This is a genomic window from Tahibacter soli, assembly GCF_025717065.2.
Lineage (GTDB): Bacteria > Pseudomonadota > Gammaproteobacteria > Xanthomonadales > Rhodanobacteraceae > Tahibacter > Tahibacter soli.
Genome location: NZ_JAOVZO020000020.1, coordinates 855194 through 911326, shown reverse-complemented (window position 1 = coordinate 911326; position 56133 = coordinate 855194). Strand labels below are relative to the sequence as shown.

Below are 56133 nucleotides of genomic sequence, written 5' to 3'. Positions count from 1 at the left end.
CGCGCGGGATCGGCGGTGAGTTCCTCATGTACGAGCGTGCGGCAGCGCGCCGGATCGCGCGCCTGCCACCACGCCCACAGCCGGCGGCTGTCGTGCGCGTACGCGGCGAGGTCGTCGAGCGCGTAGCTCCACGCGACGCGGTTCGGCGCGAACAGCTGCTTGAAGCACGACCAGCACGTTTCGACGAGATCGCGCTCGCAGCCGACGACGCGCGCGCCCGGCAGCATCGCCAGCGCCGCGCCGACGTACGGCCAGTTCTCCGGCAGCTTGTCGGTGAAGCGGCGCGCGGTCTGCCAGCGCGCGGTGCGCTCGAGATAGCGGTGGCCCAGGCGCTCCCAGTCGTTCGCGGTCGCGTTGCCGACCCAGTGGGGAAAGGCCCTGCCGCGCCGCGTCGATTCCTCGTGCAGCACGGCTTCCAGATGCGGCAGTTCGCTCGCCGCGACGATGTCCGGGTGCGCGCCGAGCATCTGCTCGACGAGCGTCGTGCCCGAGCGCGGCATGCCGACGATGAAGATCACTTCGGCGCCGAGCGCGCCCGGCGCCGACGCGACCGGCGCGGCGAACGCGTCGCGGATCGCGTCGATCGTGCGGCGATGCGCGGCGGCATCCCAGCGTGTGTGCCGGCGGCGCGCGGCGTTCGCGCGTTCGACGCTCGCGTACGCCTCGGCCGCGCGACCGCGCTTTTCGTACGCGGTGCCGAGTGCGAAATCGACGAGCATGCGCGCCTCGTCGCCGATGCGCGCATCCGCCAAGATCGAGGCCATCGTCGCAAGCTCGGCGTCGGAGAAGTCGACGGTCTTCAGGTCGGCGAGCGCGAACCATGCCTTCGGCGCCTGAGCGCCGATCGCGGTCAGCGCCCGGTACGTCGTGATCGCGTCGTCGATACGGCCAAGCCCGGTCAGGCTGCGGCCGATCAAAAAGCGTGCGGCGGCGTTCGTCGGGTCGAGTTCGAGCGCGCGCTCGGCGGCGGCGAGCGCGTCGGCGCAATCGCCGTTGCGGTCGAGTGCGAGGCCGAGTTCGAACCAGGCCGCGGCGTCGCCGCGCAGCGCGACGATGCGTCTCGTCGCGTCGACGGCGCCGGCGAAATCGGCGAACGCGGTCTGCGCGGCGGCGAGGTCGCGCAGCGCGTCGAGATCGTTCGGGTGTTGCGCGAGCACGCGCTGCAGATCGCCGATCGCCTGATCGGGACGGCCCCGGGCGATCTGGACGCGCGCAGCGATGCGCAGCAGCGCGGCGTCGTCCGGCGCCAGCGCGAGCGCACACAGCACGGCGTTTTCGGCGCCGGCAAAATCTCCGGCGGCATAGCGGCGCCCGGCGTCCTGCGCATAGCGGCGCACGGTGCCGGCTTTGCCGGGCGGGGCGGAGCGAGATTTCATGCGACAGCCGGCGCGCTCAAGCGAATGAGCGCGCCAGCGTGGTGCCGGGACGAGCGACTGTCAATCAGTCGATCGAGAAGTTCTGCAGCGAGACCGGCGTGGTGCCGGCGTTGATCGCGGCGCCCGTGTTCTCGTAGCAGTACGCCGTGACGTTCGCCGGAAAACCGTTCGGGCCGGTGGTCGTGATCTGCAGCCAGCCGAAGTTGATCGCGCCCGTGGCTTCGTTGTCGAAGCGGATGCCGAGATAGCCGCCGGCGACGCCCGTGTTCCAGTTCGTCATCGCGCCGGACTCGGACGTCCAGCTGACCGAACCGTCGATCGGCTGGCCGTTCGTCATCACGAAATACAGATCGTTGTTGCTGCCGGCGACGACAGTGCCCGCGAGCGCGTTGTTTTCGCTGACGTCGGCGCCCGAGTAGGCCTGCAGCCGGGTGGTGCCGTACAGGTTGAGGTCGAAGCCGTCGACGGCGCCGCCCGTCGTACCGGACGCGCCGGTGACGAGATTGAAGTAGATGCCGTCGCCGGTCTGCGGAATCGCAAAGCCGGTGTTGTTGCACACCACGGCCGCGACGGCCGACGACGAGGCGAGCGAAAGCGCCGAGGCGGCGAGGACGGCGGCAAGCGGGGATGCGTACTTCTTGTTGCGGAACATGCGAAGGAACTCCGGACGATGGCACGCATGACCGCTCTCGCGGGCGGCAGGCGTTGCGAGGTAATGAAGGGGGCGTTACGAAGACGTTAGTGCGAGGTGACGCTAGGTTTACCGTCATTTGCGTACGAGCAGGTAGGTACGGATAGCCTCGTTTGTACCAACGCGTCGCGAAAACACCGCAGCCGGCGCCTCGAATCGTGCGGTCGCGATTGGGAACCGGGCGCGACTCTGCTAGCATCGCGCGCCCCGAAAACACCGTGTTGTCGAGCCATGGCCGGACATTCCAAATGGGCGAACATCCAGCACCGCAAGGGCGCGCAGGACGCCAAGCGCGGCAAGATCTTCACCAAGGTCATCCGTGAAATCGGCATCGCGGCGCGCGCGAGCGGCGGCGATCCGAACAGCAATCCGCGCCTGCGGCTGGCGATCGACCGCGGCCTCGCCGCGAACATGTCCAAGGACGTGATCGATCGCGCGATCAAGAAGGCGACGGGCGAACTCGAAGGCGTCAGCTACGAGGAAATCCGTTACGAAGGCTATGCGCCGGGCGGCGTCGCGGTGATCGTCGACTGCACGACCGACAACCGCAACCGCACCGTCGCGGACGTGCGTCTGGCGTTCAACAAGTTCGGCGGCAACCTCGGCACCGAAGGCTCGGTCGCCTTCATGTTCAAGAAGGTCGGCGTGCTCTCGTACGCGCCCGGCGCGAACGAGGACCGCATCATGGAAGCGGCGCTCGACGCCGGCGCCGACGACGTGGTCGTGTATCCCGAAGACGGCTCGATCGACGTCGTGACGTCGCCGGACGCGTTCGAAGCGGTCCGCGCGGCGATGGACAAGGCCGGCCTCAAGCCGGACCGGACCGAAGTCACGCTGCGCGCCGACAACGACGTGGCGGTCAGCGGCGACGCGGCCAAGGCCGTCGCGAAGATCATCGACTGGCTCGAAGACATCGACGACGTGCAGCATGTTTACACGAACGCCGATCTGTCCGCGGACGCCTACGAGTAAGATGTCGCCGTTCGACTACGGCAGCACGCAGTGACCACCCGCATTCTCGGCATCGACCCCGGTTCGCAGCGTACCGGCATCGGCATCGTCGACGCCGACGCGACGGGCAGGTCGGTGTACGTGTTCCACACCGCGATCAAGCTGACCGACAACGAGAACTTCGCGTTGCGGCTCAAGCAGATCTTCGACGATATCGGTGCCATCGTCGACGAACACCGGCCCGACGAGGTTGCGATCGAGCGCGTGTTCATGGCCAAGAACGCCGATTCGGCGCTCAAGCTCGGCCAGGCGCGCGGCGCGGCGATTTGCGCGGTTGTGCACAAAGGCCTGTCGATGCAGGAGTACGCGCCGAAGGAAATCAAGCAGGCCGTCGTCGGCGGCGGTGCGGCGGACAAGACGCAGATCCAGCACATGGTGGGCGTACTGCTGCAATTGCCGGGTAAACTACAGGCCGATGCCGCCGACGCGCTGGCGATTGCGCTGACCCACGCGCACACGCGCTCGACGATGCAGCGTATCGGCATACCGCGCACCGCATGGAGGCGCAGGCGATGATCGGAAGATTGAAAGGCGTACTGGTGTCGAAGCAGCCGCCGTGGCTGATGCTCGACGTCAACGGCGTCGGCTACGAACTCGAAGCGCCGATGTCGACCGTATTCGACCTGCCCGAGCTCGGCCGCGAAGTCACGCTGTGCGTGCACTACGCGGTGAAGGAAGACACCGTCGCGCTGTACGGCTTCTTGCGCGAGGCCGAGCGCAGTCTGTTTCGCACCGTGCAGAAAGTGTCGGGCATCGGCGCGCGCATTGCGCTGGCGATCCTGTCCGGCGCGTCGACCGACGAATTCGCGCGGCTGGTGCAGACCGGCGACGTCGCCGCGCTGACGCGCATTCCCGGCATCGGCAAGAAAACCGCAGAACGCATCATTGTGGAATTGCGCGATCGCGTCGACGGTATCGCCGGCGCGGTGCCGGGCCTTGGCGCGAACGGCGCGGTGCCGGCCGATCCGGTCGCGGAGGCGAGCGTCGCGCTGCAGCAGCTCGGCTACAAGCCGGCCGAGGTCGCGCGGCTCGTCAAGGACGCTTCGGCGCCGGGCGACGACGCCGAAGCGATCATCCGCAAAGCGTTGCGCGCCGCGTTGCGCTGACGGATTGCTCCAACTCGCGCGCGTACGCTGCGCCGCTTCCCTTGCAGGTCGACAGTCGATGACGGCTCACGCGGAAAACCCCAACAAACTCTATGCGCTGGCGCTCGGCGCGGTGGGTGTCGTCTACGGCGACATCGGCACGAGCCCGCTGTACACGCTCAAAGAAGCGTTCGGCGTGCACGGCGTGCCGCCGACGCCGGACAACGTGCTCGGCGTGCTGTCGCTGATCTTCTGGGCGCTGATCCTCGTCGTGTCGATCAAGTACGCGACGTTCATCATGGCCGCGGACAACAAGGGCGAGGGCGGCATCATGGCGCTGACCTCGCTCGCGCACCGCGGCGTGCGCTCGAGCGCGCGCGCGCGCTGGGCGATCATGGTGTTCGGTCTGTTCGGCGCGGCGCTGTTCTTCGGCGACAGCGTGATCACGCCGGCCATTTCGGTGCTCGGCGCGGTCGAGGGCCTCAAGATCGCCGCGCCCGGCCTCGAACGCTACGTCGTGCCGATCGCGGTCGTCGTGCTCCTGATCCTGTTCTCGTTCCAGAGCCGAGGCACCGCGAAGGTCGGCAACGTGTTCGGCCCGATCATGGTGTTGTGGTTCGTCGCGCTCGCCACGCTCGGCGTCATGGAAATCATGGTGGCGCCGCAGGTGCTCAAGGCGTTGAGCCCGCACTACGCGATCGCGTTCTTCGCCGAAAACGGCCGCGCCGGATTCTTCACGCTGTCGTCGGTGATTCTCGCGTTGACGGGTGCCGAGGCGCTGTACGCCGACATGGGCCATTTCGGCAAGAAGCCGATCCGCCGCGCCTGGTTCGCCTTCGTGCTGCCGGCGCTGATGCTCAACTATCTCGGGCAGGGCGCGCTGCTCCTGACGAGTCCCGAGGCGGCCGCCAATCCGTTCTATCTGCTCGTGCCGCAGCCGCTGCTGTATCCGATGATCGCGCTCGCGACGCTCGCCGCGGTGATCGCGTCACAGGCCGTGATTTCCGGCGCGTTCTCGGTCACGCGCCAGGCGATCCAGCTCGGCTACCTGCCGCGCATGCAGGTCAAGCACACGTCGCGCGAAACGATCGGACAGATCTACCTGCCGTGGATCAACCGGCTGCTGCTCGTGCTGACGCTCGCGGTCGTCGTGGGCTTCCGCTCGTCGACCAATCTCGCCGCGGCCTACGGCATCGCGGTGATCGGCACGATGGCGATCGACTCGGTGCTCGTGATGATCGTCGCGCGCCGCATCTGGGGCTGGCAGCGCCACAACGTCGCGCTGCTCGGCGCGCTGTTCTGCACCGTCGACGCGGCGTTCCTCATCGCCAATCTCGACAAGGTCGAGCACGGCGGCTGGTTCCCGCTCGTGCTGGGCCTGATCGTGTTCACCGTGATGACCACCTGGCGGCGCGGTCGCGAACTCGTGATGCGCGAGCTCAAGCAGGCCGGTCTCGCGCTCAAGCCCTTCATCGAATCGATCGCGGAGCACCCGCCGCTGCGCGTGCCGGGTACGGCCGTGTTTCTCACCGCGCAGATCGACTCGGTGCCGCACGCGCTGCTGCACAATCTCAAGCACAACAAGGTGCTGCACGAGCAGAACGTGATGCTCACGGTCGAATGGCTCGAAACGCCGACGGCCGAACCCGAGGAACGCATCGAGGTCGTCTCGCTCGGCCACGAGTTCCACAAGCTGATCCTGCGCTACGGTTTCGCCGAAGACCCCGACGTGCCGGACATGCTCGGCCGCTGCGAAAAGGCCGGTCTCACGTTCGACATGATGGACACGACGTTCTTCCTGAGCCGCGAGAGCATCGTGCCGACCGACCGCCAGGGCATGCCGCTGTGGCGCGACCGCCTGTTCGCGTTCATGGCGCGCAACGCGCTGCCGGCGACGGCGTTCTTCCAGATTCCGGGCAATCGCCTGATCGAACTCGGCACGCAGGTCGAGATATGAGCGACCTGCGCGTCACTTCGACCGCGTCGACGCGCGAGGACGAACTGCTCGAAGCGTCGATCCGTCCGCAGCGGCTCAACGAATACCTCGGCCAGCAGGCCGCGCGCGAGCAGCTCGGCATCTACATCGAAGCGGCCAAGCGCCGCGGCGAGGCGCTCGATCACGTGCTGATCTTCGGCCCGCCCGGCCTCGGCAAGACGACGCTGTCGCACGTCATCGCGAACGAACTGGGCGTGAACCTGCGCACGACGTCGGGACCGGTGATCGAGCGCGCCGGCGATCTCGCCGCGCTCCTGACGAACCTGCAGCCGCGCGACGTGTTGTTCGTCGACGAAATCCACCGCCTGTCGCCGGTCGTCGAGGAAGTGCTGTATCCGGCGATGGAAGATTTCCAGATCGACATCATGATCGGCGAAGGCCCGGCCGCGCGTTCGATCAAGCTCGACCTGCCGCCGTTCACGCTGATCGGCGCGACGACGCGCGCGGGACTCCTCACCGGTCCCTTGCGCGACCGCTTCGGCATCGTGCAGCGGCTGGAGTTCTACACGCCCGAAGAACTCACGGCGATCGTGCGGCGCTCGGCGAAGATTCTCGACATCGCCTGCGACCCGGCCGGCGCGGCCGAGATCGCTCGGCGCTCGCGCGGCACGCCGCGCATCGCCAACCGGCTGCTGCGCCGCGCGCGCGACTACGCGCAGGTGCGCGCCGACGGCGTCATCACGGTCGACGTCGCGCGCGCGGCGATGGAAATGCTCAAAGTGGACGCGGAAGGCTTCGATGCGCTCGACCGGCGCCTCCTGCGCACGATCATGGACAACTTCGACGGCGGGCCGGTCGGTGCCGAGTCGCTCGCCGCGGCGCTGTCGGAAGAGCGCGGCACGATCGAGGACGTGCTCGAGCCGTACCTGATCCAGCAGGGCTACCTCGTGCGCACGGCGCGCGGCCGCATGGTCACGTCGAAAGCCTACGGCCATTTCGGGCTCAAGCCGCCGCGGCGCGAGACGCCGCAGGCCGGGCTGCCGTTCGACGACGGCGAGGCGTCCGGAAGCTGAACGAACGCGCAAGGTCGTTAAAACCGAGTCGCATTCGCACGGTATGATCCGCGCGTTCAGTTCGGACCAGAGGAAACCACGAATGCAGGGCGGGCCACAGCCGGACTCCGCACGACCGCCCATGACGCAAGGACTCGACAGCGCGTTCTCCTGGACCGTCCGGGTCTATTGGGAGGACACCGACGCCGGCGGTGTCGTCTACCACGCCAGCTACCTGCGGTTTCTCGAACGCGCGCGCAGCGAACAATTGCGTGCGATGGGGATTGAGCAGGAGCGCCTGCGCACGGAAAATAGCGTCGCTTTCGTCGTGCGCGACATGACGATCGGCTTCGTCAAGCCGGCCCGGCTCGACGACGTGCTGGCGGTGACCGTGGCCCTGGTCGAACGTCGCAACGCCAGCCTCGTGTTCGAACAGCAAATTCTGCACGCGGCCGACCGCTCCGTGCTGGTGCAGGCGCGCGTGCGCGCGGCCTGCATCGACGCGGCGAGCTTCCGGCCGCGCCCCATTCCCGAAGGATTGTTCGCAAAGAGCCCATGAACGCCGATCTCAACCTCATCCACCTCGTGCTCGGCGCGAGCTTGTTCGTCAAGCTCGTGATGGCCGTGCTGCTCCTGTTCTCGTTCCTGTCGTGGATGATCATTTTCCGCAAGCACGCGATGCTCAAGGGCGCGCTCGGCAGCGCCAACGAGTTCGAGGAGCGCTTCTGGTCCGGCGCCGACCTCGCCGCGCTGTTCCGCGAAGTCAGCGGACGCGGCGACCAGATCAGCGGCATCGAAGGCATCTTCGAAGCGGGCTTTCGCGAGTTCGCCCGGCTGCGCCAGCGCCGCGGCGTCGACCAGCGCACGATGCTCGAAGGCGCGCAGCGCGCGATGCGCGTGGCGCAGACGCGCGAGATCGACCGGCTCGAAGGGAATCTCGAATTTCTCGCCAACGTCGGCTCGATCAGCCCGTACGTGGGCCTGCTCGGCACGGTGTGGGGCATCATGTCGGCGTTCCAGGGCCTGGCCACCGTCAAGGAGGCCACGATCGCGATGGTCGCGCCCGGCATCTCCGAAGCGCTGGTGGCCACCGCGATGGGCCTGATCGCCGCGATTCCCGCGTCGTGGGCGTACAACCGCTACTCGAACAAGGTCGAGCGCGTCGCATCGCGCTACGAGACCTTCACCGAGGAGTTCTCCTCGATCCTGCAACGCCAGGCGCACGTCGACGAATAAGCGCGACCCTGCGCCCATTCGTCCCGCGTTGGAGGCCCCATGCATCACCCCACATACCGCCGCAAGCGCAAGAAGCTCAAGGCCGACATCAACGTTGTGCCGTACATCGACGTGATGCTCGTGCTGCTGATCATCTTCATGGTGACCGCGCCGCTCCTGAATCTCGGCGTCGACATCGAGCTGCCGGCGTCGCAGGCCAAGTCGATCCAGGTCGACAAGGACCCGGCCGTGGTCAGCGTCGACCGCGACGGCAAGCTGTACCTGACCCTGCCCAAGGCGCCGCGCGAAGCGATCGACGAGACGAAGCTCAAGGCGATGGTGACGGCGTTCGTCAACCAGAACCCGAAGGTGCCGGTGTACGTCGCCGGCGACGGCAAAGTGGAATACCAGAAAATTTACGACGCGATGGTGCTGCTGCAGCAGGCCGGCGTGCCCAAGGTCGGGCTGATGAGCCAGCCGCCGCCGGAACCCGCGCGCTGAGACGATGGAAACGACATCCGACAAACTGCGCGCCTTCGGCTTCTCGATCGCGGTTCACCTCGCGGTGATCGCCGTCGCGACGCTCGGCATGTTCTGGAGCCAGTCGACGGTCGTGGTGACGCTGCCCGGCCCCGTGATCGAGGCGACGCTCGTCGGTCCGCCGAGGACAGTGAAGCCGCAGAACACGAAGCCGAGGAAGCCCGAGCCGCCCAAGCCTCAGGAACAGGCCAAGCCCGAGCCGCCCGCGCCCGAGCCGCCGAAAGAAGACAAGAAAGACCAGGAACGCGTGACCGAGATGATGGCCGCGCAGGCCGCCGAGGAAAAACGCGTCCAGGAAGAACAGCGCAAGAAGGAACAGCAACTGCTCGAAGAAGAGCAGAAAAAGGCGGCCGACGCCGAGAAGAAGAAAAAACTGGAAGAAGAGAAAAAACAGCAGGAACGCGACCGCAAGCTCAAGGAGATCGCGGCGCAGCAGAAGAAGCTCGAGGAGCAGTACAACAAGGATCTGATGGAAGGCGACGAAGCCGTCACCGGCCAGGAAGGCAAGGACGACAGCCTCGAAGCGCAGTATTTCGCGGCGATCCAGAACGCGGTCGAAAACGCGTGGCTGCGCCCGGAAACGACGCAGCCGGGTCTGCAGTGCGTGCTCGACATCGTGCAGCTGCCGAGCGGCGACGTCATGACCGCGAACGTTTCGACGCCGTGCAACGCCGATCCGCTGACGCGCCAGTCGCTCGAACAGGCGGTCATGCGGGCGGCGCCGTTGCCGGTGAAAGGCTTCGAATCGGTATTCCGGCGCCGGATTAAGCTGAACTTCAAGTTCGACGGTTAACGTCGTGCGTGCCCGGCGGAACGAAGGCACGCGGCTTTGATCCACGCGTCACATGCAGTGCGAACACAACAACGGACAAAAGGCGAACCCCCAATGCCAGCAAACCTCATCGCCCGATTCGCCGCAGGCCTCGCGCTGTCGCTGGCCGCACTCGCGGCCTTCGCGCAGGCGCCGACGAGCGGCCTCTCCAGCGACACGCCGGTGATCGACATCACCAAGGGCACGTCGACGGCGGTACCGATCGCGGTCGTGCCGTTCGCGTTCGAAGGCGCCGGTACGCCGGCCGAGACCGACGTTTCCGACGTCGTGCGCATGGACCTTGCGCGCTCGGGTCAATTCAAGACGCTCGCCAAGGGCGACGTCGTCGAGTTCCCCTCGCGCCAGGGCGACATCAAGTTTCCGACCTGGAACATGCTCAAGCAGTCGCATATCGTCATCGGCCGCGTCGCCGATGCCGAAGGCGGCGCGCTGCGCGTCGAGTTCGAGCTGTACGACGTCGCCAAGCAGGAACGCCTGCTCGGCCTTGCGATCACCGGCCAGCGCAGCGACCTGCGCGGCGTCGCGCACCAGATCGCCGACCTCATCTACGAGAAGATCCTCAACGTGCGCGGTGCGTTCTGGACGCGCGTGGCCTACGTCACAGCGGCCGGCGTGGCGCCGAACATCAACTACGCGCTGATGGTGGCCGACTCCGACGGCTACAACCCGCAGGTGGTCGTGCGTTCGCGCGAGCCGCTCCTGTCGCCGGCCTGGTCGCCGGACGGCCGCAAGCTCGCGTACGTCTCGTTCGAGCGCGGCGACTCGGCGATCTACATCCAGGAGATCTCGACCGGCTCGCGCCAGGTGGTTTCGAACCGCAAGGGCATCAACGGCGCGCCGTCGTTCTCGCCGGACGGCTCGAAGCTCGCGCTGACGCTGTCATACCTCGGCAACCCCGATATCTTCATCATGGACCTGGCCAGTCGCGAGATCACGCGCGTGACGAACCACTTCGCGATCGACACCGAAGCGACGTGGTCGCCGGACGGCCAGAGCCTCGTCTTCATCTCCGACCGTTCGGGCAAGCCGCAGATCTACCAGGTGGCGGCGAGCGGCGGCGATGCGACCCGTCTTACGTTCCAGGGCGAGTACAACGCAAGCCCGTCCGTGTCGTACGACGGCAAGAAGATCGCTGTGGCACAGGGCAACGGAAATGTGTATCGTATTGCGGTTTTGGACCGGAGCGTCGGCTCCGGGCAGATGAGTTTCATCTCGCCCGGCAGCGTGGACGAATCGCCGAGCTTCGCGCCGAACGCAAGCATGCTGCTGTACGCCGCGACCGAAGGACCGAAAGGGGTGTTGTATGCGGTCTCGGCCAACGGCCAGGTTCGCCAGCGGTTGGTGCTGGCCGACGGCGACGTTCGCGAACCGGCCTGGGGCCCTTTCCGACAGCGATAAAACAGACGCCGGGCGACCGGCGCAAAGCTACTGACTCGTACCTGACCTGACCTCCGAAGGAATAAGACCATGAACAACACGATTCGCGTTGCCATCGCTTCGCTGCTGTGCGTTACGGCTGTGGGCTGCGCCAAGAAGAAGACCGTCGCTCCGGACACGCAGCCGCGCGACACGACGACGGCCCAGACCGAACGTCCCGACACCTCGGGCAAGTACACGGAATCGAGCCTCGAAACCGACGCCTGCCTGCGTCAGCGCGTCGTCTACTTCGACCTCGACAAGACCGAGATCAAGGGCGAATTCCAGGCCCAGATCCGCTGCCACGCCGAGTTCCTGCGCCAGTTCCCGAACTACGCCGTGACCCTCGAAGGCAACGCCGACGAGCGCGGTTCGCGCGAATACAACCTCGGCCTCGGCGAGCGCCGCGGCAACGCCGTGCAGAGCGCGCTGTCCTCGGCCGGTGCGTCGGGCTCGCAGCTCAACGTCGTGTCGTACGGCGAAGAGCGCGGCGTGTGCAAAGAGCACAACGAAGGCTGCTGGTCGAAGAACCGCCGCGTCGAACTCGTCTACAGCAAGAAGTAAGCAGACTTGACACCGATGCGAACGCTCATCGCGACCAAGCTCGGTGCCAGCATCATGGCCGCGGCGGCTTTTGCCGCCGCGGTCCTGCCCATGCCGGCCGCCGCCCAACGCTTGAGTCTGGCCGAACGCGTGGCCAAGCTCGAAGCCCAGGCCCAGGCGGGCCAAGGCAACGTCGATCTCGTCAACCAGCTGCAGGCGCTGCAGACCGAAGTGCAGCAGCTGCACGGCCAGGTCGAACAGCTGCGCCACCAGCTCGACGAGCTCAAGGAACGCAACAAGCAGCAGTACATCGATATCGATTCCCGTCTGGGTCGCCTCGAAGGCGGCGCGGGCGCGGCCGGCGGCGCCCGACCGGGTGCGGCGGCCAACGACGGTCATCTCGAAGACATCCAGCTCGGCGCGCCGGGCGATGCGCCGCAGGGCGGTGCCGGCGACCTGGGCACCGACCCGTCGCTCGAGCGCCCCGAACTCGCACCGCCGCCGCGCGCGACCGAACTCGAACCGCCCGCGCCGACGCACCGCGTCGATCCGGCCGCCGAGAAGGCGACGTACGACGAGGCCTACGGCGCGCTCAAGGAAGGCCGCTACGCCGAATCGGCGCGCAAGTTCCAGGCGTTCATCGACACCTATCCGAACAGCGAGCTGACGTCGAACGCGTACTACTGGCTCGGCGAGTCGTACTACGTGACGCAGAACTATCGCGTCTCGCTCGACACGTTCCAGACGCTGCTGCGCAACTATCCGGACAGCCAGAAGGCGCCCGACGCGCTGCTCAAGGTCGGCTATTGCCAGTACGAGCTCAAGCAGTGGGGACCGGCCGAGTCGACCTTGAACAAGGTCGTGCAGAAATATCCCGACACGGTCGTCGCGCGTCTCGCGCAAGGCCGTCTGCGCGCGCTCAAGCTCGAAGGCGCGCGCTGAGCTCCATCGTGTCGAGAGGGCTAGGCCATGCCGGCTGAAGCCGCAGTCGTGTCGCAAGAACCGGTCGCAGGCGCTCCGCATCCGGAGCGCCTGCGCATCACCGAGATCTTCCATTCGATCCAGGGCGAAGCCGACGCGGTGGGCTGGCCGACCGTGTTCGTGCGGCTGACCGGCTGTCCGCTGCGCTGCACCTGGTGCGACACCACGTATTCGTTTCACGGCGGCGCGTGGCGCACGATCGACGACATCGTCGCCGAAGTCGCGACCTACGGCGCGCGGCATGTCTGCGTGACCGGCGGCGAACCGCTGTCGCAGAAACGCTGCCTGATCCTGCTGAAGCGGTTGTGCGATGCCGGCTACGAAGTGTCGCTCGAAACGAGCGGCGCGCTCGACGTGGCGCCGGTCGACGCGCGCGTGCGCAAGGTCGTCGACCTCAAGGCGCCGGGCTCTGGCGAGTTCAAGCGCAACCGCTGGGCGAACCTCGATCACCTGCGCCCGCACGACCAGGTGAAGTTCGTGCTGGCCGACCGCGCCGATTACGAATGGGCGCGCGGCGTCGTTGCCGAGCACCGGCTGGCGGCGCGCTGCCAGGTGCTGTTCTCGCCGGTGCACGGCAGCGTCGGCCCGCGCGAACTGGCCGAGTGGATACTCGCCGACCGCCTGCCGGTACGCCTGCAGATGCAGCTGCACAAGCTGCTGTGGGGCGAAGAGCCCGGACACTGATTCACGGTAGAAGTACAAAGTGAACATAATGACAAAACGCGCGGTGGTACTCGTCTCGGGCGGCATGGACTCGGCGGTCGCGCTCGCGATCGCGCGCGCGCAGGGTTTCGAGTGTTATGCGCTCTCCGTGGCCTACGGACAGCGGCACGCTTCGGAACTCGCCGCGTCCGACCGCGTCTGCGCGATGCTCGGCGTCGCCGCGCACAAAACCGTCACGATCGACCTGCGCAGCATCGGCGGCTCGGCGCTGACGGCCGACATCGACGTGCCGGAAGAAGGCGGCGCGGGCATCCCGATCACGTACGTGCCGGCGCGCAACACGATCATGCTGTCGATCGCGCTCGGGTGGGCCGAAGTGCTCGGTGCGAACGACATCTGGTGCGGCGTCAACGCGGTCGACTATTCGGGCTATCCCGACTGCCGCCCGGCGTTCATCGAAAGCTTCGAGAAGCTCGCGAACGTCGCGACGAAAGCCGGCGTCGAAGGCGCGCAGATCCGCGTGCACGCGCCGCTGATGCGCATGAGCAAGGCCGACATCGCACGCGAAGGCGTGCGCCTTGGCGTCGACTTCGGCGCGACCGTGTCCTGCTACCAGGCCGACGACGAAGGCCGTGCCTGCGCGCATTGCGACGCCTGCCGGCTGCGCGCGGAAGGATTCCGCGACGCGGGGCTGACCGATCCGACGCGATACCGGTAAGAAAACCTCGGTTATGCGGCTTGTGCGACGCAGTCTCAGGCCCTAAACTTCGCGTCCCTCGCGCGCCTGCCGTTCCCGGCAAGCGCCGCCAGTCTCCTGGGCCGTTAGCTCAGTGGTAGAGCATCGGACTTTTAATCCGTTGGTCGATGGTTCGAGTCCATCACGGCCCACCACTCAAAGGCGCGCCGGCGCTAGTGTTTTCGCCGGCCCCTGAAATGTCTCGCGGTCCACAATTCTGCGCCGGGTCCGCTAAAACCCTGCTCGCAGGCTTCACTGCGTCGCCACGCTGCGCTCCGACGTAGTGCTCGGTTCGACCGTCGGCACTGTTGATTCTTACAGGTGCCGGCACAACGACGCATCGTCCACTATGTACGAACGTCTGTCGTCGAGACGCCGCAAGCTCGTGTTCGCTGCGAGCCTTTGCGCACTCCATCGACATCTGCGACCAGGAGCGCAAAGCGACGCGCAGGATGGGAAGCGACGACATGGCCAACGGCAACGGTACGCCACCTTCGATCGCGAACCTGCGCGACAGGCGCCGTCGCGATGCGCCGGCAACCGGGCTCGACGCCGAACTGCTTGCGCAGATCGTCACGACGCAGAGCGAGATCGCGGGCGCAGGCCTCGATCCGAAGAAGGTCGTCGACATCGTCACGCGCCGGATGCAGGAGATGACTCGCTCCGCCGGCGCGGTCGTCGAGATCGCGATCGACGATGAGATGACGTACTGGTCCGCGGGCGGTTCGGCCAAGCCGCATGAAGGACTGCGACTGCCGATCGACGGCAGTCTCTCCGGCCTGTGCGTCAAGCTCGGCACCGTTCTGCGCTGCGACGACAGCGATACCGATCCGCGCGTCAATCGCGCCGCATGCCGCAAGGTCGGTCTGCGCTCGGCGATCGTCGTGCCGTTGCAGTGCGCGGGAACGACGGTCGGCGTGCTCAAGGTGCTGTCGCCGCAGCCGGCAGCCTACGATTCGCGCGACGTCGCCATTCTGGAAATGTTCTCCGCGTTCATCGGTGCGTCGCTGCATCACGCGCTCGAGCACGCGCGTCTGCGCGCGCAGCTCGACGCGAACGACGTTGCGCGCAACCTCAGGACACGCGCCCATGAAGCGCTGCGCGAACGCGTTAGCGCGCTCATCGACGGCGAGCACTTCGTCAACCGGTTTCAGCCGATCGTCGATCTGCGCACGCGAAAGATCGTCGGCGTCGAAGGCCTGACGCGTTTTGACGCCGCCGCCGGCGAGACGCGCGCCGACGTGTTCGAGGAAGCCGCGCGCGCGGGTCTCGGCACGGAACTCGAGCTTGCCTGCGTGCGGCGAATCCTGCTCGCGCTGCCGCGAATCCCGCCGAACGCGTATCTGTCGATCAACGTTTCGCCAGCGACCGTCGTACTCGCGGCGTTCGAAGAAGTCGTCGCGTCGAATGCGTGCGAGCGCATCGTCGTGGAGCTGACCGAACACGCGGAAGTCCTCGACTACGCCGCGCTGATCGATCGCGTCGCCGCATTGCGCGGGCTCGGGCTGCGCTTTGCGATCGACGATGCCGGCGCGGGCTTCGCTAGCCTGCGCCATGTGCTGCGCCTCGTGCCCGAAATCATCAAGATGGACGTTTCGCTGACGCACGAGATCGACGTCATCGCGCGCAAGCGGCAGCTCGCCGCGGCGATCGCGATGTTCGCGCGCGACAGCGGCGCGACGCTCGTCGCCGAAGGCGTCGAGACCGCGGGCGAGCTCGAAACGCTCGTTGCGCTGGGCGTTCCGTGCGGACAAGGCTATCTGCTCGGCCGGCCGGTGCCGCTCGACGCTCTGTCCGAGTATCTGCGCTAGCGATCGACAGGCGCCTCGTCCGGCGGCGCCGGATTCGCGTAGGCGGCCGCGGCGGCCAGCAACCGCCGCAGATCGGCCATGCGCAGCGGCTTGGTCACGTAATCGTCCATGCTCGCCGCCAGGCGGTTCTCGCGTTCGCCCGGCTGCGCGTTCGCGGTGACGGCGACGATGCGCACGTTGCTGCCGTTCGGCAGCGCGCGCATGCGCTCGGCCGTTTCCAGCCCGTCGATGCCGGGCATCTGCACGTCGAGCAGCACGAGATCGACGCGTTCGCGCGCGAGCACGGTCAGCGCCTCGAAGCCGTCCGCGGCACGCAGCACCTGAGCGCCCAGGCGCTCGATCTGCGTGCCGAGCAGCATGCGGTTGATCGGTACGTCGTCGACCACGAGCACGCGCATGCCGGCGGCGTTGCCGAGCGGCGCCGGCGCGTCGTCGTCGTCGCTGCGCTCGGCGACGCCGGGCGGCAGCGGCAGATCGACGGTGAACGTCGAACCCTTGCCGAGCTGCGAGGCCACGCCGACGCTGCCGCCCATCGCCGACACCAGCTTGTCGACGATCGCAAGACCGAGGCCCGAGCCCTGGAAGCGGCGCCGCATCGACGCGTCGGCCTGCTCGAACGGCTTGAAGATGCGGTCGAGATCGTCGGGCGCGATGCCGACGCCGGTGTCCGCGACGACGAAGCGCACGCGCTCGTCGTCGCCGTCGAGATCGACGGTCACTTCGCCGCGCTCGGTGAATTTCACGGCGTTGCCGACGAGATTGAGCAGCACCTGGCGAACGCGCAGCGCGTCGCCGCGGCGCGTCGAAGCGGCGAGCCGGTTCGACAGCCGCACCGCGATGCCGCGTTTCGTCGCCAGCGGCTGCACCGTCGCCGCGACATCGCGCGCGACGTCCGCGAGCGAGAACGGACGCGTGTCGAGTTCGAGCGCGCCGGCGTTGATGCGGCTGAAGTCGAGCAGGTCGTTGATCAGCTGCATCAGGCTTTCGGCCGACTGCATGATCGCGTCGAGATTGTTGAGGTCGTGCGCGTCGGTCAGGCTCGGCCGCACCAGTTCGACGCCGCCGATGATGCCGTACAGCGGCGTGCGAATCTCGTGGCTCGTGTTGGCCAGGAGCGCGTCGCGCGCGCGGATCGCGTCGTTCGCGGTTTCGAGTGCGCGGCGCAATTCTTCCGTGCGCGTTTCGACCTGCGCCTCGCGCTGGCGCACGAGCGCGGCGAGTTCGCGATTGGCGCGGTCGAGATCGTCGTGCGCGCGGCGCTGGACGTCGCGCACCGCGACGAGGCGGGCGCACATCGCGCGCACCGCTGCCGCGATGTCCTGCGTTTCGCGGAACGCCGAGCGGCGCAGGGCCTCGCTCATCGACGTCTCGTCGAGACGGTCGAGGTCGAGCTCGCGCATCGCATGCGCGAGCCCTTCTAGCGCACGCGACAGCGCGCGGGAAATCCAGACGCTGGCGGCGGCCGTGAGCGCGAGACCGGCGAGCAGCGCGAGACCCGCCGCGCCCGCGAGCGCCGTGCGCGCCGGCGCGATGCGCGTGCGCGAAATCGTCGCGACGACGCGCCAGTCCGCCGCGTCGATCGTTTCGGCGCGCAGCAGCATCGCCTCGCCGTCGACCCGCGCCTCGTCCGCGCCGTCGCGCACCGCGTCGAGCAGCGCCCGCGGCGCGTGCTGCGACGCGGCGTAGCGGTTCGTCGAGCCGTACAGCACGTTGCCGGCCGCGTCGAGCAGAAGCAGTTCGCGGCCCGCGTCCGCGCGCTCGTCGCGCGACGTCGAAAACAGGCGTTCGACCGGTACGCGCAGCACGCCTTCGATGCCGGCCGTGCCGCCGCCGGCGCGCGTGCGAGGCACGGTCAAGCTGACGAAGAGGGCAATATCGTCCTCGTCGATGCGCTGCGTCGACGAAAGCCACGTCGTGGCGCTCGCGACCGATTCGCTCTCGACGACCGACTCGAACGCCGGAAAGCGTTGGCGCAGCTGCGCGATCCGCCGTGCGCGACACGCGGTGTCGGTGCAGTTCGCCGCGTCGAAATCGGTCGCGACCATCTCGATCGCCGCGAGGTGCAGCGCGAGGAACTGGTCGAACGACGCCGCGACGCGCCGCGCCGAGGCGTCCAGCAGGCTCCGGTGCACGGCGGTCTGGCGAGCGGACTCGGCGCCGACGAGCGCGAAGCCGCCCAGAGCGACCGCGACCGTGGCGCAGGCGACCAGCGCCAGCATGATCGCCGAACGCATGCGCAACGACCTGCGCGGTTGCTCGCTCATGAATCCGCGCTCCTGCCGAAAACGGGCGACGGATGTCGCCGGGTCAAAGTTTACAATGCACGTAGATTCACAATGCAAGATGCTATAGTCGGGCCGTGTCGTCGCGGCATCGGCGGCGCCGAGCAGGAACGTACGCGATGAGCGGGCTCTACCATGCGAGGGACACGGACACGGCGAAGCTGCTCGATCTCGGCGGCGCGCTCGACTTTCTCGACGGCGATCGCGATCTGCTGGAGCCGCTGCTGCCGGCCCTGCTCGCCATGCTCGACCGCGCGGCGGGCGCGCTGCCCGGGCTCGTGGCGCGCAACGACTGGGGCGCGGTGTGCGATCTCGCGCATGAGCTCGTTCCGTCGCTGAGCCTGTTCAGCCCGACGGTCGCCGAGCCGGTGGGCGCGCTCGGCGTCGCGGCGCGCCGCGACGAACGGCAACGCGGCGTCATGCTCGCCGCGCGGGCGCAGCCACTGCTCGAGCGTTTGCGCGACGAGGTGCGTGCGGTCGTGGAGGCGGGCGGGGCGGTGCCGCGGCGGCGTTAGTCCGGTGCGCCGGGTTTTTCCGATCTGAAGTAGAGGTCGGCGTCGAGGCCCAAATCCATTGTCGCCATCAGCGCAACGGACTCGCGCGGTAGGTAGAGGAGATGTTCGGCGGTGATGCGCAAGTATGCGTAGGGCATCGGGCTCTTTCTGCGAAAGATCGCGCGGTCGTGCGTTGAGTCACGGGTTGCGTCGTTGCCGCAATGCTTCCAGTCTCGACGGCGTCCCCACATCCGTCCACGCGCCCCGATGGTACGTGCCGTCGACTTGCCCGTGCCGCATCGCCGCGATCAGCAGCGGCGCGAGCTTGAACCGCGGCGGCTCGCTCGCCGCCCCCGGCGCATCGCCGATCGTCTCGCGCCAGCCGTCGAGCATGGCCGGCCGATATACGCCGATCCCCGCGTACGTCAGTTTTTCCGCGCCGTCGCCGGTCAGGAATCCGTCCGCGGCCAGCGCGAAGTCGCCGCGCGGATGTTCCGTCGGGTTGTCCACGAGCACGAGGTGCGCAAGGCCGCGCGGCTCTCGCGGCAATCGCGACAAATCCATATCGCAAAAGATATCGCCGTTGACGACGATGAACGGTGCATCGCCGAGCAGCGGCAGGGCGTGCAGCATGCCGCCGCCCGTTTCCAGCGGTTCGGCGCCTTCGACGCTGTAGCGGATGCGCACGCCGTAGCGCGATCCGTCGCCGAGCGCGACCGGAAACTGCTCGGCGAGCCACGAGGTGTTGATCACGACGTCTTCGACGCCGATCTTCGCCAGTGCTCGCAGATGCCGCTCGATCAATCGTTCGCCGCCGACGTCGAGCAGCGGCTTCGGCGTGCGTTCGGTCAACGGCCGCATGCGCTCGCCCTTGCCGGCGGCGAAAATCAGCGCCCTCATGCGTCGCGGCGCCGCGTGAGGTCGTGCCCCGCCGTCGCGCGTTCGATCAGGCGCACGAAGCCGGCGAATTCGTCGTATTGCCGCGCGATGCCCAGCGCGTAGTCGAGCACGAGCGGCAGGTCGCGCAGGTACTGCGTCTTGCCGTCGCGGTAGCACAGGCGGCAGAACAGGCCGAGCACCTTGAAGTGCCGCTGCAGGCCGGTGAAGTCGAACCAGCGGCGGAAGCGGCGCGCGTCGGCGTCGGTGATGCCGGCCGCGACGAGGCGTTGCCGGTAGCCTTCCGCCCATGCGTCGACGCGTTCGGCCGGCCAAGCGATGTAGCAGTCGCGCAGCAGCGAAACGAGGTCGTACGTCAGCGGACCGTGCATCGCGCCCTGAAAGTCGATGACGCCCGGTGAGTCGCGCTCGGTCAGCATCAGGTTGCGGCTGTGGAAATCGCGGTGCATGAACACGTACGGCTGCGACGCCGCGACGTTCGCGACCGCGCCGAACGCGAGCTCGATCTCGTCCCAGTCGTGGCAGCCGGGCAGCACGCCGAGGTGGCGCTGCAAAAACCACTCCGGCAAATATTCCATTTCCGCGATCATGCGCTCGCAGTCGAAACGCGGCAGGCCGTCGGAAGGCACGCGCGTCTGCATCGCGTGCAGCGCTTCGAGCGCGTCGGCGTACAGCGCGTCGGCGGTCGCGTCGGAGAGTGCCGGCAGGTACATGCGCGTACCGAAATCCTCGATGATCAAAAATCCCTGCGCCGCATCGACCGCGTACACCTCGGGGGCGTGCAGGCCGGCCGCGCGCAGGCGCGCGCCGATGTCGAGCCACGGCTCGACCGGCTCCTTGTCGGGCGGCGAGTCCATGACGATGCGCGAACCTTGCGGCGTCGCCACGCGCCAGTAGCTGCGGAAGCTCGCATCGGCCGAAGCCGGTTCGATCTGCGTGGCATCGATGCCGAGCGTGTCGCCGACGAAGCGCTCAAGCACCGCGCGGCGATCGGAAAGTTCCTGTGTCATTGTCTACTTTTGCCTGGGGCGGTTTCGTCTGCCGGTTCGCCGAGGTAGAGGTCGATCGACACGCGGTCGGTGCGGGCGTAGACGAACGTCTTGCCGTCGGGCGAGAGGCTCGTCGCCGGCGCGAGCGTGGTCGGTCCGTCGGGAAACGCCTCGGACACCTTGCCGTTGCCGAGGTCGAGCCTGAACGTGACGATGCTCGAGTCGTCGCGGCGACCCGAGAACAGGATCTTGCCGTCGCGCAGCAGCCAGTAGCCGGGATCGACGAGGAACGGGCGCTCGGCGACGGTCTGCGTCAGCTCGCGGCGGCATTCGTGCGCGTCGAGACCGCAGACGCGCAGACCTGCTTCGCCCTGCACGCTCGCGACGAGATGGCCCGCGTCGAGTTCGTACGCTTCCACGTTCGCGTCGATCACGAGATGCGGCGTCGTGCCGCGCGCCGGTGCCGTGCGCCAGAGGCGATTGCGCTCGCCCTCGCGGCGCAGGTAGTAGAGCCACGTGCCGTCCGTGCTCCACAGCGCGTAACGCGCGTCGTCGCCGAGGCCGTCGATGCGGCGCGCGGCGTGGGCGGCGAGGTCGTAGTCGTACAGTGCGCTGTGTTCGGTCGAGCACGCGTACGGCAGGCAGGTGGTGCCGTCGCTGCTGTTCAAGATCGCCGTGACCGTGAGCTTGCCGCCGTCGGCATGCCAGGCCGGACGCACCCAGCGCTGCGCGGTGTCGAGCGCGAGCCGTTCGGCGCCGCCGCCGGCGGCGTCGGCGAGGTAGACGGCTTCGAGGCCGTCGCGGTTCGACACGAACGCGAGCCGCTTGCCGTCGGGCGAATGCGCCGGCTGGTTGTTGTATCGCCGCGACGTGGTGACCGGCTCGGGCGGTTTGAGCGGATCGGCGAGATCGCCGCGATACAGATTGGCCTGGTAGTCGGCGATCTCGAACACGAGCGTGCCGTCGGGCGCGACGTCGGGATAGCGCGCGCCGCGCGCGCCGAGAAATTCCAGCGCGCCGGTGCCGGCGTCGACGCGGTACAGCGCGCGGTAGCCGAACAGATCGCCGGCGAGCACGAGCCCGGTATCGCCGGGCAGCCACGCCGCGCCGTACAGCAGGCCGTTCGTCGGCACGAGATTGCGCGCGCGCGCCGGCGTGTCGGTCGGCATGATCCACAGGCGCTGTTCGCTCTGGCGTCCGCGGAAGAACGCGATCTGGCGGCCGTCGCCGGCGAAGCGCGGGTTGAAATCGACGTACGCGTCGGCGCCGGGATCGGTCAGGTTCGACACCTTGCCGCCGTCGAGGTCGAGCAGCGCGAGGCCGCTGCGACCGTCGTCGCCGACGCGTTGCGAGAACACCACGTAGCGGCCGTCGGCGCTCGCGTCGAGGCGGCTCGTCGCGGGCGGCGGCGCGCAGTCGGTCAGGCGCACCGATTCCTGCGCGAGCAGCGACTGTTTGCGCACCTCGCACGTCGCCGCGGTGTAGCGCGCGAACACGACCGCGGTATCGCCGTCGACGAACGCGGGCGAGAAATCCCACGCGTCGGCGTCGGTCAGGCGCCGTCGCGTGCCGCCGTCGCGCGAGCCGACCCAGATGCCGGCGCGCGTCAGCTTTTCGTCCGACGCCGACCACGCGACGAGCCGCCCGTCGCGCGAAAAGCGCGCGCTCTGGTCGTAGCCGGGCTCGGTCGCGAACGGCCGCGCTCGGTCGACGCGCAGGCGCAGATCGCCGGCGTCCTGGAACGCGCCGGGCGCCGGCGGCAGCATCGTGGCGAGAAACACCGCGAGCGCGAGGGCGACGCCGATCGAGATCGCGATCGCGAGCCCCAGGCGCCGCTTCGCGCCCGGATCGGCGACCGGCAGGCCGCTGGCGTCGAGAACCGGCCCTGCGCGCAATGTCTCGGCGCGTGGCGTGTCGGCGCGCGGCGCATCGACCGGCGCCGCGTCGGCCGGTTCGACCGCCGCCACGAGCCGATAGCCGAGCTTCGGCAGCGTTTCGATGTAGCGCGGCGTGCGCGGATCGTCTTCCAGCAACTGGCGCAGCTCGGCGATCGCGCGCGACAGCACTTCGTCGTTGACGTCGCGGCCTTCCCACACGTCGTCGAGCAGTTGCTCGCGGCGCACGACGGAGCCCGGCTCGCGCGCCAGGCGCAGCAGGAGCTGCATCAGCTTGGGCTGCAGGCGCACGCGGCGTTCGGACGCGACGAGTTCGTGGCTCGTCGGGTCGATGCGCCAGGCGCCGAGCCGGAATGCCGCCGCGTTGATGACGCTCATTGCAACACGCAACCGACTGATTCTGCGGCCCGGAGAGAAAACGTAGCGTTTGCGAAGAAATTTTTCAGGCGCCCGGCTGGCGCATGGAGCGACGCTGTCGCGACGTTGCGCAACCGGGAGTGATTCGATGTGTTTCTTACGTTCTGCATGCCGCTGGCTGTTCCTGGCTTTCTGCTGTTGGGTCGTTCCGAGCGTCGCGGCGGCCGATTGCGAGTACCGGCTGCTGGTGAGCGGCTATTACAGCAATGTCCACATCTACGATGCCTGTTCCGGGGCGCACCTGCGCAAGCTCGACGAAGCCGGCCGCATCAACGGCGCCCAGGCCGTTAAGATCGGCCCCGACGGCCTCCTCTGGGTCGTCAGCGAAGAAGCCGGCAAGATCCTGCGCTACCGCGCCGACACCTACGACTTCGTCGACACGTTCGCCGACGTCGGTCTCGGCTGGGGCGCCACCGGCATCGCGTTCGGCGGCGACGGCGACGTCTACGTGTCGAGCTACGCGACGAACGTGCTGCGGCGCTACGCGATCGCGACCGGCGCGCGCATCGGCGCCGACCTCGTCGCCGGCGCGATACTGCGCGGCCCCGACAACGGCCTTCTGACCGGCCCCGACGGCAAGCTCTACATCCCCGGATACGATACGAGCAATATCGTACGCTACGACCCGGCGGCCGGCACGTTCGGCGTCTTCGTGCCGTCGCAGGCGAACGGCATCCGGCGCACGCGCGGCCTGCTCGTGTCGCCGGACGGCGCGAAGCTGTACGTGAGTTCCGAACGTTCCGGCCAGATCCTGCGCTACGTCCTGGCGACCGGCGCGTTCGACCGCGAAATCGCGCGCGGCCTCGGCATCGTCACCGGTCTTGCGTGGCATCCCGACGGCAGCCTGCTCGCCGCGGTCGGCGACGCGGCCACCGGACGCGTCGTCAAGCTCGATCCGGAAACCGGCACGGAACGCGCGGTGCTCGTGCAGCCGCTCAGCGGCGGACTGTCGGGGCCGACCTACGTCGCGGTGATACCGGCGCCGGCCGCGGTGGCGACGCCCGATCCGGCGACGATCGGCTCGCAATACTGGATCACCGGCCTCGCCACGCTCGCCGGCAACACGCTCGACATTCCCGACGCCTACACGACGCTCGGCACGGGCTTCGGTCCCGCGTTCGATCCGGCGCAGGTGCGGCGGTTGCCGTGGGGGCGCATCAAACTGACGTTCACGAACTGCACGGAAGCGATGTTCGAATGGCAGTCGAGCGCCGCCGGCACGGCGGGCTTCGGCAGCGGCAGCTATCGCGTGCAGCGCATCTTGCGCAACCAGGCGACGACGGCGTGCGAGGCCGCCGGATTCGCCAACGCGCCGAACAAGCTGTGGATCGGCGGCGCTTGGTACGGCGGCGAGGCGCGCAGCGGCGAGGGGCTGATGCTCGACGTGACGGCGGAGGGCATGGTGTTCGTGGCTTGGTTTACGCATCGGCCGGCGGGGATGTAGGGGCCCGACTTCTTTTGCTCGCCCTTGTTTTTCGTCATTGTTTTTGCTCGTCATTCCAGCGCAAGCTGGAATCCAGCCTTTGACTTTTCGGACGTCCGAAGAGCTGGATCCCAGCTTGCGCTGGGATGACGAGCCAAAGCGGTTTGACCCGCCCGCCCCAAAACCGTACCATTTCGGTACGCTTTTGCCCCGGCCGCCCTCCGCTCCCATGCTCCGCGTCGCCAAACTCACCGATTACGCCACCGTCGTCATGACCGTGCTCGCGGAAGCCGGCGGCGACGTGCTGAGCGCGCAGGCGCTCGCCGAGCGCGCGCGGCTGGAAATGCCGACCGTGTCGAAACTCCTGAAGCAGCTCGGCCACGCCGGGCTCGTCGAGTCGTTTCGCGGCGTCAACGGCGGCTATCGCATCGCGCGCGCGCCCGAAACGATCTCGGTCGCCGAAATCGTGATCGCGATGGAAGGCCCGATCGGCATGACCGAATGCAGCGCGCACGCCGGCCTGTGCGGGCACGAAAGCCATTGCGGCGTGCGCGGCAACTGGCAGCGCATCAACCAGGCGATCGAGGGCGCGCTGCAAAGCGTCACACTCGCCGACATGCTCAAGCCGCCGGGCGGCAAACGGCCGATACCGACGCCGCTGCGCGTCGCGCTGGCATGAACGAATCGAAGACTCAGGCAGCCTGATGGCCACCGAACGCACAGAAATCGAACGACCCGAAATCGACCAGGCGCTCAACCGCCGCTACGACGCCGGTTTCGTCACCGACATCGAAACCGAGAGCTTCGCGCCGGGCTTGTCGGAAGACGTCGTCCGCGCGCTGTCCGCGAAAAAGGACGAGCCCGAGTGGATGACCGACTGGCGCCTCAAGGCCTATCGCCACTGGCTGACGATGACGCCGCCGGAATGGGCGAAGCTCGACATCGGCCCGATCGACTTCCAGGCGATCAGCTACTTCGCCGCGCCCAAGGCGCGTCCGAAGTCGCTCGCCGACGTCGATCCGAAACTGCTCGAAACCTACGACAAGCTCGGCGTGCCGCTGCACGAGCGCGCGCGCCTCGCCGGCGTCGCCGTCGACGCGGTGTTCGACTCCGTCTCGGTCGGCACCACGTTCCGCAAGGAGCTCGCCGATGCCGGCGTGATCTTCTGCTCCATGTCCGAGGCGATCCGCGAACATCCGGAACTCGTGCAGAAGTATCTCGGCACGGTCGTGCCGATCGGCGACAACTATTTCGCGGCGCTGAACTCGGCGGTGTTCTCGGACGGATCGTTCGTGTTCATTCCCGCGGGCGTGCGCTGTCCGATGGAGCTGTCGACGTATTTCCGCATCAACGCGATGAACACCGGCCAGTTCGAGCGCACGCTGATCGTCGCCGAAGAACGCAGCCACGTGAGCTACCTTGAAGGCTGCACCGCGCCGCAGCGCGACGAAAACCAGCTGCACGCGGCGGTGGTCGAACTCGTCGCGCTCGACGATGCGCAGATCAAGTATTCGACCGTGCAGAACTGGTATCCGGGCGACGAGAACGGCGTCGGCGGCATCTACAATTTCGTGACCAAGCGCGGCGACTGCCGCGGCGCGCACTCGAAGATCTCGTGGACGCAGGTCGAAACCGGTTCGGCGATCACCTGGAAATATCCGAGCTGCGTGCTGCGCGGCGACGATTCGACCGGCGAGTTCTATTCGGTCGCGCTGACGCACCATCGCCAGCAGGCCGACACCGGCACGAAGATGATCCACATCGGCCGCAACACGAAGTCGAAGATCATCGCCAAGGGCATCAGCGCCGGGCGCGGGCAGAACACGTACCGCGGCCAGGTAAAAGTGGAAAAGACCGCCGAAGGCGCGCGCAACTACACGCAGTGCGATTCGCTGCTGATCGGCAAGAAGTGCGGCGCGCACACGTTCCCCTACATCGAAGTGAAGAACCCCGGCGCGATCGTCGAGCACGAAGCGACGACGTCGAAGATCTCCGACGACCAGCTGTTCTACTGCCGCTCGCGCGGCCTCGGCGAAGAAGACGCCGTATCGATGATCGTCGACGGCTTCTGCAAGCAGGTGTTCAAGGAGCTGCCGATGGAGTTCGCGGTGGAGGCCAAGAAGCTGCTCGAGGTGTCGCTCGAGGGCGCGGTGGGCTAGCCATTCATGCTCCCTCTCCCCCGCAGGCTTGCGGGGAGAGGGCTGGGGTGAGGGGGCGGCGCGTCGCGCTTCGTCGAGATCGAGGAAGAACCCGGCGTCGCCCCCTCACCCAACCCTCTCCCCCAAGGCGAGCTTGGGGGAGAGGGCTTTGAGAAAAACGGAAACCCGATACATGTTGAAGATTGAAAACCTCCACGTCAGCGTCGCCGGCAAGCCGATCCTGAAAGGCTTGAGCCTCACCGTGAACGCCGGCGAAGTGCACGCGATCATGGGACCCAACGGCGCCGGCAAGTCGACGCTCGGCAACGTGCTGGCCGGCCGCGACGGCTACGAAGTGACCGACGGCACCGTCGAATACCTCGGCCGGAATCTGCTCGAGCTCGAGCCCGAAGCGCGCGCCGCCGAAGGCGTGTTCCTCGCGTTCCAGTACCCGGTCGAAATTCCCGGCGTCAACAACACGTATTTCCTCAAGGCCGCGCTGAACGCGCAGCGCAAGCACCGCGGCGAGCCCGAACTCGACGCGATGCAGTTCCTGAAGCTCGTGCGCGAAAAGCTGCGCGTGCTGCACATCTCCGACGAGCTTTTGCACCGCGCGGTCAACGAGGGCTTCTCCGGCGGCGAAAAGAAGCGCAACGAAATCTTCCAGATGGCGCTGCTCGAACCGCGCCTGGCGGTGCTCGACGAAACCGACTCGGGCCTCGACATCGACGCGCTCAAGATGGTCGCCGAAGGCGTCAACCACATGCGCAGCGCCGAGCGTGCGTTCGTCGTCGTGACGCATTACCAGCGCCTGCTCGACTACATCGTGCCCGACTACGTGCACGTGCTCGCCGACGGCCGCATCGTCGAGAGCGGCGACAAGAACCTCGCGCTCAAGCTCGAAGAACACGGCTACGCGTGGCTGCGCGACCGTCAGTTGCCGCAGGCGCGCGCATGAGCGCACCGCTGCTCGACGCGTTGCGCGAAACGTTCGATGCGCTGCCGGCGTCGCGGCTCGCCGCGGGCGGGCTCGGCGCCGCGCGCCGCGCGCAGTTCGACGCCGCGCTCGCCGACGGCCTGCCCGGCGCGCGCGCCGAACGCTGGCGCTACACGCCGCTGCGCGCGCTCGAACGCCGCCGCTTCGGCCGTGCCGACGCGCTGCCCGACATCGATCCGGCGAGCGTGCCGGCCGCGAACCTGCCGCGCCTCGTCTTCGTCAACGGCGTGTACGCGCCGGCGCTGTCGCGCGTCGACGGTCTGCCCGACGGCGTCGCTTTGTATCCGTTGTCGCAATTGCTCGAAACCGGCGATGCGCGCGACGCCGAATTCCTCGCGCGGCGCTTCCCGGCGCGCGACGAAACGTTCGCGCGCCTGAACGCCGCGCTCGCGCTCGACGGCCTCGTCGTGCGCGTCGCCGCGGGCGTACGCGTCGCGACGCCGCTCGCGCTCGTGATGCTCGGCGCACCGGCCGGCGGCGACGTCGCCGTGCATCTGCGCCATCTCGTCGAACTCGGCGACGGCGCGGAGCTGACGCTCGTCGAATACCAGGCCGCCGCGGCGCCGCAGGCGCATCTCGTCAACTCGCTCGTGCAGGCGCACCTGCGAACCGGCGCGCGCCTGTCGCACGTGCGCGTGCAGCGCGAAGACGCCGGCGCGAGCGTGTTCGCGCGCACCGACGCCGCGCTCGCGTCCGAGGCGCACTACGCGCGCGTCGATCTCGAACTCGGCGCGGCGCTGTCGCGCCACGAACTCAATATCGCGCTGCAGGGCCGCGGCGCGCGCGCCGCGTCGAACGGCGTGCTGCTCGCCGACGGCAAGCGTCACGTCGATACGCGTCTGGCGATCGATCACGCGGCGCCCGACACGCGCTGCGATCTCGTCTGGCGCGGTCTCGCCGCCGATCGCGGACGCGGCGTGTTCCACGGCGGAATTCTCATCCGCGCGGGCGCCGACGGCGCCGCGGCGCATCTGTCGAACAAGAACCTGCTGCTGTCGCCGCACGCCGAAATCGACACGCAGCCCGTGCTCGAAATCCACGCCGACGAAGTGCAGGCGAGCCACGGCGCGACGGTCGGCCAGCTCGACGAGCGCGCGCTGTTCTATCTGCGTTCGCGCGGCGTGCCGGAAGGCGAGGCGAGGGCGCTCCTGACCGCCGCGTTCTGCGCGGTCGTGCTCGAGGCGATCGCCGACGCCGACCTGCGCGCGTCGCTCGATGCCGAACTTTCCGCCCGACTGCCGCAGGTGGCCGCATGAGTGCGGCGATCAATCCGGTTCCGTTCAACCAAGCTGCGCGCCGCGCCGACTTTCCGCTGCTGTCGCGAGAAGTCAACGGCAAGCCGCTGGTCTACTTCGACAATGCGAACACCGCGCAGAAGCCGCAGCGCGTGATCGGGACGGTCGACGATTTCTACCGCCGCCACAACGCGAACGTGTCGCGCTCGGTGCATACGCTCGGCGAGGAGGCGACCGCCGCGTACGAAGGCACGCGCGACAAGCTCGCGCAGTTCATCAACGCGCCGTCGCGCGAGGAAGTCGTGTTCACGAGCGGCACGACGAACGCGATCAACCTCGTCGCGTACAGCTACGCGCAGCCGCGGCTGAAACCCGGCGACACGATCCTCGTCACGCAGATGGAGCACCACGCGAACATCGTGCCGTGGCAGCTCGTGTGCGAACGCACCGGCGCGAAGCTCAAGGTCGCCCCGATCACGCCGGAAGGCGAACTGATCGTCGAGCGCTTCGTCGAACTCCTGACGCCCGACGTGAAACTCGCCGCCGTCGTGCACGTGTCGAACGTGATCGGCACGGTCAATCCGGTCGCCGAGCTCGCGCGCGCCTGCAAGTCGCGCGGCATCCCGTTGCTCGTCGACGGCTCGCAGGCCGCGCCGCATCTGGCGATCGACGTGCAGGCGCTCGGCTGCGACTTCTACGCGATCACCGGCCACAAGATGTTCGGTCCGACCGGTACCGGCGCGCTGTGGGCGAAGCGCGAGCATCTCGAAGCGATGCCGCCGTTCTTCGGCGGCGGCGAGATGATTCGCGCGGTGAGCTTCGAGCGCACGGTGTTCGCCGACCCGCCGCACAAGTTCGAAGCGGGCACGCCGAACATCGCCGGTTTCGTCGGCCTCGGCGCCGCGATCGACTACATCGGCGAGGTCGGCATCGACAACATCCGGAAATACGAAAGCGAACTTCTGGCGTACGCGACCGACGCGCTGCGTTCGGTCGCGGGCCTGCGGCTGTTCGGACAGGCGCGCGAGAAGGCCGCGGTGCTGTCGTTCCTGATCGACGGCGTGCACGCGCACGATCTGGCGACGCTGCTCGACCAGGAAGGCGTGGCCGTGCGCTCGGGACATCACTGCGCGCATCCGCTGATGCAGTTCTACGGCGTGCCGGCGACGGCGCGCGCGTCGCTCGCGTTCTACAACACGCGCGACGAAGTCGATCGTTTCGTCGCGGCGCTGGAAAAAGTGCGCCGTCTGTTGATGTAGGCATGTGATGTAGGCATGAGCGCCGCAGACCTGTATCGCGAGAACGTCCTCGCGCACAACCGCGAACCGCGCAACCACGGCGCGCTCGACGCGCACACGCACGCCGCGGACGGCGCCAACCCGCTGTGCGGCGACGCGTTGCGCTTCGAGCTGCGCGTGGCCGACGGACATATAGCCGCGCTGCGTTTCTCCGGCGAATCGTGCGCGATTACGATCGCCGCGGCGTCGATGCTGAGCGAACGCGTGACCGGCCTCGACGCCGCCGCGATCGCCGCGCTGCGTGCGCAGTTCGACGCGCTGCTGCGCGGCGATCCGTGCGATCGCGACGCGCTCGGCGAACTTGCCGCGTTCGGCGAACTCGTACGCTATCCGGCTCGGCGCCAGTGCGCGCAGCTGCCGTGGGCCACGCTGACCGCAGCCTTGAACGGCGCCGCGAGCGCCACGACCGAAAAGGACAGTCCATGAGTGTTGCCGCAGATTCCGCCGTTCTCACCTTCCGTGCCGCCGGCGACGCCGACGTGCCGGCGATCGTCGCTCTCGTCGAATCGGCGTATCGCGGCGACGTCAGCAAAAAGGGGTGGACCACCGAGGCCGACATGCTCGAAGGCCAGCGCACCGATCCCGACGGCGTCGCCGATCTGATCGCTCGTGCGTACAGCCGCATCGTGCTGGCCGAGCGCGCCGGCGAACTCGTGTGCTGCTGCCATGTGGAGAAGCAGGGCGATGCCGGCTACTTCGGCATGTTCGCCGTGTCGCCGACGCTGCAAGGCGGGGGCGTCGGCAAGGCCGTGCTCGCGCAAGCCGAGCGCGTGGCGCGCGACGAATGGGGCTGCGCGCGCATGGAGATGACGGTGATCACGATCCGCGATTCGCTGATCGCGTGGTACGAACGGCGCGGCTACGTACGCACCGGCGTGAAGAAGCCGTTCCCCTACGGCGACGAGCGTTTCGGCATTCCCAAACGCGACGATCTGGAATTCGAGATTTTGTCGAAAGATCTGCGCTGACATTGAAACTCCCTCTCCCTCAAGCTCGCTTGGGGGAGAGGGCCGGGGTGAGGGGGCGACGTCGGGTTCTTCTTCTATCTCGACGAAGTGCGAAGCGTCGCCCCCTCACCCGACCCTCTCCCCGACGCCGTCGGGGGAGAGGGCTCAAGCAAGACAGGCGACCCCTGCGATGGCCGAAACCTGGATCCGCGTCTGCGCCACGAGCGAACTGTTGCCCGGCGAATACCGCAACGCGTGGGACGGCGACGTGCCGATCGCGGTGTTCAACATCGACGGCGAGCTGTACGCGATCGAAGACGTCTGCACGCACGACGGCGGCGAGCTGACCGGCGGCGTCGTCGAAGGCTACGAGGTGGAATGCCCGCGCCACGGCGCGCGTTTCGACGTGCGCACCGGCGCGGTGCTGTGTCCGCCCGCGTACGAGCCGACCGCGAAGTTTCCGGTGAAAGTGGAAGACGGCGCGGTGTATACGCGCGACGATCGTTGGGATCGGTAGCCGACGAAAGCGGAGCGCGCGAATCGCGCGCCCCGCCCGATATCACGGCGTACGCACGATCGACAGCCTCGCGGCCTGCGGCACCACGTTGCCGGCTCCCGCGGCGCCGTAGATGCGTACCTTCCACGTGCCGGCACCGGCGTGGCCGTTGAACGCCGACAACAGGCCTCCGCCAAGCGGCGCGGTCGTCGCATCGTCGAGCTTGAGCACCGACATCGGCACGACGCCGTTGTCGTAGTAGATCGTCTCGTTCGCGACGTAGGCTGAAGTGGAATTGTTGCGATCCCACAGCACGGCGGTCGTGTTGTCCGGCGCGACGAGTTCGAGCTTGACGATCGTGTCGGCGAGGTCGGCGCCGTAGAACAGGCCGCTTTCGTTGTAGAAGCCGACGTCGAGATTCACGTCGGCGACGGTGAACGCGGGCATCGTGCCCGCGTCGATCGACAGTTCGGTCGGTGCGCCGAACGTCTGGCCCGCGGCCGGCGCTGCGAGCGTGTTGACGAACGCCGGCACGGCGCTGAAGACCATCGGGCTCGTCGCCGCGGCGCGCCGAACGACCAGCTGTGCCGACGCGGGAATCGCGTACTGCGTGCCGGCCATGCCGTACAGACGCACCTTCCAGACGCCCTTGCCGGCGCGGCCGTTGAACACGGCAAGGCGCTGAGGCGCGATCGGTGGCGTCGTCGCGTCGTCGAGCTTCAGACGCGAGATCGGCGTCGGCGTGTTGTCGACGAGCACCGTGCTCGAGTCGACGTAGCCGGCCGGCGCGTCTGCGCGATCCCACAGCATCGCCGATGTACCGTCCGGCGCGACGAGCACGACGCGCAGCAGCGTATCGATCTGGTCGGCGGGCACGCCCATGGGGCCCTCGCGATAGAAGCCGAGGTTGAGATCGACGTCGGCGACGTTGAACGGCGCTTCGCCGGACAGGTCGACCGGCAGTTCGACGACCGCGCCGAACGTCTGACCGGACGTCGGCTGCGGGAATGCAGCAAATGTCGTCGACAGACCGTAGAACGGCTGGATGCCGTTGGTGAAGCTGACGGGCATCGTCTGCGCCTGGCGCAGGCTGCAGCCCGCGTTCGTCGGCGTGATCGTCACCTGCGCGGTCGCCGTGGCGCCGAGCGCGATGTGCGTGTCGGCGTTCGCGATCGCGAGCGTGACGTTCGCGGTCGAACCGGTAGTACCGACCGCCGCGAGCGAAACCGTCGTCGACGCGCCGCCGTTGACCGTGACCCACGGCTTGGACGACGCTACGTCGAGCGTGACCGCGACCGGATTCGGATTCGACAGCGCGAGCGTGCGCGTGGGGTGCGGCGCGGTCAGCTTCGACAGTGTCCACGCGTCGCTCGGCGTCGCGGCGAAGTCGGTCATGCCGAGTTCGAAGCGATGCGGGATCACGTCGACGGTTTCGCCGGTGTCGGCGCGCACGATGCGCAGGTCGCTCTGATACGAACCGCAGTTGGCGGTGCCGGCGGAGGCGTCGACCGTGAATGTCTTGGGCGCGTCGCTGGCCGCGACCGTGAACGCGCCCGACGGTATGACGATCGTCTGCGGTCCCTCCACGTGCCCGAACGACTGGACGCGGAACGACTGCGGCGTCGAACCGGCGTTCGGCGACGGCGAAACGGTGAATGTCGTGGTCGCGTTCGTCAGCGTGCCGTTGGGCAGCTTGACGTGGTTGACCGTCGCGCGCGGCGATACGAGGATTTCGTGCGCGGCGGGCGGCACGTGGTCGACGAAGCGCGAGATAGGGCCGTTGTTGAGCTGCGACAGGATCTCGGCGCCGATATCGGGGCCGGTACGCCAACAGTTCGCCGTCGTGTCGAGCGTCAGGCCCACGCCGGTGATCGGGCCGGCCGCGACGCTCTCGACCACCTTTTTGCGCACGTTGTAGATCGGCGAACCGGAGTTGCCGTTCCACGCCGGCGCGTGGCCGACGTCCAGGCCGTTGGGCGTGATCGCGTTGACGTAGCCGCCGATGCCGATCTTCAGCGGCAGGCGAGCGGGATGGCCGACGAGGATCAGCGGATCGCCGAGGTCCGGCGCGCCGGAACGGCGCAGCGTCAGCGGCTTGACGCCCGGCACGGGGCGGTCGAGCTTGAAGTAGAGGTAGTCCGGCGTGTTCATCTCGCCGCTGACGAAACTCGTATACAAGTGAGAGTCGACCGGCGGCGAGTAGACGTTCGCCGCCGGGATCGCGTCGAAGTTCACGGCGCCGCACGACCCGTTCGGCAGGCGTTCGCGGCGCAGGCCGAACACGACGCGGAAGTCCTTCGGATCGAACGTCGATTTCGGGCCATGCGGCGCGGTGACCATGCGGTCGGGGCCGACGAGGAAGGCCGTGCGGCCCCAGTAAGCGTAGATCTGGCCGTACAGCGGCTCGTCGGTGCAGATCGGCATTGACGGGGTGTCGTTGTTGTAGTTGAACGGGCGCGCGTGGATCGAGTAGGTGTTCGTCAACGAGTTGAAGGTCATCTCGCCGACCTGCGCCATGAAGCCGACGGCATCGGCGACCTTGCGCTCCTCCGGCGTTGCTTCGCAGTATTCGCGCATCTGCGGTGTCTGCGCGTGCGCGACGCACGCACAGGCCGAGAGGCAGAGAAATAGGGATTTTTTCATGGGTGCTCCTTGGTTTGTGTGCTTTGCTCGACCGTGCCCCCGGTCGATGCCTGTGACCCACTGCTGCGGTGCTCGCGATGCACAGACGGGCCGCTTCCGGGCGCGGCTACGATCATCCGGACCCGTCTCGGAACCTGCGATGCGCGTCAGTACGTTGCACAAACCGAAAGTTGGCGGCGAACGTGGCCACTCGCACGCCGGCGCTCGTTTTAATTGAGATTCATTCTCATTTCTGCTGTAATCGCCGGCCCGTACGCCCGTGTTCGCGCCAGCCCGATATGCATCTCGACCCGCAACGCCGAGCCTGGTGGCTGAAGACGCTCGTGCAGTGGCACTGGATCAGTTCGGCCGTGTGTCTGGTGGGTCTGGCGCTGTTCGCGGTCACCGGCATCACGTTGAACCACGCGTCGCAGATCGGCGCCGAGCCGGTCGTGACGAACCGCCAGGCGCAGTTGCCCGACGCGCTGAAGGCGCGTCTTGCCGCCGAAGCCGAAGGCAAAACCGGCAAGTCGCCGGTGCCGGACGAACTCGCGCGCTGGCTCGCGACGGACCTCGGCGTCGCGGCGGCGGGCAAGACCGCCGAATGGAACGACGGCGAGATCTATCTCTCGCTGCCGCGTCCGGGCGGCGACGCGTGGGCGAGCGTCGATTTCGCCGACGGCAAAGTGGAATATGAGAAAACCGACCGCGGTTGGGTGTCGTGGTTGAACGACCTGCACAAGGGGCGCAATACCGGCCCGGTGTGGACGTGGTTCATCGACGTGTTCGCGGTGGCGTGCTTCGTGTTCGCGGTCACCGGCCTGCTGCTGCTGCAGTTCCATGCGCAGCGCCGGCCGTCGACCTGGCCGCTGGTCGGCCTGGGGCTGCTCGTGCCCGTGCTGCTCGCACTTCTGTTCATTCACTGACGAGGTTTCTATGCGTGCCCGTTTTTCGATTGCGCTGACCGGCCTCCTCGCCGGCCCCGTGTTCGCCGCCGATCTCAATGTCGGTGTCGAAGTGCCCAACCTGAAAGTCGCCGAATACCATCGCCCCTATGTCGCGGTGTGGGTGGAGCGCGACGACCAGACCGTCGCGGCGAATCTCGCGGTGTGGTACCAGCAGAAGGAAGGCAAGGGCGAAGGCGGCAAGATGGAGCAGGGCACGAAGTGGCTCGCCGACCTGCGCCAGTGGTGGCGCCGAGCCGGCCGCTCGGCCACGCTGCCGATCGACGGCGTCAGCGGCGCGACGCGCCCGGCCGGCGTGCACAAGCTCGAATTCGACGACGCGAAGGCGCCGCTCGCGGGCCTGCCGGCCGGCAGCTACAAGCTCGTGGTCGAAGCCGCGCGCGAAGTCGGCGGCCGCGAAATCGTGCGCATTCCGTTCCAGTGGCCGCCGGCCAAGCCGGCGCACTTCGACACCAAGGGCGACGTCGAACTCGGCGCCGTCACGCTCGACGTTTCGCCCTAAGTGTTCACCCAGACCGATACCGGAGGCGTCATGAAGTTTTCCGCCAAGCTCGCCGTCGCGCTCGCGGCATTTGTTCCGTTTTCCGCTTTTGCGCACAAAGCCTGGTTGCTGCCGTCGACGACGGTGACGACGCAGGACCAGTGGGTCACCGTCGACGCGGCCGTGTCGAACGACCTGTTCTACTTCAACCACGTGCCGGTCAAGCTCGACAATCTCGCGATCACCGCGCCGGACGGCAAGCCGGCGCAGGCCGAAAATCCGTTCACCGGCAAGTTCCGCAGCGTGTTCGACCTGCACCTGACGCAGGCCGGCACGTACAAGATCGCCGTCGTCAACGCCGGCCTGTTCGCGAGCTACGAACTGAACGGCGAGAAGAAGCGCTGGCGCGGCACCGCCGAGGCGTTCGCGAAGGAGATTCCGGCCGACGCGAAGAATCTCGAAGTGAACCAGTCGGCCGGCCGCAACGAAACCTTCGTGACCGCCGGCGCGCCGAACGACACGGCGCTCAAGCCCACCGGCGCGGGCCTGGAACTCGCGCCCGTCACGCACCCGAACGACCTGTTCGCCGGCGAAACGGCGAAGTTCAGGCTGCTGCTCGACGGCAAGCCGGCCGCCGATCTCGACGTCGAGATCGTGCCGGGCGGCAGCCGCTGGCGCGACAAGCAGAACGAAATCAAGGTGAAGACCGACAAGAGCGGCGAGTTTTCGGTGACGTGGCCTGCGCCCGGCATGTACTGGCTCGAAGCGTCGCTCGAAGACGCGAACACGAGCGTCAAGCAGGCCAAGAAGCGCCGCGTGAACTACGTCGCGACGTTCGAAGTGCTGCAGCAGTAACGCGATGCGCGGCGGCGTTCGCCGCCGCCGCGCCGCGTATCGATCGCCGTGATGCCGCTCGCACTTTTGCCTTCCTCCGCGCGCCGCTGGCTCGCGCGCCGCCGCGCGCGCCTCGCCGCGTTCGGCGGCGAGACGATGGGCACGACCTGGTCGGTGAAAATGGCGACGACGCAAGAGGCGAACGAAGCGCGGCCGGCGATCGACGCCGCGCTCGCCGGCGTGATCGGGCAGATGAGCACGTGGCAGGCCGACGCCGACCTCGCGCGCTACAACCGCGCGCCGGCCGGCAGCCGGCACGTCGTGCCCGAAGGCTTCGCGCAGGTGCTCGCCTGCGCGCTCGACGTCGCGCGCGACAGCGGCGGCGCGTACGACCCGACCGTCGGCCCGCTCGTGAACCTCTGGGGTTTCGGCCCCGACGGCGCGCGCACCGAGCCGCCGGACGCCGCCGCGCTCGCGGCGGCGCGCACGCGCTGCGGGTGGCGCCTCGTCGCGTTCGATCGCGATACGCGCACGCTCGACCAGCCGGGTGGCCTCTCGCTCGATTTCAGCGCGATCGCGAAAGGCTATGCCGTCGACGCAGTCGCGCGCGCGCTCGATCAACTCGGCGCGAGCGACTATCTCGTGGAAATCGGCGGCGAACTGCGCGCTCGCGGTCGCAGGCCCGACGGCCATCGCTGGCGCGTCGCGCTCGAACGGCCGGACGGCGCGGCCGGCGACGTCATCGCGCTCGACGACCGCGCGATCGCGACGTCGGGCGACTATCACCGCTACTACGAACGCGGCGTGCGGCGCTACTCGCACACGATCGACCCGCGCACGGGCGAGCCCGTGGCGGACGCCCCCGCTTCCGTGTCGGTCGTGCATGCGCAGGCGATGGTCGCCGACGCGTACGCGACGGCGCTGACCGTGCTCGGCGTGGACGCCGGCCTCGCGTTCGCGCGCGAACGCGGCATCGCGGCGCGTTTCGTGACGCGGTCGGCGCACGGTTTCGAAAGCGCCGACACGCCGGCCTTCACAGCGATTCTGCAAGAATGAAAAGATCCCGTTTCTCCATGCCGGACGCCGCGACGTTCGGCAATGCCGCGGTGCTCGTTGCGCTGGCCGCCGCGTTCGCCTGGCTCGCGCTGGTGCAGCGCGAGGTGATCGTGTGGACCGATCCCGGCGCGCGACGGCTCGTCGGCGCGGCGCTGTGCGTCGCGATCTACGCCGGCCTGTGCTGGCGCGGCGCGCGCCGCCGCGCGCGGCGCGAAGCGCAGGCGGCGCTCGCGAACGCGCCGGCCGGGGCGAATCCGATACTCGTCGCGTTCGCGAGCCAGACCGGCTTCGCCGAACAGCTCGCGGTGCGCACCGCGCAGTCTCTGCGCGCCGCCGGCGCGGCCGTGCGGCTCGAATCGCTGGCGGCGCTGAATGCCGAAGATCTCGCCGGCGTCGAGCGCGCGCTGTTCGTCGTCAGCACGTACGGCGAGGGCGATCCGCCGGATCTCGCGTCCGCGTTCGCGCGGCGCAGCATGAGCCGCGACGTGCCGTTGCCGAACCTGCACTACGGCCTGCTCGCGCTCGGCGATCGCGACTATGTGCACTTCTGCGGTTTTGGACACGCGCTCGACCGCTGGCTGCGGCACCAGGGCGCACGGCCGCTGTTCGATCTCGTCGAGGTCGACAACGGCGACGCGGGTGCGCTGCGCCACTGGCAGCATCAGGTCGGCGTGCTGTCCGGCGCGACCGACGAAGCCGACTGGGCGGCGCCGCGCTACGCGTCCTGGCGGCTCGCCGAGCGGCGGCTGCTCAACGCGGGCAGCCGCGGCGGCCCGTGCTTCCACGTCGCGCTGGTGCCGCCGGATTCGGCTGATCTGCAATGGGACGCCGGCGACGTCGCCGAGATCGGCCCGCGCAACGCGCCGGCCGACGTCGACGCGCTCCTCGCCGCGATCGGCGTCGCGGGTTCGACGCTCGTCGAAGGCGAAACGCTGCGCGCGCGGCTGATGCGCAGCCGCCTGCCCGAAACGGCGCCGACGGCGCGCGACTGGCGCGAGCGGGTGAGCGCGCTCGAACCGCTCGCGCACCGCGAATACTCGATCGCCTCGCTGCCGGCCGACGGCGCGCTGCATCTCGTCGTGCGGCAGTGGCGCCGGCCCGACGGCCGCCTCGGCATCGGCGCCGGATGGCTGACCGAGCACGTGCCGGTCGGCGGCGTCGTCGACGTGCGTCTGCGAAAAAATACTAATTTCCACGCGCCGCCCGATGCGCGGCCGATGATTCTCGTCGGCAACGGCACCGGGCTTGCCGGCCTGCGCGCGCTGATCAAGGCGCGCGTCGCGGCCGGCCGCCGGCGCAACTGGCTGCTGTTCGGCGAACGCGAGGCGGCGGTCGATTTTCTCTACGGCGACGAGTTGCGCGCATGGCACGCGCAAGGCGATCTCGAACGTCTGGATCTTGCGTTCTCGCGCGACCAGGCCGAACGCGTGTACGTGCAGCACAAGCTCGCGCAGGCGGGCGACGCGCTGCGCGCCTGGGTCGACGACGGCGCCGCGATCTACGTCTGCGGCAGCCTCGAAGGCATGGCGCCGGGCGTGCACGCGGTGCTGGTCGACACGCTCGGCGCCGAACGCGTGGAGCAGCTGGTCGCGCAAGGCCGCTATCGGCGCGACGTGTACTAGTGACCTGTAAAAGACAAAATCGAAAGTAGCCCGCTCGTCCTGGCCGCGCTGTGCTTGCTGCTAACTCGGCCGATAGCGGGTTCTATCGGCTTCGCTCCGCAGCGGCGTCCTGCACGACCATTCCTTCGCGATCCTTCTTCCGATTCATCTGTTACAGGCCACCAGGAAGGTCCGAACGCGTTTCGCGTCGACTTTCGCGGCGCTCCGACTGCGACTCACTCTCGTATTGCGAATCATTCTCATTGATTGTTAAAATGGCGTCTTCGCGGCGCGAGACTCGCCGCGAGTCGCATGGGGCCCCGGTTTCGGGGCCAGGGGAATGGCGCCGTTCCGGCTCGATCGTCGAGCGTTCGCAGCACTGCGCGACGCGCCGTTTGCGGCCGGTCTTGTATTCGCAGAACCAAGGAAAACCTCGCATGTCCAGCAACCCGTACATCCGTTCCAGCCAGGCGGCGCCGAAGCGCCTGCTGGCGTCCGCGCTCGGCCTCGCGCTCGTTTCCGGCGCCGCCCACGCCGAAGTCGCCGCCGACCCGGCGCCGGCCGACACCGCGGTGCAGACGCCCGACGCGGCCGACAAGCGCCGGAAGGAAGAGACGGAACTCGACGCGGTCGACGTGCAGGGCCTCGCCAACAAAACCGAGCCCGTGTCGCCGAAGTACACCGCGCCGCTGCGCGACACGCCGCAGACGATCTCGGTCGTGCCGCAGAAGATCATGCGCGAGCAGAACCTGTTGTCGCTGCGCGACGTGCTGTCGACGCTGCCGGGCATCACGTTCGGCGCCGGCGAAGGCGGCGGCGGTTTCGGCGACTCGATCAACCTGCGCGGCTTCTCGGCGAACAACGACATCCAGCTCGACGGCGTGCGCGACAGCGCGCAGTACTCGCGCTCGGACACGTTCAACCTCGAACAGATCGAAGTGACGAACGGCGCGAACTCGGTGTTCTCGGGCGCGGGCTCGGTCGGCGGCACGATCAACCTCGTGTCCAAGGCGGCGCGCTCCGGCGAGTTCACGAACGTCACCGGCGCGGTCGGCACCGACAGCTACGGCCGCATGACGCTCGACACGAACCAGATGATCGGCGACACGACCGCCGTGCGCGTGAACCTCATGGGCCACCGCAACGACGCGCCGGGCCGCGACGTCGAAGAGTTCAAGCGCTGGGGCTTCGCGCCGTCGATCGCGTTCGGCGTGGGCACCGACACGACGTTCACGCTGAGCTATCTGCACCAGAAGGACGACAACATTCCGCAGTACGGCGTGCCGTTCTACAACGGCCGCCCGCTGCCGGGCGTCGATCCGTCGACCTACTACGGCTATCGCAACGTCGACACGCAGGAAATAGAAGTCGACGCGTTCACCGCGATCCTGCAGCACAATTTCAGCGACGACATGTCGGTGCGCAACTTCACGCGCGCGCAGCGCGTCACGCAGTTCACGATCGTCGATCCGCCGCAGGGCACGTACTGCATGCCGAACGTCCTGACGCCGATCGGCGGCAGCTGCACGGTCAACGTCGGCACGCCGGCGGGCCCGGTCACCGTTCCGGCCGGCCTCTACATGCCGACCGGTCCGCGCGGCAACGTGCGCGACACGACGAACCGCATGCTGATCAACCAGACCGACCTGACGTCGTCGTTCGAAACCGGCGCGCTGCAGCACCAGCTCGTCACCGGCTTTTCGCTGATGCACGAAAGCTACGCGTTCGACGGCAGCACCGAGTTCCGCAACCCGGACGGCTCGAACCCGTACGGCGGCCCGGGCCAGCACCTGCCGTTCATGGACATCTTCAACCCGGACAACTACTACACCGGCCCGCGCAACCGCACCCGCACCGGCAAAGCCGACGGCGAACTGGATAACGCGGCGTTGTACGCTTTTGACAATATCAAGTTCAACGAGCGGTGGTCGGTGAACCTCGGCACGCGCTTCGAGCACAACGAAGGCAGCACGACGAACTACACGGTCAACACGGCGGCCGGCGCCGCGGGTCCCATCGGCACGATCACCGGCGCCGCGCCGCCGGCCAAGAACGACAACGATCTCTTCTCGTACCGCGCCGGCCTCGTCTACAAGCCGGTCGAAAACGCGAGCATCTACGTCGCGTACGGCAACTCCAAGACGCCGTCGAAGGCGTCGGTCAACGGCTCGTGCACGGCGCCCGGCCTGCCGGGCGGCCCGGTCGTCGCGGCGAACAACTGCGGCGTCGACCCGGAAACCGCGGTCAACATCGAGATCGGCACGAAGTGGGACGTCTACGACAACCGCCTGTCGCTGACCGCGTCGATCTTCCGCAACGATCGCGAGAACTACCGCGTCTCCGACGCGCTGAACCCGGCCAACCCGTCGCAGGAGCAGCAGCTCGACGGGCAGGCGCGCGTCGACGGCGTGACGCTCGGCGCGACCGGCCTTCTGACCGACCACTGGGCGGTCTACGCGAACTACACCTACCTCGACAGCGAAGTGCTGCAGGGCGCGTCGAACTTCGAAGCGGGCAACAATCGCGACTACACGAAGGGCGATCCGCTCCTGAACGTGCCCGAACACTCGCTGAGCCTGTGGACGACCTACGACTGGAACCAGTGGCAGTTCGGCTACGGCCTCACCTACCAGGGCGACTACTACGTCACGCAGCACAGCGCGACGAATATCAACGGCCCGCTGGTCAAGGCCGAAGGCTATTCGGTGCATCGCGCGATGGTGGCCTACAACGTCAACCGCGACCTGCGCCTGCAGCTCAATGCGAACAACCTGTTCGACAAGGAGTACTACTCGCGCGTGCGCAACAACGGCTGGTCGACGCCGGGTGATGCGCGTCAAGTCGTGCTGTCGGCGACGTATTCGTTCTGAGCGCGGATCGGTCTAAGCTCGCGACGTTCGAACTCCCTCTCCCCCAAGCTCGCTTGGGGGAGAGGGTCGGGGTGAGGGGGCGACGCCAGGTCGTTCGTCGATGCGTATTCCAGCGTCGCCCCCTCACCCAACCCTCTCCCCGGCGGCGCCGGGGGAGAGGGCTTGAGCGTCGCGGAGTCGGATTCATGCTGCTGCACATCCAGAACATCCTCACCGCCGAGCAGGTCGCGCACTGCCGCGGCAAGCTCGACGCCGCCGGGTGGGCCGACGGCCGCCTGACGGCCGGCTATCAGTCGGCCAAGGCGAAGAACAATCTGCAGTTGCCGGACGATCATCCGGTCGCGCGCGAGCTCGGCGCGATCGTGCTCGAAGGCCTGCAGCGCAACGCGATGTTCATGGCCGGTGCGCTGCCGCGCCGAATCTTTCCGCCGCTGTTCAACTGCTATCGCGAAGGGCAGTCGTTCGGCTATCACGTCGACAACGCCGTGCGCTATCCGCGTACCGGCGACGACCGCTCGCCGGTGCGCACCGACCTGTCGGCGACGCTGTTCCTGTCGAACCCCGACGAATACGACGGCGGCGAGCTGACGATCGAAGACACGTTCGGCACGCACGCCGTGAAACTGCCGGCGGGCGACCTGATCCTGTATCCGGCGTCGAGCCTGCACCGCGTCGAACCGATCGCGCGCGGCGCGCGCGTCGCGTCGTTCTTCTGGATCCAGAGCCTCGTGCGCGACGACGGCGAACGGCGCCTGCTGTTCGACCTCGACGTGTCGATCCAGAGCCTGAACCAGGCCGCCGCCGATCATCCGGCGCTCGTGCAGCTGGTCGGCGTGTACCACAACCTGCTGCGCCGCTGGACCGAGACTTAAGGAAACTCTGAACAAGTTCAGAGTTTCCGCGAGCCATGGATGGCTCGCTCGCGCATCAAGCACGCCAGTGCTTGATGCGGCGTGAGTCGAGTCCGGACCTGAGCCGGACTCGGCGCGGGCTGGCAAGTCCAGGATGGACTTGTCCAGACCATCCCTAAATCCTCTCGAGCTTCACCAGCACGAGTTCGCCGTGTCCCGTGAGGACGAGCCCGCGCGATTCGCCAGGCGCGATCGCGAGGATCAGCGTATCGCCGGCGTCGGCCTGCGGCGCTTCGGGCCGGTCCTTGAATTCGACATGGCCGTTCGCGACGTGGATCAGCCACGTGACGGCGGCGTCGCCGGCGAAAAACACCATTGAGCCGACGATCGTGCGTGCGATCAGTTCGGCGCGCACGGCGCCGCGGCGCGTCATGACGTTGAAGTCGCTCGTCGGTCCGTCGAGCAGGCGGCACGAGACCGGCGCCTCGCCGGGAAACGCGTGCTTCTGGTAGCGCCGCGTCAGCGCGACGGGTTCGTCGATGCCGATCACGAGTTCGACGCCGCCGCCGTCGAGCAGCATCAGCTCGCGGTCGACGCCGGGGAACATCGAGAAGTCGCCGTCCTGCCCGATCTGCGCGATCGAGATTCGCCAGTCGAACGCGTCGCCGTCGGCTGGCTCGCGCGCGATTTCGGTGGTGATGCCGCCGCCGTTCTTCCATGCCATGCGGCGATAGTCGGCGGGGCGCAGGCGTCGCACGTCCGTCATGGCGCGAGAATCGCCCGCAGCTGTTCGGTCGACGACGACACGCTTTCGTGCCACGTGTAGCCGACGATGGCCTCGCCGGTCGCCGAGTCGCGGAAATCCTCTTCCTGGCCCGGCGCGAGCAGGTGGCGGTAGTCGACCGTGATCTCGGTGCCGGCGGGAAGATCGGCGAGCGCGAACACGAAGCCCAGGTGCCACAGGCCGGTCGGCGCGAACGCGTGGTTGATGTAGCACTCGTCCGGCCATTCCGGCGTGACGGTGTAGCGGTCCTCGAACCAGCGCACCGTCGCGGGCAGGAGTTCCTGCGCGTTCGGCATCGCGGCGATTTCGTCGAAGCGGTAGACCTGCGGAATCGCGTCGGGCGCGGTGATCAGCTTGCCGCGCGCGACGGGTTCGTCGAGAAACAGGCCTTGCCCCGCGCCGGGGATGCGCGACGGCGCGACGTGGTATTTGGGAAGAATCATTTTGTTCCTTTTGCTTGAACCCTCTCCCCAGGCTTTGCCTGGGGAGAGGGCAGGGTGAGGGGGTGACGCCTGGGTCATCCTCGATCTCGACGAAGTTCCCGGCGCCGCCCACTCACCCCCAGCCCTCTCCCCCAAGGCTGTGCCTTGGAGGAGAGGGAGTTTTCGATCAGTGCGAGCGGTCGACCGAATACAGCGCCAGCGTTTCGAGCGCGTCGCGCGCCGTCGACGGCGGCAGCAGCGACAGGCTCGCGCGCGCCGAGTCGGCGTAGGCGAGCGCGCGGTCGCGCGTGCGCTCGAGCGCGCCCGAATCGCGGATCGCCGCGACGATGTTGTCGAGCGAATCGAGCCCGCCCGATTCCAGCGCGCGGCGCAGGCTCGCGGCCTGTTCGGGCGAGCTGCGCTCGATCGCGTAGATCAGGGGCAGCGTCGGCTTGCCTTCGGCGAGGTCGTCGCCGATGTTCTTGCCGAGCGTGTCGGCGTCCGATACGTAGTCGAGCAGATCGTCGGCGATCTGGAATGCATGGCCCAGATCCATGCCGTAGCGGAACAGCGCTTCCTCCTGCGCCGGCGGCAGGCCGGCGAGCACGGCGCCCAGGCGCGTGGCGGCGCCGAACAGCACCGCGGTCTTGCGCTCGATCACGCGCAGGTACGCCGCCTCGTCGACGTCGGCGTTGCCGATGTTGAGCAGCTGCAGCACTTCGCCTTCGGCGATCGCGTTCGTGGTGTCGGCGAGAATCTGCATCACGCGCATGCGCTCGAGTTCGACCATGAGCTGGAACGAGCGCGAATACAGAAAATCGCCGACGAGCACGCTCGCGGCGTTGCCCCACAGCGCGTTCGCGGTGCGGCGGCCGCGCCGCAGGTCCGATTCGTCGACGACGTCGTCGTGCAGCAGCGTCGCCGTGTGGATGAACTCGATCGTCGCGGCGAGCTGCACGTGATCCTTGCCGGCGTAGCCCGCCGCGCGCGCGGCGAGCAGGTGCAGCATCGGCCGCAGCCGCTTGCCGCCGCCGCCGACGATATGGGCCGAAATCTGGTTGATCAGCACGACGTCGGACGCGAGCCGCGTGCGGATCAGCTGATCGACCGCTTCCATGTCGGGCCGGGCGAGCGCCTGGACCGATGCGAAATCCCTGGGACCTTGCGGCTTTGCCGCGGCGACGCTGGACATCGGATAACCGAACCTGGTTAAGAACTCGTTCGCCGATTATAGCCGTGCAGCGCCGTCCGGCGATTTCAGCCTTTCGTCTCCCGGTTGAACGGCGTCAGCGCGAGCGTCAGCAGCGCAAGCACGCCGTAGGCCGCGGCGAACTGCCCCGCGAGCGTCGCGCCGAGCCCGGAGAGGTTCCACGGCAGGTACAGCGCCCCGTTCGGATCGACCGAGTGGATCAGCCCGAACAGGGTCAGCACGCCGCCGGCCGCGAGAAATACCGCGGCGCGCGGCAGCCTGCCGTCGATCAGCGCCGCGGCGTAGCCGGCCCAGATCATCGACGTGATGATGAAACCGTTGCCGAGCACGACGATGGTCGCGAGTTCCGGCAGGCCGTGGTCGGCCCTGGCGAACAGCTCGGCGAAACGGTCGGGCGGAACCACGCCGGGGTCGCCGAGCTTGATCGCGACCATGCGCGCGACCGCCGGAAAGAACGCGAATACGACGGCCGCGTAGTGGCGCTGCGGCGTCGCCTCGAACGCCTGCGTGGTGATCGTGATCGCGACGTAGACGAGGATCGGTGCGAGCACCGGCAGCGGCAGGAGCTCGATCAGGTTCGACAGATAGCCGAACACGCCGCCAAGGCCGATGACGACGCCGGTGAGCCACGTATACGCGGTGCGCGCGCCCATCGCCTTGTAGGCGGGCTGGCCGATGTACGGCGTGGTCTGCACCACGCCGCCGCAGACGCCCGCGACGAGCGTCGAAAACGCTTCTGTCAGCAGAATGTCGCGCGTGGAATAGTCGTCGCCGGCCGCGCGCGCGCTTTCGGTCACGTTGATGCCGCCGATCACCATCAGCAGGCCGAACGGCAGCACGAGCGGCAGATACGGCACCACGAGCGGCAGGCCGTCGACGAAGCCGAGGTTCGGCCAGGGCAGCGCGAAGCGCCACGTCGGCGCGGCCGGCGCGTGGAAGCCCGGCGCACCGAGGCCCGCGGCGCCGAGCCCGTAGTACAGCGCGGCACCCACGACGATCGCGACGAGCACGCCGGGCAGGTTCCCCGGCAGACGTCCGCGCGCGATCAGCGCATAGAACACGATGCCGAGGCCGGCGAGACCGACGATCGGGTGGCGCAGGATTTCCACGAGCGGAAAGAAGCCCATCAGTACGAGCGCGATGCCGGCGATCGAGCCGAGCAGGCCCGCGCGCGGCACGGCGCGCTGCACCGCGTCGCCGAAAAACGACAGCACGAATTTCAACACGCCCATGACGACGAGCGCGGCCATGCCGAGGTGCCACGTGGCGATCGCGGCGGCGTGTTCGTCCATGCCGCCCTGCTTGAACTTCACGAACGCGGGGCCGAGCACGAGCAGCGCCATGCCGATGGACGTCGGCGCGTCGAGGCCGAGCGGCATCGCGGTGACGTCGTCGCGGCCGGTGCGCCGCGCGAGCGAGCGCGCCATGCGCGTGTAGATGAGATTGCCGACGAGCACGCCGAGCGCGCTGCCGGGAAACATGTGCGTGAACAGCACTTCGGCCGGAAAGCCGAAGAAGCCGACGAGCGCGGTGGCGACAAAAGCGAGAATGGAAAGATTGTCGACGACGAGGCCGAACAGGCCGTTGACGTCGCCGGCGACGATGCGGCGCGGGTGTGCTGTCGTGGTCATCGTGCGCGGCCTAGAACGACACGTCGGCCGGCTGCGTCACGCGCAGCACCGAGTCGTCGCCCGAACGCTTTTTCCACGCGGCGCGGATCGCGTCGATCGCGGCGCGTTGCTCGGGCTTGTCGGGGTAGAGCAGGATCAGCACCTTCGAGCGCAGGCGCTCGGGTTTGACGGCCCCTTTGTCGCGCCACTGGCCGTAGATGTCGCTGACCGAAAGACCGTCGGGGAAGCGTGTGGAGACTTCGGCATCGAGAAATTCGCGCCACTGCGCTTCGCCGACGCCGGCGTTCGCGTCGTCCGCGGGGCCGGTGCCGAAGTACAGCTCGGTGCGGACCCAGCCGGCGGTCTCGGCGGGGTGGGCTGGGTCGCCGGAGAAGGTGGCGGTGGTGGCTGGGCGTTGCGCGTTTGTCGTACATGCGGTCAGCACGGCGACGAACATCAATGCGGCGACGCTCTTGCTCGTCATTCCAGCGAAAGCTGGACTGCGGAGGCAGGACGCCGAAGCGAACATTCGCGTAGCGAATGGCCCGAAGGGCGAGCTGCGGAAGCAGCGAGTCATCCAGCCGGTGCTTCCGACGCCCGAAAGGCTGGATCCCAGCTTTCGCTGGGATGGCGAGCAAAAGAACGCGCTTATAAGCGACAACCGAATCGTCATGAGCAAACCCCTGCCTTCCGTATGGACGTCCAAACCGTTCGCCCCGATCCTAATCGAAAGCGCCGCCGTTCGAGCGGCCGGCATCGTCGCGGGCAAGGAGTTCGCGCCATGTCGATATTTCCGAACTCATGACCCGGGGGCCATCATGCACCGCTTTTCGCTTGCCGCGGCCATTGCCGCATCTCTCGCCGCGCCGGCCTTCGCCGCCGACACGCCCGAGTCGACGCTCGACCAGGTCATCGTCACCGGCACGCGCGCGAAAGACCGCACAGTGCTCGATTCGCCGGTGCCGGTCGACGTGCTCACGGCCGACGATCTGCGCGCCGCCGGCGCGATCAACGGCGAACTCGGCCAGGCGCTGGCCGTGCTGCTGCCGTCGTTCAACTTTCCGCGCCAGTCCAATTCCGGCGGCTCGGACCACGTGCGCGCGGCGCAACTGCGCGGCATGAGCCCCGACCAGGTGCTCGTACTCGTCAACGGCAAGCGCCGCCACACCACCGCGCTCGTCAACACCGATACCAAGATCGGCAAGGGCACGACGCCGGTCGATTTCAATTCGATACCGATCAGCGCGATCAAGCGCATCGAAGTGCTGCGCGACGGCGCCGGTGCGCAGTACGGCTCGGACGCGATCGCCGGCGTGATCAACATCATTCTCGACGACGCCGACCACGGCGGCGAAGTGACCGCGAACTACGGCGCGTACCACACCGATTTCGATCCGACCGGCGACACGCTGACCGACGGGCAGGGCGCGTTCGCGAGCGCGAAGTTCGGCACGAAGCTCGGCGACGGCGGCTTCGCGCGCTTCGGCGTCGAACTCGACCGCCGCGCCGCGACCCATCGCGCCGGCTACGACGAACTGCCGCCGTGGGAAAACGACTCGCCGGAAAACGTCGCGCTGCGCGGCAAACGCAACTACCGCGCCGGCGATCCGGAAACCGAAAACTACAACGCGTGGATCAACGCCGAAGTGCCGTTCTCGCCGGCGTGGACCGGCTACGCGTTCGCGACGCTCAACGCGCGGCACTCGATCGGCGCGAACTATTTTCGCTATCCCGACTCGAGCGCGAACGTACCGGCGATCTACCCGAACGGCTATCGGCCCGATTCGCTCGGCAGCAACCGCGATCTTTCGGCGACCGGCGGCGTGCGCGGGCGCGCGGGCGAATGGGACGTCGACGCGAGCCTCACGCACGGCCGCAACGATTTCGAGTATCGCCTGCGCAACTCGCTCAACGTGTCGCTCGGCGCGGCGAGCCCCACGCGGTTCAAGGTCGGCGAATACGGCAACCGGCAGACGCTCGCGAATCTCGATTTCATTCGTGGAATCGGCAACAGTTTCACATTGGCGCTCGGCGGCGAGGCGCGCCGCGAATCGTTCGAGACGCAGCCCGGCGACCCGGCGTCGTACGCGGTCGGTCCGGTGATCGGCGCGCCGACCGGCGCGCAGGCCGGCGGCGGGCTGACGCCGCAGGACGCGGCCGATCTCGCGCGCGACGTGTTCGGCGCGTATGCGGACTTCGCCGGCAACCTCGGCGCGCAGGTGTTCGTCGACGTCGCCGCGCGCTACGAACACTACGACGACTTCGGCGGCGAGCTGACCGGCAAGGCCAGTGCGCGCTGGGAGTTCGCGCCGGGCTACGCGTTCCGCGGCGCGGTATCGAACAGCTTCCGCGCGCCGTCGCTGTCGCAGGTCGGCTTCGAATCGACGACGACGGGCTACGGCGCCGACGGCGTGCTGACGACAGGGCGCCTGCTGTCGGTCAACAACCCGATCGCGCGTGCGCTCGGCGCGAAACCGCTCGATGCGGAGAAGTCGACGAACGTCAGTTTCGGATTCACGGCGCAGGTCACCGACGCATTCGACGTGTCGCTCGACCTGTTCCGCATCGACGTCGACGATCGCGTGACGTTGTCCGAACGCATCACGGGCGATGCGCTCGAAGCGTTCATCGAGCAGCGCTTCGGCGTGGCGGGCGTGCAGAGCGCGAGCTTCTTCACGAACGCGGTCGACACGCGCACGCGCGGCGCCGAACTCGTGACGAACTGGCGCGCGCCGCTCGCGGGCGGCACGTTCACGGCGACCGGCGCGTACAGCTATGCCGACACGAAGATCCGCAAAGTGAGGCCGACGCCGCGCGAGCTGACCGAACTCGGCGCCGACAACGTGCTGTTCGGCGTCGAGGAGCGCAACACGCTGACCGACGCGGCGCCGCGGCAGCGCGCGTTCGTCACGACGAAGTGGGACGGCGAGGACTTCTCGCTGCTCGGCCGCGTGACGCGACAGGGCTCGACGACGCGCGTGTTCAACTTCGGCGGCGGTTTCGAACCGCGCCAGACGTACGCGGCGAAGTGGCAGCTCGACGCCGAAGTCGAACGCCGCCTGACGCCGTCGCTGTCGCTCGCGCTCGGCGGCTACAACCTCACCGACCAGTATCCGGACCGCTCGATTCCGGACATCAGCTACGCGGGCAATTTTCCGTATGACGTGATTTCGCCGATCGGGCTCAACGGCGCGTACTACTACGGGCGGGTGCGGTATCGGTTCGATTGACGCTGTCAAACTCAAGCGTGCGTACCAGGATCCACGGAAAATATTTGTAGCAATAGGTAATTTGGGTGGACAGCGCAGTGGCGCTCCACGATCGATCTTCTGCACGATCGAAGAAGGTCAATGGAGGGTCGTGTCATGTCGAAGCTGCGAGGGAAGAAGATCGTTCTTGATAAGTCGGTACTCAGAGAATTGACTTCGCCGGAAGCGGCACAGGTTGGCGGCGCCAGTGTCGGCTGCCAGTCGGCGAACCCGGGAGATTTCTTTACTTGCGTTACGAGGCGATGCAACCCAGGTTCGGAGGCGTGTAATTTCCCGACGAATCGCTGTGCCGGCGAAACCGTTCGATGCAGGCCGAGCGAGCGTTGCGCGTGGACAACCGGCTGCCCTACGCTCACCGACACGACGGGAACGGCGACAACGACGCCTTGAGTTCGGCAACGTATCAGCGTCCCTCACGCGCAGCCAGCGCCAATGCGCGCTCGAGCGCAAGGTCTCGACCTTCACGCCATGCCTGTGCCGTTTGCTCGACCGCGATGTCCGGCGCGATACCGATGCCGTGCAGACTGCCGATGCCATCGTGCCACGTTACCCGCATGCCCGTGAATCGAACGGTGAATCCGCCGGGTGTGGTGAACATGTTTACATTGCCATTGGCGCCGGCGCTGGCGGCGCCGATGGTCGTCGCAAGCTTGAGGTCGGTGAAATAACCGAGCACCGATTCGGCGTAGCTCAAGGCGCGGCCGTCCTGCAATACGTAGCGCCTGCCGGCGAAATGCGGCGGTTTCGGGTCGAGATCCCAGCCGTATCGCTCGAACGCGACCGGTTCGTCGTACGGCGCAATGCGGATCGGCGTCCGCATCCAGCGGTCGCGCTCCGGCGCGTCGATCAGATGAGGCAATACACCGAACCCCGCATCCGTCGGATAGCCGCGCAGGTCGAAAATCGTCGCCTTCGCCTGCGCCAGAGCGGTCAGCTTCGGGGTTACGTCGGACATCGATGCGCGTTCGAGATCGACATACCAGACGCCGGACGCGATTTCGGCGATCGGGGGCGGTCGCTTTTCCGCGGCCGGCGAGGGACGGTCGAAGGCGAGAACGACTTCATGCTCGCCGTGCACGCCGTCGAGTTGCAGCGTCACGCTCGCGTTCTCCTCGCCCGTCGCGAACGTGTCGGCGGCCATCCATGCTTTCCATTGCGCGGAGCCGGAAATCTGCGCTCGCGTGTCGGCGAACCAGCGGTGCGCATCGATGCCGTCGATACGCCTCACCACGTCGCCGACGGCGACACGCTCGGGAATCCCGCTTGCATTGACGACGAAGTCGCCGCCGGCCGGCGCAACGCCGATCGGCAGCCAGCGTCGCCGGCCGCGCAGCACGGTGTCGTCGACCTGGCCGTGTCCGTCGACGATCCGTGCGACGAGTCGTTTGAGTGTCTTCTTGTGCGCTGCGCGCTCGCCATCGGTGAAGGCTTCGGCGATGGCCGGTTCCAGGACCGCGTCCCAGTCGACGCGGGTTTCTTGCCAGTACGGATAGAAGTGCCGCAATACGTTCCAGATGACCACGACATCGGCGGCTCGTACGGCCGTCAGCGAAGCGTCGAGATCCGTCGCTCGCAGCCGCTCGCGCAACGCGTCGACGGCCTCGGCGTCTTCTGGTGTTGCCGCCTCGGTGGCGGACAGCGACAACGGCACGCGTGCCTTGAGTCCCTCACCCAGCTCGAACGCGGCAACGCGATCGGGTTGCGTCGCGGCGGCGACGGCTTGCGGGAACCGTTCGATCAGGTCGCGAGCCTGCGCCGCCGCGTCGTCCGGTGGCGCGCGGCCGATGCGCAGGCTCAGATAGGTGGCTTCAGGCTGGCGGTAGACGTCCACGCCGAGTCCGCGGTGCAGCCACGCGACACGTTGTTCGCCGCGATCGGGAGTGCCGTCCGCGAACGCGTCTTCGATCGCGAGAATCTGTACGTGAGGAGCGATGGGTGCGAACAACGTACGCAGCGCTCGCAGGAGTTCGTCGGACGATTTCGACGCACTCGCCTGCGCAACGCCGGCGACGGCGAAGCGCTCCCAGTCGATCGTCCGGGCCGCGTCGCCGGGGTAGAAATAGCGCACGACGCCGTAGAGTTTCGCGAACGCGGCGACGTTGCGCGCGGGGGCGCGATCTGCCGTCGTCGAGACTGTCGCACAGCCTTGCAGCAGAGCGAGCGTAGCCGCGGCGAAAAGCAGCGCGTACCGCCGTCGACGAGGTTTTTCGCAGCGATACGGGGTCATGCGTTCGACGCGTCGCGGGATCGCGCCGACGATACTCGAACCGACCCTCCCGATGCGACGCAACGGTCGCGTATGTCGATACGCACGCCGAATCGTACTTTCCTCCACACGATCGTGCCGTTCGCCCTCGTTCGCCGATTCGCCAATCCCGTCCCCGGACGCGCGGTGTTACGGTCGTGCGGCTCCTTTTGGAGTGCCTGACGGTTGACGGGACCGGCAGGCAGTCGCGCCGGTCGCAGCGCCCTGCGGCCGGCGCGGCGCCCTGCATCGTCCGCCGCTGCAGTTTCCGGTCCGGCGCCATGCCGCCGTATTCCGCGCCGGCTTCCGGCAGCCGCGATTTCGACGTGGCTGCATCTCACGATTTGAGACCGCCGGCCGCCATTCTCGCCGCCCGGGCTGCGACGGTCCGGGCGGCGTGCGTCCGCGAATGGCCGTTTGCGCGGCCGCCGCGGTCGGCTGGCTGCGGAGCCGGTCCGTCGCGGTATGATGCGAGGCCTTGCCGGCGCCCTTGCGGGGTTCCGGCCGACCCATACGAAGCAGGGCCGCGATAGACGCGCCCGCCCGCCAAAAGGAGCAGCCATGGCACGCGGCATCAACAAAGTCATCCTCGTCGGCAATCTCGGCGCCGATCCCGAAACCCGCTACACGCCGGGCGGTGCGGCGATCACGAGCATTCGCATCGCGACGTCGGAAGCCTGGAAGGACAAGCAGACCGGCGAGCAGCAGGAGCGCACCGAGTGGCATCGCGTGAAGTTCTTCGGCCGCCTTGCCGAAATCGCTGGCGAATACCTCAAGAAGGGTTCGCAGGTGTACATCGAAGGCAAGCTGCGCACCGAGGAATGGGAAAAAGACGGCGTCAAGCGCTATTCGACCGACGTGATCGCCGACGAGATGCAGATGCTCGGCGGACGCGGCGGCGGGGGTGAAGGTGGCGGCGAGGGCCGCAGCGGCGGTGGCGGTTACGGCGGCGGCGAAGGCCGCGGCGGTGGGGGCGGCTATGGCGGCGGAGGCGGCGGTCGTCAGGAACGCGGTCCGGCGCGCGGACCGCAGCAGGCGCCGCAGCGCAGCGCGCCGCCGCCGGTGCAGAACACCGGGTTTGATGATGACGATATTCCGTTCTGAGGTCGCTTTTTTGTTTCGATGAAAAGCCCGCTGTTGCGGGCTTTTTGTTGTCTTTCGATGGGGCCTGCGGTTCTTGTGAATGTTTTTCCTTGTATCTTTTTTTGATCGTCATCCCGGCGAAAGCTGCGATCCAGCCTTTGACGTTGCTCCCGCTTTAAAGCTCGTCATCCCGGCGGAGGCCGGGATCCAGCTTGTCCGTTCGGTGTTCGCTTGAGCACGGACGACACTGGTTCCATAGCTCGTCATCCCAGCGAAAGCTGGGGTGGTCTCAACCGGTCGATGCAACATAGGCATGTTGTTTCGATCGGAGAGAAGGCATGGAGAGGTCGCGGTCACGCACCTTGAGTCAAGCGGAGCGACAGGAGGTTTGGCGCCGATTTCGCGCCGGTGAGTCGTTGCGGCAGATTGCCCGAGGACTGTCGCGCAACGCCTCGTCGGTGACGGATCTGGTCAAAGCACGCGGTGGCGTGGCGCCGATGGCGTCGCGCCGCTCGGCCCGTACGCTGACATTGCATGATCGCGAACACATTTCGCGAGGGCTTGTTGCCGGTGACTCATTCCGACAGATCGCGTGCGAGTTGGGCCGGCCAACGAGCACGATCAGTCGCGAAGTGGGTCGTCACGGCGGACGCCAGGGTTATCGCGCGGTGCTGGCCGACGAGCGAGCGTGGCAGCGGGCTCGTCGTCCGAAGGTGTGCCGTCTGGCGCGCTCACATCGACTACGGCATCAGGTTGCCTCAAAGCTGCGACAGGATTGGTCGCCGAACCAGATTGCCCAATGGCTTAAGCTTGAGCATCCGCATGAGCCGGAGCAGCGTGTGTCGCACGAGACGATCTACCGATCCTTGTTCATTCAGGCGCGGGGCGCGCTGAAAAAGGAGTTGATGACGCATCTGCGATCACAGCGACAACTGCGCCGCTCACGCAACGCCGAGCGTGTGCCGCAAGGTCGAGGACAGATTCCCGATGCGGTTTCGATCAGCGAGCGTCCCGCACAGATCGAAGATCGGGCAGTACCAGGACACTGGGAAGGCGATTTGATCTGCGGGGCGAACAACAGCTATGTCGGTACCCTGGTGGAGCGCCACTCTCGTTTTGTGATGCTGGTCAAGCTGGCCGGCAAGGACACGCAGACCGTGGTGCGTGCCCTTGCTCGTCGCATGAAGCGCTTGCCGGCAACCCTCAGAGGTTCGCTGACTTGGGACCGTGGTGCGGAAATGACCGCCCATGCCCGCTTCACTCTCGCCACCGACATGGCGGTATACTTTTGCGATCCCCGCAGTCCGTGGCAACGCGGATCCAACGAAAACACCAATGGGCTATTGCGCCAATACTTGCCGCGCAAGGCCGATTTATCGCTCTTTACACAGACTCAACTCGACGCGATTTCGCGACGACTGAACCAACGTCCACGAGAGACGCTGGCATTCAGAACGCCTGCTTTTAAACTCGCACAGGCGTTGCAATGACCGGTTGAGACCACCGGGATCCAGCTCTTGATCTGGCTGTTGTCGTTGACGGTCGCTTCGTTGGTTACGCCTGGCCTTAGACAAAGCGTTCCGCCCGCCTGCCGGCGGCCGTCTTACTTTCTTTGTAGTGGACAAAGAAAGTAAGCAAAGAAAACCACCCCAACTGCCACGCCCTCCGGGCATCCTGCCCTCCGGGACCGCAAGCGCCCGGCGGGGTCCGCCGAAGGTCCATCCATGGACCACGGCGGACGGCGCACATCCTGTGCGCCCCCTTACGGGCCTTATCGCCGGCCACTTGCTCGCGGCAGATGGGGCCCCGGGGAGAGCGGGCGGCTTCCTGCCGCCAGAAGCAACGGCCACGGCACGGGCAACAGCCAAAGCGTGGCGGTCCTACGCAGCCGTCATCCCGACGCAGGCCGGCCTCTAGCTTTTTTTGCAAAGTAAACACGGATACATCGCGCCACGCCACGCATAGCCCTCTCCCCCAAACGCCTTTGGGGGAGAGGGTTGGGTGAGGGGGCGACGCTTCGGTCTTCGTTGCCGTTTCGTCCAGCGAGAAGCCAAAGCTCGCCGCGTGCAGCGCAATACTTCTTGCTCGCTGCGGTCGTCTCAGCCTAGCACCGTGCTCGGCACGTCAAGGACTGCGCAAGTTCGATAAAACCGAATCCTTGACGTGCCTGCGCGCGGCGCTCTGAAAGGTCGCCCGCAGCGACCAATCGCTCAAGGGCAAAGCGCGAACGGCGTGGTTGGCCCCACACCGTTCGCTAACCACAACCCACTGCATAGAGGTGGATCATGCTAAGCACCAGCATAAATCATCCGCATCTTCCACAAAGCGCATCCGCGTCAGTACGGCCTACTACCCACCCGTCGACATCGCACATCTTCCCCGCGAAGTCCCCTACATCCGTCTTCGCGGCATCTGGCTCATCTACGCCGGCTTCGCCCCCGGCGACACCCTCGCCATCCGCGTCACCGCCGGCCGCCTCGTCATCACCCGCGCATAGGCCAACATCGCGGAAGCCTCGCCTGTCGAGGCTTCCGCACCGCGTCGGGCACTCATTCCCGCATCGTGGCTCGGCCCTCCGCTGCGGGTCGATCCTGCTAGAGTGACCGCGATCCCGAACCGGCTCGACGATGCCTTGGCACTTGCGCTTGCGACCGGTTGCACCCCTGCCGGAGACGCATCCATGACCGCCGATCACACGCCGATCAACCGCCACGGCCGCCTCGCCGGCGGCTTGCTCGGCCTCCTCATCGGCGACGCCGTCGGCGTGCCGTACGAGTTCAATCCGCCCGGGCGCCTGCCGCCGCTCGCGCAGATCGACCTCGTGCCGCCGCCGG

General features: G+C 67.7%; 51 protein-coding genes and 1 tRNA gene (2 of these 52 only partly in view). 38 read left to right on the top strand and 14 right to left on the bottom strand.

Annotated features, from left to right (window positions below; translation table 11 throughout):
- Nucleotides 1–1376: the 5' portion of a tetratricopeptide repeat-containing sulfotransferase family protein gene (locus OD750_RS24995; RefSeq protein ID WP_263541345.1), read on the bottom strand. Its footprint begins 202 nt before the window's first position; only the first 1376 of its 1578 coding nucleotides appear in the window; its start codon is at nt 1374–1376; its stop codon lies beyond the left edge, outside the window.
- Between the two features lie 64 nt (nt 1377–1440).
- A complete protein-coding gene (locus tag OD750_RS24990) occupies nt 1441–2028 on the bottom strand; it encodes a hypothetical protein (protein ID WP_263541344.1) in 588 nt (195 codons plus the stop codon).
- A 270-nt stretch (nt 2029–2298) separates the two neighbouring features.
- On the opposite strand from OD750_RS24990, the gene OD750_RS24985 reads away from it, so the two are divergent.
- From OD750_RS24985 to OD750_RS24910, 16 genes are all read left to right on the top strand, one after another.
- On the top strand, nt 2299–3039 hold the full coding sequence (locus OD750_RS24985) for a YebC/PmpR family DNA-binding transcriptional regulator (protein ID WP_263541343.1): 741 nt from the start codon (nt 2299–2301) through the stop codon (nt 3037–3039).
- Nucleotides 3040–3069: 30 nt separating this feature from the next.
- Complete coding sequence (gene ruvC / locus OD750_RS24980) at nt 3070–3594, top strand: crossover junction endodeoxyribonuclease RuvC (RefSeq protein ID WP_263541342.1); 525 nt, start codon at nt 3070–3072, stop codon at nt 3592–3594.
- Nucleotides 3591–4184, top strand: a complete 594-nt coding sequence (ruvA, locus tag OD750_RS24975; protein WP_263541341.1) for a Holliday junction branch migration protein RuvA — start codon at nt 3591–3593, stop codon at nt 4182–4184. Before ruvC ends, ruvA begins: the two co-directional genes overlap by 4 nt.
- 58 nt (nt 4185–4242) lie before the next feature.
- Nucleotides 4243–6120, top strand: a complete 1878-nt coding sequence (locus OD750_RS24970) for a potassium transporter Kup (RefSeq protein WP_263541340.1) — start codon at nt 4243–4245, stop codon at nt 6118–6120.
- Nucleotides 6117–7172 (top strand): Holliday junction branch migration DNA helicase RuvB, encoded by a 1056-nt coding sequence (ruvB, locus tag OD750_RS24965; RefSeq protein WP_263541339.1) that lies wholly within the window; start codon nt 6117–6119, stop codon nt 7170–7172. Before OD750_RS24970 ends, ruvB begins: the two co-directional genes overlap by 4 nt.
- A 121-nt stretch (nt 7173–7293) precedes the next feature.
- Complete coding sequence (gene ybgC, locus OD750_RS24960) at nt 7294–7710, top strand: tol-pal system-associated acyl-CoA thioesterase (protein WP_263541338.1); 417 nt, start codon at nt 7294–7296, stop codon at nt 7708–7710.
- Nucleotides 7707–8387, top strand: a complete 681-nt coding sequence (tolQ, locus tag OD750_RS24955; RefSeq protein ID WP_263541337.1) for a protein TolQ — start codon at nt 7707–7709, stop codon at nt 8385–8387. Before ybgC ends, tolQ begins: the two co-directional genes overlap by 4 nt.
- A 39-nt stretch (nt 8388–8426) precedes the next feature.
- Complete coding sequence (tolR, locus tag OD750_RS24950; RefSeq protein WP_263541336.1) at nt 8427–8867, top strand: protein TolR; 441 nt, start codon at nt 8427–8429, stop codon at nt 8865–8867.
- 4 nt (nt 8868–8871) lie between these two features.
- Nucleotides 8872–9699 carry a cell envelope integrity protein TolA gene (tolA, locus tag OD750_RS24945; protein WP_263541335.1) on the top strand — a complete coding sequence of 276 codons (828 nt, stop codon included), beginning with the start codon at nt 8872–8874 and terminating at the stop codon, nt 9697–9699.
- A 93-nt stretch (nt 9700–9792) separates the two neighbouring features.
- Nucleotides 9793–11136 (top strand): Tol-Pal system beta propeller repeat protein TolB, encoded by a 1344-nt coding sequence (gene tolB, locus OD750_RS24940; protein WP_263541334.1) that lies wholly within the window; start codon nt 9793–9795, stop codon nt 11134–11136.
- Nucleotides 11137–11205: 69 nt separating this feature from the next.
- Nucleotides 11206–11718 carry a peptidoglycan-associated lipoprotein Pal gene (gene pal / locus OD750_RS24935; RefSeq protein ID WP_263541333.1) on the top strand — a complete coding sequence of 171 codons (513 nt, stop codon included), beginning with the start codon at nt 11206–11208 and terminating at the stop codon, nt 11716–11718.
- Nucleotides 11719–11733: 15 nt separating this feature from the next.
- Nucleotides 11734–12639 carry a tol-pal system protein YbgF gene (gene ybgF, locus OD750_RS24930; protein WP_263541332.1) on the top strand — a complete coding sequence of 302 codons (906 nt, stop codon included), beginning with the start codon at nt 11734–11736 and terminating at the stop codon, nt 12637–12639.
- 27 nt (nt 12640–12666) lie between these two features.
- Nucleotides 12667–13362, top strand: coding sequence for a 7-carboxy-7-deazaguanine synthase QueE (gene queE, locus OD750_RS24925; RefSeq protein ID WP_425508264.1), 696 nt, complete (start codon nt 12667–12669; stop codon nt 13360–13362).
- 28 nt (nt 13363–13390) lie between these two features.
- Nucleotides 13391–14059, top strand: coding sequence for a 7-cyano-7-deazaguanine synthase QueC (gene queC / locus OD750_RS24920; protein WP_263541330.1), 669 nt, complete (start codon nt 13391–13393; stop codon nt 14057–14059).
- 98 nt (nt 14060–14157) lie between these two features.
- Nucleotides 14158–14232, top strand: a tRNA-Lys gene (locus OD750_RS24915).
- 312 nt (nt 14233–14544) lie between these two features.
- Nucleotides 14545–15888, top strand: coding sequence for a sensor domain-containing phosphodiesterase (locus tag OD750_RS24910; protein ID WP_263541329.1), 1344 nt, complete (start codon nt 14545–14547; stop codon nt 15886–15888).
- On the opposite strand, the gene OD750_RS24905 is transcribed toward OD750_RS24910, so the two are convergent.
- On the bottom strand, nt 15885–18152 hold the full coding sequence (locus OD750_RS24905; protein WP_263541328.1) for an ATP-binding protein: 2268 nt from the start codon (nt 18150–18152) through the stop codon (nt 15885–15887). The genes OD750_RS24910 and OD750_RS24905 overlap by 4 nt on opposite strands.
- Before the next feature lie 137 nt (nt 18153–18289).
- Here OD750_RS24905 and OD750_RS24900 point away from each other — a divergent pair, with 137 nt between their 5' ends.
- Complete coding sequence (locus OD750_RS24900) at nt 18290–18685, top strand: hypothetical protein (protein WP_263541327.1); 396 nt, start codon at nt 18290–18292, stop codon at nt 18683–18685.
- Here the strand turns inward: OD750_RS24900 and OD750_RS24895 are convergent.
- From OD750_RS24895 to OD750_RS24880, 4 genes are read right to left on the bottom strand one after another with little or no spacing between them, the layout of a single operon-like run.
- Entirely contained in the window at nt 18682–18822 is a 141-nt protein-coding gene (locus tag OD750_RS24895) for a hypothetical protein (protein ID WP_263541326.1), read from the bottom strand. The two genes, OD750_RS24900 and OD750_RS24895, sit on opposite strands and share 4 nt — an antisense overlap.
- Before the next feature lie 40 nt (nt 18823–18862).
- Nucleotides 18863–19564, bottom strand: coding sequence for an N-acetylmuramate alpha-1-phosphate uridylyltransferase MurU (murU, locus tag OD750_RS24890; RefSeq protein ID WP_263541325.1), 702 nt, complete (start codon nt 19562–19564; stop codon nt 18863–18865).
- Nucleotides 19561–20571, bottom strand: a complete 1011-nt coding sequence (locus tag OD750_RS24885) for an aminoglycoside phosphotransferase family protein (protein WP_263541324.1) — start codon at nt 20569–20571, stop codon at nt 19561–19563. The genes murU and OD750_RS24885 overlap by 4 nt, the downstream gene beginning before the upstream one ends.
- Nucleotides 20568–22823 carry a winged helix-turn-helix domain-containing protein gene (locus tag OD750_RS24880; protein ID WP_263541323.1) on the bottom strand — a complete coding sequence of 752 codons (2256 nt, stop codon included), beginning with the start codon at nt 22821–22823 and terminating at the stop codon, nt 20568–20570. Before OD750_RS24880 ends, OD750_RS24885 begins: the two co-directional genes overlap by 4 nt.
- Before the next feature lie 127 nt (nt 22824–22950).
- Here OD750_RS24880 and OD750_RS24875 point away from each other — a divergent pair, with 127 nt between their 5' ends.
- From OD750_RS24875 to OD750_RS24835, 9 genes are all read left to right on the top strand, one after another.
- Nucleotides 22951–24306, top strand: coding sequence for a Vgb family protein (locus tag OD750_RS24875; protein ID WP_263541322.1), 1356 nt, complete (start codon nt 22951–22953; stop codon nt 24304–24306).
- A gap of 208 nt (nt 24307–24514) precedes the next feature.
- Nucleotides 24515–24964 (top strand): SUF system Fe-S cluster assembly regulator, encoded by a 450-nt coding sequence (locus OD750_RS24870; protein WP_263541321.1) that lies wholly within the window; start codon nt 24515–24517, stop codon nt 24962–24964.
- Nucleotides 24965–24989: 25 nt separating this feature from the next.
- A complete protein-coding gene (sufB, locus tag OD750_RS24865; protein ID WP_263541320.1) occupies nt 24990–26444 on the top strand; it encodes a Fe-S cluster assembly protein SufB in 1455 nt (484 codons plus the stop codon).
- A gap of 172 nt (nt 26445–26616) precedes the next feature.
- Nucleotides 26617–27381, top strand: a complete 765-nt coding sequence (gene sufC / locus OD750_RS24860) for a Fe-S cluster assembly ATPase SufC (protein WP_263541319.1) — start codon at nt 26617–26619, stop codon at nt 27379–27381.
- On the top strand, nt 27378–28676 hold the full coding sequence (sufD, locus tag OD750_RS24855; RefSeq protein ID WP_263541318.1) for a Fe-S cluster assembly protein SufD: 1299 nt from the start codon (nt 27378–27380) through the stop codon (nt 28674–28676). The genes sufC and sufD overlap by 4 nt, the downstream gene beginning before the upstream one ends.
- Nucleotides 28673–29914 carry a cysteine desulfurase gene (locus OD750_RS24850; protein ID WP_263541317.1) on the top strand — a complete coding sequence of 414 codons (1242 nt, stop codon included), beginning with the start codon at nt 28673–28675 and terminating at the stop codon, nt 29912–29914. The genes sufD and OD750_RS24850 overlap by 4 nt, the downstream gene beginning before the upstream one ends.
- A gap of 15 nt (nt 29915–29929) precedes the next feature.
- Complete coding sequence (gene sufU / locus OD750_RS24845) at nt 29930–30379, top strand: Fe-S cluster assembly sulfur transfer protein SufU (RefSeq protein ID WP_263541316.1); 450 nt, start codon at nt 29930–29932, stop codon at nt 30377–30379.
- The gene (locus tag OD750_RS24840; protein ID WP_263541315.1) at nt 30376–30921 is read left to right on the top strand and encodes a GNAT family N-acetyltransferase; all 546 of its coding nucleotides are present in this window, start codon (nt 30376–30378) and stop codon (nt 30919–30921) included. The genes sufU and OD750_RS24840 overlap by 4 nt, the downstream gene beginning before the upstream one ends.
- Nucleotides 30922–31090: 169 nt before the next feature.
- Complete coding sequence (locus tag OD750_RS24835) at nt 31091–31417, top strand: non-heme iron oxygenase ferredoxin subunit (protein WP_263541314.1); 327 nt, start codon at nt 31091–31093, stop codon at nt 31415–31417.
- 42 nt (nt 31418–31459) lie between these two features.
- Here the strand turns inward: OD750_RS24835 and OD750_RS24830 are convergent, their stop codons facing one another.
- Nucleotides 31460–34039, bottom strand: coding sequence for a trypsin-like serine peptidase (locus OD750_RS24830; protein WP_263541313.1), 2580 nt, complete (start codon nt 34037–34039; stop codon nt 31460–31462).
- A gap of 278 nt (nt 34040–34317) precedes the next feature.
- Between OD750_RS24830 and OD750_RS24825 the strand changes: the two genes are divergently transcribed.
- The 7 genes from OD750_RS24825 (at nt 34318) to OD750_RS24795 (ending at nt 42697) form a co-directional block, all read left to right on the top strand.
- Complete coding sequence (locus OD750_RS24825; protein ID WP_263541312.1) at nt 34318–34944, top strand: PepSY-associated TM helix domain-containing protein; 627 nt, start codon at nt 34318–34320, stop codon at nt 34942–34944.
- 10 nt (nt 34945–34954) lie between these two features.
- On the top strand, nt 34955–35485 hold the full coding sequence (locus tag OD750_RS24820; protein ID WP_263541311.1) for a DUF2271 domain-containing protein: 531 nt from the start codon (nt 34955–34957) through the stop codon (nt 35483–35485).
- Between the two features lie 30 nt (nt 35486–35515).
- Entirely contained in the window at nt 35516–36319 is an 804-nt protein-coding gene (locus OD750_RS24815) for a DUF4198 domain-containing protein (RefSeq protein WP_263541310.1), read from the top strand.
- Nucleotides 36320–36370: 51 nt separating this feature from the next.
- Nucleotides 36371–37354 carry an FAD:protein FMN transferase gene (locus OD750_RS24810; protein WP_263541309.1) on the top strand — a complete coding sequence of 328 codons (984 nt, stop codon included), beginning with the start codon at nt 36371–36373 and terminating at the stop codon, nt 37352–37354.
- Nucleotides 37351–38976 (top strand): sulfite reductase flavoprotein subunit alpha, encoded by a 1626-nt coding sequence (locus OD750_RS24805; RefSeq protein ID WP_263541308.1) that lies wholly within the window; start codon nt 37351–37353, stop codon nt 38974–38976. The genes OD750_RS24810 and OD750_RS24805 overlap by 4 nt, the downstream gene beginning before the upstream one ends.
- A gap of 416 nt (nt 38977–39392) precedes the next feature.
- Complete coding sequence (locus OD750_RS24800; RefSeq protein ID WP_263541307.1) at nt 39393–41825, top strand: TonB-dependent receptor; 2433 nt, start codon at nt 39393–39395, stop codon at nt 41823–41825.
- Nucleotides 41826–42010: 185 nt separating this feature from the next.
- The gene (locus OD750_RS24795; protein WP_263541306.1) at nt 42011–42697 is read left to right on the top strand and encodes a Fe2+-dependent dioxygenase; all 687 of its coding nucleotides are present in this window, start codon (nt 42011–42013) and stop codon (nt 42695–42697) included.
- A 154-nt stretch (nt 42698–42851) separates the two neighbouring features.
- On the opposite strand, the gene OD750_RS24790 is transcribed toward OD750_RS24795, so the two are convergent.
- From OD750_RS24790 to OD750_RS24770, 5 genes are all read right to left on the bottom strand, one after another.
- On the bottom strand, nt 42852–43442 hold the full coding sequence (locus OD750_RS24790) for a HutD/Ves family protein (RefSeq protein ID WP_263541305.1): 591 nt from the start codon (nt 43440–43442) through the stop codon (nt 42852–42854).
- Nucleotides 43439–43903: an SET domain-containing protein gene (locus OD750_RS24785; RefSeq protein ID WP_263541304.1), complete on the bottom strand. Its 465-nt coding sequence runs from the start codon at nt 43901–43903 to the stop codon at nt 43439–43441. The genes OD750_RS24790 and OD750_RS24785 overlap by 4 nt, the downstream gene beginning before the upstream one ends.
- A gap of 166 nt (nt 43904–44069) precedes the next feature.
- On the bottom strand, nt 44070–45074 hold the full coding sequence (locus OD750_RS24780; RefSeq protein WP_263541303.1) for a polyprenyl synthetase family protein: 1005 nt from the start codon (nt 45072–45074) through the stop codon (nt 44070–44072).
- Between the two features lie 65 nt (nt 45075–45139).
- Nucleotides 45140–46723, bottom strand: coding sequence for a SulP family inorganic anion transporter (locus tag OD750_RS24775; protein WP_263541302.1), 1584 nt, complete (start codon nt 46721–46723; stop codon nt 45140–45142).
- A gap of 10 nt (nt 46724–46733) precedes the next feature.
- Nucleotides 46734–47186 (bottom strand): DUF3574 domain-containing protein, encoded by a 453-nt coding sequence (locus OD750_RS24770; protein ID WP_336407586.1) that lies wholly within the window; start codon nt 47184–47186, stop codon nt 46734–46736.
- A 334-nt stretch (nt 47187–47520) separates the two neighbouring features.
- Here OD750_RS24770 and OD750_RS24765 point away from each other — a divergent pair, with 334 nt between their 5' ends.
- Entirely contained in the window at nt 47521–49932 is a 2412-nt protein-coding gene (locus OD750_RS24765) for a TonB-dependent receptor plug domain-containing protein (protein WP_263541300.1), read from the top strand.
- 442 nt (nt 49933–50374) lie between these two features.
- Here OD750_RS24765 and OD750_RS24760 read toward each other — a convergent pair whose 3' ends face one another.
- Nucleotides 50375–51802, bottom strand: coding sequence for a S41 family peptidase (locus OD750_RS24760; protein ID WP_263541299.1), 1428 nt, complete (start codon nt 51800–51802; stop codon nt 50375–50377).
- Between the two features lie 975 nt (nt 51803–52777).
- Here OD750_RS24760 and ssb point away from each other — a divergent pair.
- The 4 genes from ssb to OD750_RS24745 form a co-directional block, all read left to right on the top strand.
- Nucleotides 52778–53320, top strand: a complete 543-nt coding sequence (gene ssb, locus OD750_RS24755; protein WP_263541298.1) for a single-stranded DNA-binding protein — start codon at nt 52778–52780, stop codon at nt 53318–53320.
- 317 nt (nt 53321–53637) lie between these two features.
- On the top strand, nt 53638–54789 hold the full coding sequence (locus OD750_RS24750) for an IS30 family transposase (RefSeq protein WP_263540908.1): 1152 nt from the start codon (nt 53638–53640) through the stop codon (nt 54787–54789).
- 788 nt (nt 54790–55577) lie between these two features.
- On the top strand, nt 55578–55796 hold the full coding sequence (locus tag OD750_RS27555) for a SymE family type I addiction module toxin (protein WP_425508263.1): 219 nt from the start codon (nt 55578–55580) through the stop codon (nt 55794–55796).
- 183 nt (nt 55797–55979) lie between these two features.
- Nucleotides 55980–56133, top strand: partial view of an ADP-ribosylglycohydrolase family protein gene (locus OD750_RS24745; RefSeq protein WP_263541297.1) — the beginning only. It continues 788 nt past the right edge of the window; 154 of the gene's 942 nt are visible here — the first part of the coding sequence; the start codon lies at nt 55980–55982; its stop codon lies off the right edge, out of view.

What these genes read in the sequence shown, in the direction of transcription:
- queE (WP_425508264.1), top strand. Translation starts at nt 12,667, where the DNA reads ATGCCGGCTGAAGCCGCAGTCGTGTCGCAAGAACCGGTCGCAGGCGCT.
- OD750_RS24885 (WP_263541324.1), bottom strand. Translation starts at nt 20,571, where the DNA reads ATGACACAGGAACTTTCCGATCGCCGCGCGGTGCTTGAGCGCTTCGTC.
- OD750_RS24880 (WP_263541323.1), bottom strand. Translation starts at nt 22,823, where the DNA reads ATGAGCGTCATCAACGCGGCGGCATTCCGGCTCGGCGCCTGGCGCATC.
- OD750_RS24990 (WP_263541344.1), bottom strand. Translation starts at nt 2,028, where the DNA reads ATGTTCCGCAACAAGAAGTACGCATCCCCGCTTGCCGCCGTCCTCGCC.
- tolB (WP_263541334.1), top strand. Translation starts at nt 9,793, where the DNA reads ATGCCAGCAAACCTCATCGCCCGATTCGCCGCAGGCCTCGCGCTGTCG.
- OD750_RS24900 (WP_263541327.1), top strand. Translation starts at nt 18,290, where the DNA reads ATGAGCGGGCTCTACCATGCGAGGGACACGGACACGGCGAAGCTGCTC.
- OD750_RS24820 (WP_263541311.1), top strand. Translation starts at nt 34,955, where the DNA reads ATGCGTGCCCGTTTTTCGATTGCGCTGACCGGCCTCCTCGCCGGCCCC.
- OD750_RS24790 (WP_263541305.1), bottom strand. Translation starts at nt 43,442, where the DNA reads ATGACGGACGTGCGACGCCTGCGCCCCGCCGACTATCGCCGCATGGCA.
- OD750_RS24780 (WP_263541303.1), bottom strand. Translation starts at nt 45,074, where the DNA reads ATGTCCAGCGTCGCCGCGGCAAAGCCGCAAGGTCCCAGGGATTTCGCA.
- OD750_RS24825 (WP_263541312.1), top strand. Translation starts at nt 34,318, where the DNA reads ATGCATCTCGACCCGCAACGCCGAGCCTGGTGGCTGAAGACGCTCGTG.
- OD750_RS24850 (WP_263541317.1), top strand. Translation starts at nt 28,673, where the DNA reads ATGAGTGCGGCGATCAATCCGGTTCCGTTCAACCAAGCTGCGCGCCGC.
- pal (WP_263541333.1), top strand. Translation starts at nt 11,206, where the DNA reads ATGAACAACACGATTCGCGTTGCCATCGCTTCGCTGCTGTGCGTTACG.
- OD750_RS24800 (WP_263541307.1), top strand. Translation starts at nt 39,393, where the DNA reads ATGTCCAGCAACCCGTACATCCGTTCCAGCCAGGCGGCGCCGAAGCGC.
- OD750_RS24750 (WP_263540908.1), top strand. Translation starts at nt 53,638, where the DNA reads ATGGAGAGGTCGCGGTCACGCACCTTGAGTCAAGCGGAGCGACAGGAG.
- sufD (WP_263541318.1), top strand. Translation starts at nt 27,378, where the DNA reads ATGAGCGCACCGCTGCTCGACGCGTTGCGCGAAACGTTCGATGCGCTG.
- tolR (WP_263541336.1), top strand. Translation starts at nt 8,427, where the DNA reads ATGCATCACCCCACATACCGCCGCAAGCGCAAGAAGCTCAAGGCCGAC.
- OD750_RS24830 (WP_263541313.1), bottom strand. Translation starts at nt 34,039, where the DNA reads ATGAAAAAATCCCTATTTCTCTGCCTCTCGGCCTGTGCGTGCGTCGCG.
- ssb (WP_263541298.1), top strand. Translation starts at nt 52,778, where the DNA reads ATGGCACGCGGCATCAACAAAGTCATCCTCGTCGGCAATCTCGGCGCC.
- OD750_RS24905 (WP_263541328.1), bottom strand. Translation starts at nt 18,152, where the DNA reads ATGAGCGAGCAACCGCGCAGGTCGTTGCGCATGCGTTCGGCGATCATG.
- ruvA (WP_263541341.1), top strand. Translation starts at nt 3,591, where the DNA reads ATGATCGGAAGATTGAAAGGCGTACTGGTGTCGAAGCAGCCGCCGTGG.
- OD750_RS24815 (WP_263541310.1), top strand. Translation starts at nt 35,516, where the DNA reads ATGAAGTTTTCCGCCAAGCTCGCCGTCGCGCTCGCGGCATTTGTTCCG.
- ybgC (WP_263541338.1), top strand. Translation starts at nt 7,294, where the DNA reads ATGACGCAAGGACTCGACAGCGCGTTCTCCTGGACCGTCCGGGTCTAT.
- tolQ (WP_263541337.1), top strand. Translation starts at nt 7,707, where the DNA reads ATGAACGCCGATCTCAACCTCATCCACCTCGTGCTCGGCGCGAGCTTG.
- ruvB (WP_263541339.1), top strand. Translation starts at nt 6,117, where the DNA reads ATGAGCGACCTGCGCGTCACTTCGACCGCGTCGACGCGCGAGGACGAA.
- OD750_RS24770 (WP_336407586.1), bottom strand. Translation starts at nt 47,186, where the DNA reads ATGACGAGCAAGAGCGTCGCCGCATTGATGTTCGTCGCCGTGCTGACC.
- OD750_RS24970 (WP_263541340.1), top strand. Translation starts at nt 4,243, where the DNA reads ATGACGGCTCACGCGGAAAACCCCAACAAACTCTATGCGCTGGCGCTC.
- OD750_RS24910 (WP_263541329.1), top strand. Translation starts at nt 14,545, where the DNA reads ATGGCCAACGGCAACGGTACGCCACCTTCGATCGCGAACCTGCGCGAC.
- OD750_RS24870 (WP_263541321.1), top strand. Translation starts at nt 24,515, where the DNA reads ATGCTCCGCGTCGCCAAACTCACCGATTACGCCACCGTCGTCATGACC.
- OD750_RS24805 (WP_263541308.1), top strand. Translation starts at nt 37,351, where the DNA reads ATGAAAAGATCCCGTTTCTCCATGCCGGACGCCGCGACGTTCGGCAAT.
- queC (WP_263541330.1), top strand. Translation starts at nt 13,391, where the DNA reads ATGACAAAACGCGCGGTGGTACTCGTCTCGGGCGGCATGGACTCGGCG.
- OD750_RS24985 (WP_263541343.1), top strand. Translation starts at nt 2,299, where the DNA reads ATGGCCGGACATTCCAAATGGGCGAACATCCAGCACCGCAAGGGCGCG.
- OD750_RS24775 (WP_263541302.1), bottom strand. Translation starts at nt 46,723, where the DNA reads ATGACCACGACAGCACACCCGCGCCGCATCGTCGCCGGCGACGTCAAC.
- sufC (WP_263541319.1), top strand. Translation starts at nt 26,617, where the DNA reads ATGTTGAAGATTGAAAACCTCCACGTCAGCGTCGCCGGCAAGCCGATC.
- OD750_RS24785 (WP_263541304.1), bottom strand. Translation starts at nt 43,903, where the DNA reads ATGATTCTTCCCAAATACCACGTCGCGCCGTCGCGCATCCCCGGCGCG.
- murU (WP_263541325.1), bottom strand. Translation starts at nt 19,564, where the DNA reads ATGAGGGCGCTGATTTTCGCCGCCGGCAAGGGCGAGCGCATGCGGCCG.
- OD750_RS24875 (WP_263541322.1), top strand. Translation starts at nt 22,951, where the DNA reads ATGTGTTTCTTACGTTCTGCATGCCGCTGGCTGTTCCTGGCTTTCTGC.
- OD750_RS24795 (WP_263541306.1), top strand. Translation starts at nt 42,011, where the DNA reads ATGCTGCTGCACATCCAGAACATCCTCACCGCCGAGCAGGTCGCGCAC.
- OD750_RS24840 (WP_263541315.1), top strand. Translation starts at nt 30,376, where the DNA reads ATGAGTGTTGCCGCAGATTCCGCCGTTCTCACCTTCCGTGCCGCCGGC.
- OD750_RS24765 (WP_263541300.1), top strand. Translation starts at nt 47,521, where the DNA reads ATGCACCGCTTTTCGCTTGCCGCGGCCATTGCCGCATCTCTCGCCGCG.
- OD750_RS24895 (WP_263541326.1), bottom strand. Translation starts at nt 18,822, where the DNA reads ATGCCCTACGCATACTTGCGCATCACCGCCGAACATCTCCTCTACCTA.
- OD750_RS24810 (WP_263541309.1), top strand. Translation starts at nt 36,371, where the DNA reads ATGCCGCTCGCACTTTTGCCTTCCTCCGCGCGCCGCTGGCTCGCGCGC.
- tolA (WP_263541335.1), top strand. Translation starts at nt 8,872, where the DNA reads ATGGAAACGACATCCGACAAACTGCGCGCCTTCGGCTTCTCGATCGCG.
- ybgF (WP_263541332.1), top strand. Translation starts at nt 11,734, where the DNA reads ATGCGAACGCTCATCGCGACCAAGCTCGGTGCCAGCATCATGGCCGCG.
- sufU (WP_263541316.1), top strand. Translation starts at nt 29,930, where the DNA reads ATGAGCGCCGCAGACCTGTATCGCGAGAACGTCCTCGCGCACAACCGC.
- OD750_RS24835 (WP_263541314.1), top strand. Translation starts at nt 31,091, where the DNA reads ATGGCCGAAACCTGGATCCGCGTCTGCGCCACGAGCGAACTGTTGCCC.
- sufB (WP_263541320.1), top strand. Translation starts at nt 24,990, where the DNA reads ATGGCCACCGAACGCACAGAAATCGAACGACCCGAAATCGACCAGGCG.